53 protein-coding genes (1 of these 53 running past the window's edge) are annotated in these 49672 nt (G+C 46.1%); 27 read left to right on the top strand and 26 right to left on the bottom strand.

From position 1 onward, the window contains the following. The first annotated feature begins 1443 nt into the window (after positions 1–1443). Entirely contained in the window at positions 1444–3420 is a 1977-nt protein-coding gene (locus QMG91_RS28145) for a replication initiator protein RctB domain-containing protein (protein ID WP_004403969.1), read from the top strand. A gap of 460 nt (positions 3421–3880) precedes the next feature. On the opposite strand, the gene QMG91_RS28140 is transcribed toward QMG91_RS28145, so the two are convergent. Genes QMG91_RS28140 through QMG91_RS28130 form a run of 3 tightly spaced genes read right to left on the bottom strand, consistent with a single transcriptional unit; the run spans position 3881 to position 6080 of the window. Continuing rightward, entirely contained in the window at positions 3881–4303 is a 423-nt protein-coding gene (locus QMG91_RS28140; protein WP_281831356.1) for a transcriptional regulator, read from the bottom strand. Then, a complete protein-coding gene (locus tag QMG91_RS28135; protein WP_004403975.1) occupies positions 4300–5232 on the bottom strand; it encodes an ATP-binding cassette domain-containing protein in 933 nt (310 codons plus the stop codon). Before QMG91_RS28135 ends, QMG91_RS28140 begins: the two co-directional genes overlap by 4 nt. Next, complete coding sequence (locus QMG91_RS28130) at positions 5229–6080, bottom strand: ABC transporter ATP-binding protein (protein ID WP_022562216.1); 852 nt, start codon at positions 6078–6080, stop codon at positions 5229–5231. The genes QMG91_RS28135 and QMG91_RS28130 overlap by 4 nt, the downstream gene beginning before the upstream one ends. A gap of 435 nt (positions 6081–6515) precedes the next feature. Here QMG91_RS28130 and QMG91_RS28125 point away from each other — a divergent pair, with 435 nt between their 5' ends. After that, on the top strand, positions 6516–6713 hold the full coding sequence (locus tag QMG91_RS28125; RefSeq protein WP_004403984.1) for a PA3496 family putative envelope integrity protein: 198 nt from the start codon (positions 6516–6518) through the stop codon (positions 6711–6713). Positions 6714–6894: 181 nt separating this feature from the next. On the opposite strand, the gene QMG91_RS28120 is transcribed toward QMG91_RS28125, so the two are convergent. Continuing rightward, positions 6895–7149, bottom strand: coding sequence for a hypothetical protein (locus QMG91_RS28120; RefSeq protein ID WP_281831354.1), 255 nt, complete (start codon positions 7147–7149; stop codon positions 6895–6897). Positions 7150–7273: 124 nt separating this feature from the next. Between QMG91_RS28120 and QMG91_RS28115 the strand changes: the two genes are divergently transcribed. Further along, positions 7274–8971, top strand: a complete 1698-nt coding sequence (locus QMG91_RS28115) for an ABC transporter substrate-binding protein (RefSeq protein WP_281831353.1) — start codon at positions 7274–7276, stop codon at positions 8969–8971. 21 nt (positions 8972–8992) lie between these two features. Here the strand turns inward: QMG91_RS28115 and QMG91_RS28110 are convergent, their stop codons facing one another. Next, positions 8993–9541: a hypothetical protein gene (locus QMG91_RS28110; RefSeq protein ID WP_022596292.1), complete on the bottom strand. Its 549-nt coding sequence runs from the start codon at positions 9539–9541 to the stop codon at positions 8993–8995. A 157-nt stretch (positions 9542–9698) separates the two neighbouring features. Here QMG91_RS28110 and QMG91_RS28105 point away from each other — a divergent pair, with 157 nt between their 5' ends. The 7 genes from QMG91_RS28105 to QMG91_RS28075 all read left to right on the top strand — a co-directional run bounded on the left by QMG91_RS28105 (position 9699) and on the right by QMG91_RS28075 (position 16503). Continuing rightward, on the top strand, positions 9699–10478 hold the full coding sequence (locus QMG91_RS28105; RefSeq protein WP_281831351.1) for a GNAT family N-acetyltransferase: 780 nt from the start codon (positions 9699–9701) through the stop codon (positions 10476–10478). A 238-nt stretch (positions 10479–10716) separates the two neighbouring features. Next, positions 10717–13275: a nitrite reductase large subunit NirB gene (gene nirB / locus QMG91_RS28100; protein ID WP_281831349.1), complete on the top strand. Its 2559-nt coding sequence runs from the start codon at positions 10717–10719 to the stop codon at positions 13273–13275. A gap of 3 nt (positions 13276–13278) precedes the next feature. Beyond that, the gene (gene nirD, locus QMG91_RS28095; protein ID WP_004403996.1) at positions 13279–13611 is read left to right on the top strand and encodes a nitrite reductase small subunit NirD; all 333 of its coding nucleotides are present in this window, start codon (positions 13279–13281) and stop codon (positions 13609–13611) included. A gap of 111 nt (positions 13612–13722) precedes the next feature. After that, positions 13723–14532, top strand: coding sequence for a formate/nitrite transporter family protein (locus tag QMG91_RS28090; protein ID WP_281831347.1), 810 nt, complete (start codon positions 13723–13725; stop codon positions 14530–14532). Between the two features lie 52 nt (positions 14533–14584). Next, positions 14585–15340 (top strand): uroporphyrinogen-III C-methyltransferase, encoded by a 756-nt coding sequence (gene cobA, locus QMG91_RS28085; RefSeq protein ID WP_281831345.1) that lies wholly within the window; start codon positions 14585–14587, stop codon positions 15338–15340. A 153-nt stretch (positions 15341–15493) separates the two neighbouring features. Then, a complete protein-coding gene (locus QMG91_RS28080) occupies positions 15494–16138 on the top strand; it encodes a DUF998 domain-containing protein (protein ID WP_345739842.1) in 645 nt (214 codons plus the stop codon). 80 nt (positions 16139–16218) lie between these two features. Beyond that, positions 16219–16503: a type II toxin-antitoxin system Phd/YefM family antitoxin gene (locus tag QMG91_RS28075; RefSeq protein ID WP_022599002.1), complete on the top strand. Its 285-nt coding sequence runs from the start codon at positions 16219–16221 to the stop codon at positions 16501–16503. A gap of 49 nt (positions 16504–16552) precedes the next feature. Here the strand turns inward: QMG91_RS28075 and QMG91_RS28070 are convergent, their stop codons facing one another. The 7 genes from QMG91_RS28070 to QMG91_RS28040 all read right to left on the bottom strand — a co-directional run bounded on the left by QMG91_RS28070 (position 16553) and on the right by QMG91_RS28040 (position 22123). Further along, positions 16553–16831 (bottom strand): type II toxin-antitoxin system RelE/ParE family toxin, encoded by a 279-nt coding sequence (locus QMG91_RS28070; RefSeq protein ID WP_004404011.1) that lies wholly within the window; start codon positions 16829–16831, stop codon positions 16553–16555. Further along, positions 16828–17112, bottom strand: a complete 285-nt coding sequence (locus tag QMG91_RS28065) for a type II toxin-antitoxin system RelB/DinJ family antitoxin (protein WP_004404015.1) — start codon at positions 17110–17112, stop codon at positions 16828–16830. Before QMG91_RS28065 ends, QMG91_RS28070 begins: the two co-directional genes overlap by 4 nt. A 222-nt stretch (positions 17113–17334) precedes the next feature. Further along, positions 17335–18168: an inositol monophosphatase family protein gene (locus QMG91_RS28060; protein WP_281831341.1), complete on the bottom strand. Its 834-nt coding sequence runs from the start codon at positions 18166–18168 to the stop codon at positions 17335–17337. Positions 18169–18418: 250 nt separating this feature from the next. Beyond that, positions 18419–19216, bottom strand: coding sequence for an ATP-binding cassette domain-containing protein (locus tag QMG91_RS28055; RefSeq protein ID WP_080927995.1), 798 nt, complete (start codon positions 19214–19216; stop codon positions 18419–18421). A 4-nt stretch (positions 19217–19220) separates the two neighbouring features. After that, positions 19221–20198, bottom strand: a complete 978-nt coding sequence (locus QMG91_RS28050; RefSeq protein WP_004404023.1) for an iron chelate uptake ABC transporter family permease subunit — start codon at positions 20196–20198, stop codon at positions 19221–19223. Beyond that, on the bottom strand, positions 20195–21229 hold the full coding sequence (locus tag QMG91_RS28045; protein ID WP_281831339.1) for a FecCD family ABC transporter permease: 1035 nt from the start codon (positions 21227–21229) through the stop codon (positions 20195–20197). Before QMG91_RS28045 ends, QMG91_RS28050 begins: the two co-directional genes overlap by 4 nt. A gap of 15 nt (positions 21230–21244) precedes the next feature. Continuing rightward, positions 21245–22123, bottom strand: coding sequence for a Fe(3+) dicitrate ABC transporter substrate-binding protein (locus tag QMG91_RS28040; RefSeq protein ID WP_281831338.1), 879 nt, complete (start codon positions 22121–22123; stop codon positions 21245–21247). Between the two features lie 141 nt (positions 22124–22264). Between QMG91_RS28040 and QMG91_RS28035 the strand changes: the two genes are divergently transcribed. The 7 genes from QMG91_RS28035 to QMG91_RS28005 all read left to right on the top strand — a co-directional run bounded on the left by QMG91_RS28035 (position 22265) and on the right by QMG91_RS28005 (position 25445). Further along, positions 22265–22516: a GNAT family N-acetyltransferase gene (locus tag QMG91_RS28035; protein ID WP_281831336.1), complete on the top strand. Its 252-nt coding sequence runs from the start codon at positions 22265–22267 to the stop codon at positions 22514–22516. Beyond that, the gene (locus tag QMG91_RS28030) at positions 22491–22955 is read left to right on the top strand and encodes a GNAT family N-acetyltransferase (RefSeq protein WP_281831334.1); all 465 of its coding nucleotides are present in this window, start codon (positions 22491–22493) and stop codon (positions 22953–22955) included. The genes QMG91_RS28035 and QMG91_RS28030 overlap by 26 nt, the downstream gene beginning before the upstream one ends. 3 nt (positions 22956–22958) lie before the next feature. Further along, complete coding sequence (locus QMG91_RS28025; protein WP_022598994.1) at positions 22959–23357, top strand: NUDIX hydrolase; 399 nt, start codon at positions 22959–22961, stop codon at positions 23355–23357. A gap of 17 nt (positions 23358–23374) precedes the next feature. Beyond that, complete coding sequence (locus tag QMG91_RS28020; RefSeq protein WP_281831333.1) at positions 23375–23728, top strand: MerR family transcriptional regulator; 354 nt, start codon at positions 23375–23377, stop codon at positions 23726–23728. A 57-nt stretch (positions 23729–23785) separates the two neighbouring features. Then, positions 23786–24358: an NAD(P)H-dependent oxidoreductase gene (locus QMG91_RS28015; RefSeq protein ID WP_281831331.1), complete on the top strand. Its 573-nt coding sequence runs from the start codon at positions 23786–23788 to the stop codon at positions 24356–24358. A gap of 70 nt (positions 24359–24428) precedes the next feature. Next, a complete protein-coding gene (locus tag QMG91_RS28010; RefSeq protein ID WP_281831329.1) occupies positions 24429–24968 on the top strand; it encodes a GrpB family protein in 540 nt (179 codons plus the stop codon). A gap of 9 nt (positions 24969–24977) precedes the next feature. After that, positions 24978–25445 (top strand): ASCH domain-containing protein, encoded by a 468-nt coding sequence (locus QMG91_RS28005; protein ID WP_281831327.1) that lies wholly within the window; start codon positions 24978–24980, stop codon positions 25443–25445. 4 nt (positions 25446–25449) lie between these two features. Here QMG91_RS28005 and QMG91_RS28000 read toward each other — a convergent pair whose 3' ends face one another. Genes QMG91_RS28000 through QMG91_RS27990 form a run of 3 tightly spaced genes read right to left on the bottom strand, consistent with a single transcriptional unit; the run spans position 25450 to position 27495 of the window. Beyond that, complete coding sequence (locus tag QMG91_RS28000) at positions 25450–26016, bottom strand: hypothetical protein (protein WP_281831326.1); 567 nt, start codon at positions 26014–26016, stop codon at positions 25450–25452. Then, a complete protein-coding gene (locus tag QMG91_RS27995) occupies positions 26013–26537 on the bottom strand; it encodes an RNA polymerase sigma factor (RefSeq protein ID WP_281831325.1) in 525 nt (174 codons plus the stop codon). Before QMG91_RS27995 ends, QMG91_RS28000 begins: the two co-directional genes overlap by 4 nt. 49 nt (positions 26538–26586) lie before the next feature. Continuing rightward, positions 26587–27495, bottom strand: coding sequence for a DoxX family membrane protein (locus QMG91_RS27990; RefSeq protein WP_281831323.1), 909 nt, complete (start codon positions 27493–27495; stop codon positions 26587–26589). A gap of 153 nt (positions 27496–27648) precedes the next feature. Between QMG91_RS27990 and QMG91_RS27985 the strand changes: the two genes are divergently transcribed. The 3 genes from QMG91_RS27985 (at position 27649) to QMG91_RS27975 (ending at position 29896) form a co-directional block, all read left to right on the top strand. Continuing rightward, the gene (locus QMG91_RS27985; RefSeq protein ID WP_281831322.1) at positions 27649–28368 is read left to right on the top strand and encodes a class I SAM-dependent methyltransferase; all 720 of its coding nucleotides are present in this window, start codon (positions 27649–27651) and stop codon (positions 28366–28368) included. 12 nt (positions 28369–28380) lie between these two features. Then, positions 28381–28887, top strand: a complete 507-nt coding sequence (locus tag QMG91_RS27980; protein ID WP_022562196.1) for a GNAT family N-acetyltransferase — start codon at positions 28381–28383, stop codon at positions 28885–28887. Between the two features lie 229 nt (positions 28888–29116). Then, a complete protein-coding gene (locus tag QMG91_RS27975) occupies positions 29117–29896 on the top strand; it encodes an SDR family NAD(P)-dependent oxidoreductase (protein ID WP_004404064.1) in 780 nt (259 codons plus the stop codon). Between the two features lie 84 nt (positions 29897–29980). On the opposite strand, the gene QMG91_RS27970 is transcribed toward QMG91_RS27975, so the two are convergent. Both QMG91_RS27970 and QMG91_RS27965 read right to left on the bottom strand, forming a co-directional pair. Continuing rightward, complete coding sequence (locus QMG91_RS27970; protein ID WP_281831321.1) at positions 29981–31354, bottom strand: nicotinate phosphoribosyltransferase; 1374 nt, start codon at positions 31352–31354, stop codon at positions 29981–29983. Between the two features lie 212 nt (positions 31355–31566). Continuing rightward, entirely contained in the window at positions 31567–32571 is a 1005-nt protein-coding gene (locus QMG91_RS27965; RefSeq protein WP_022592347.1) for a LacI family DNA-binding transcriptional regulator, read from the bottom strand. A gap of 395 nt (positions 32572–32966) precedes the next feature. Between QMG91_RS27965 and QMG91_RS27960 the strand changes: the two genes are divergently transcribed. The 5 genes from QMG91_RS27960 (at position 32967) to QMG91_RS27940 (ending at position 38567) form a co-directional block, all read left to right on the top strand. After that, positions 32967–33956 carry a substrate-binding domain-containing protein gene (locus QMG91_RS27960; protein ID WP_004404085.1) on the top strand — a complete coding sequence of 330 codons (990 nt, stop codon included), beginning with the start codon at positions 32967–32969 and terminating at the stop codon, positions 33954–33956. A 106-nt stretch (positions 33957–34062) separates the two neighbouring features. Further along, positions 34063–35616, top strand: a complete 1554-nt coding sequence (locus tag QMG91_RS27955) for a sugar ABC transporter ATP-binding protein (protein WP_281831319.1) — start codon at positions 34063–34065, stop codon at positions 35614–35616. Continuing rightward, positions 35609–36658 (top strand): ABC transporter permease, encoded by a 1050-nt coding sequence (locus tag QMG91_RS27950; RefSeq protein ID WP_022598981.1) that lies wholly within the window; start codon positions 35609–35611, stop codon positions 36656–36658. Before QMG91_RS27955 ends, QMG91_RS27950 begins: the two co-directional genes overlap by 8 nt. Then, complete coding sequence (locus QMG91_RS27945; RefSeq protein ID WP_281831317.1) at positions 36651–37703, top strand: ABC transporter permease; 1053 nt, start codon at positions 36651–36653, stop codon at positions 37701–37703. The genes QMG91_RS27950 and QMG91_RS27945 overlap by 8 nt, the downstream gene beginning before the upstream one ends. Positions 37704–37715: 12 nt before the next feature. Continuing rightward, a complete protein-coding gene (locus QMG91_RS27940; RefSeq protein ID WP_281831316.1) occupies positions 37716–38567 on the top strand; it encodes a sugar phosphate isomerase/epimerase family protein in 852 nt (283 codons plus the stop codon). 129 nt (positions 38568–38696) lie between these two features. On the opposite strand, the gene QMG91_RS27935 is transcribed toward QMG91_RS27940, so the two are convergent. From QMG91_RS27935 to QMG91_RS27915, 5 genes are all read right to left on the bottom strand, one after another. Continuing rightward, positions 38697–40061, bottom strand: a complete 1365-nt coding sequence (locus tag QMG91_RS27935; RefSeq protein WP_223098665.1) for a family 4 glycosyl hydrolase — start codon at positions 40059–40061, stop codon at positions 38697–38699. A gap of 10 nt (positions 40062–40071) precedes the next feature. Next, a complete protein-coding gene (locus tag QMG91_RS27930; RefSeq protein ID WP_281831315.1) occupies positions 40072–41190 on the bottom strand; it encodes an ABC transporter ATP-binding protein in 1119 nt (372 codons plus the stop codon). 12 nt (positions 41191–41202) lie between these two features. Further along, the gene (locus QMG91_RS27925) at positions 41203–42036 is read right to left on the bottom strand and encodes a carbohydrate ABC transporter permease (RefSeq protein ID WP_223098659.1); all 834 of its coding nucleotides are present in this window, start codon (positions 42034–42036) and stop codon (positions 41203–41205) included. Next, positions 42033–42998 carry a carbohydrate ABC transporter permease gene (locus QMG91_RS27920; protein ID WP_223098657.1) on the bottom strand — a complete coding sequence of 322 codons (966 nt, stop codon included), beginning with the start codon at positions 42996–42998 and terminating at the stop codon, positions 42033–42035. The genes QMG91_RS27925 and QMG91_RS27920 overlap by 4 nt, the downstream gene beginning before the upstream one ends. Before the next feature lie 80 nt (positions 42999–43078). Continuing rightward, a complete protein-coding gene (locus QMG91_RS27915) occupies positions 43079–44344 on the bottom strand; it encodes an ABC transporter substrate-binding protein (protein ID WP_281831313.1) in 1266 nt (421 codons plus the stop codon). Between the two features lie 141 nt (positions 44345–44485). On the opposite strand from QMG91_RS27915, the gene QMG91_RS27910 reads away from it, so the two are divergent. Further along, on the top strand, positions 44486–45400 hold the full coding sequence (locus tag QMG91_RS27910; protein WP_223098653.1) for a LysR family transcriptional regulator: 915 nt from the start codon (positions 44486–44488) through the stop codon (positions 45398–45400). 419 nt (positions 45401–45819) lie between these two features. Here QMG91_RS27910 and QMG91_RS27905 read toward each other — a convergent pair whose 3' ends face one another. From QMG91_RS27905 to QMG91_RS27895, 3 genes are all read right to left on the bottom strand, one after another. Next, positions 45820–46599: an EAL domain-containing protein gene (locus QMG91_RS27905; protein ID WP_281831312.1), complete on the bottom strand. Its 780-nt coding sequence runs from the start codon at positions 46597–46599 to the stop codon at positions 45820–45822. A gap of 182 nt (positions 46600–46781) precedes the next feature. Next, positions 46782–47111, bottom strand: a complete 330-nt coding sequence (locus QMG91_RS27900; protein WP_223098651.1) for a hypothetical protein — start codon at positions 47109–47111, stop codon at positions 46782–46784. 21 nt (positions 47112–47132) lie between these two features. Beyond that, positions 47133–47480 (bottom strand): hypothetical protein, encoded by a 348-nt coding sequence (locus QMG91_RS27895; RefSeq protein ID WP_281831311.1) that lies wholly within the window; start codon positions 47478–47480, stop codon positions 47133–47135. A 254-nt stretch (positions 47481–47734) separates the two neighbouring features. Between QMG91_RS27895 and QMG91_RS27890 the strand changes: the two genes are divergently transcribed. Continuing rightward, positions 47735–48277 (top strand): DUF4274 domain-containing protein, encoded by a 543-nt coding sequence (locus QMG91_RS27890; RefSeq protein WP_004404100.1) that lies wholly within the window; start codon positions 47735–47737, stop codon positions 48275–48277. Positions 48278–48328: 51 nt separating this feature from the next. Here QMG91_RS27890 and QMG91_RS27885 read toward each other — a convergent pair whose 3' ends face one another. Next, on the bottom strand, positions 48329–49672 hold the 3' portion of the coding sequence (locus QMG91_RS27885) for a cellulose-binding domain-containing protein (protein ID WP_281831309.1). Its footprint extends 528 nt past the window's final position; 1344 of the gene's 1872 nt are visible here — the last part of the coding sequence; its start codon lies beyond the right edge, outside the window — the gene reads right to left on this strand; its stop codon occupies positions 48329–48331.

The following is a 49672-nucleotide window of genomic DNA, read 5'->3' as shown; positions in this document are numbered from 1 at the left end:
TATTAGGCATCCAAACGAATTAACTATTTTGCATTGTACAGCAATATCTAACTTTAACAATAAAAAGGTGAACAGATACTTCTGAGCAACCTAACATTAAATTAAGTTAAATTGACTAATTACCTGTAATTTTGACAAAGTAGTGACTTAAATCTTTCCTGTAAAGTTTCACGATGTCACACAGATTTAAAATGTTACAGCATCACTTATTTACAGTGTAAACGATATATTTATCTGTAACCTTCATCGAAGTGAAAAATCGATAATCTCTTCACCCAAACTCAATCCTATTCCATGAACCTAAAAAAGCGAAAAGCTATCTATCAAAGAATGAGCCTTGGTCTCAATTTAGATTAAACAAAAATCTTCAGATGTTTATGCAAGCAGACCTTAAGCCGCTATCAAATTCGTGAAATCTCACTTGGCAGGGGGGTAGTCAATCAAAAGGTAGGGGCTCTGTAGGATATCATTGCGGAAAAAATACCTCCCTTAAACATGGGATGTACCTTCCTCACGCTCCTATTTACAACGGAACGATTATTCAACACTTCTAAATTACGGTCACTGTCATTCGAATTTACAGCGCTCAGAATTTCAAATTCAGACCGAACTCTTTCAGAGCAATGCTTGATTTACGGAAAGATGATCAAGGTAGAGGCTCTTGATCATCTTTCCAGTCGAATTTGGTCAATTCGGAAGAATGATCATGGGGTTTATGAGTGTAAATTCGATCGCTTTGCCAACCAGTTCACACAGATCCAATTCGGATCAATGATCAAGTTGTATTCTTCTGTCGGAAGCATGAGAATTATCGTCCAGTTTACGGGAAGTGTAGATTGAATAAGGCATCACTGATTGGTCAACAGTCAGAACTGGTCAATTAACTGTAATCCAACTGACATTTATTGCCATCGACATCGCCTTGATCATGCTTCAATAAGCTCTGGCTGTGGAAAACTAAGCATAGACGGGCGGTATGGCTGTCTATCCGATTGTAAATTGGCGTGATGGACGCATGAAAGTATCCGTTCTCTTGATCATTTTTCCGGGTAGTAAATCAATTGATGCAGAAGTAAACAAAGGGAAGTGTGGATAACTTGTGAGGTGTCTTTGATCATGGTTTCGGAGTTGTCTTGATCATGGATTCGATCTGATGATGATCATTGTTTCGAGTATTTTTGATCATGCTTTCAAGAACTTATTGATCATCGTTTCGGGATTTACATGATCATGCTTCTGAAGGCTAAAAAAATAACTTTCTTTTATTCAATGAGTTACAAGCGCCTTTACAGCCAGATCATAAGATCACTTAATCACTTTAGATCAAATAAATCATAAAGATCAGTTTTTTAAGAGCCATAATTTTTCCTTTATTTATGATTTTTTTTTCTTTAACCTTTCGGAAAAATAGCAAAATTACGGTCAAGCGACCATGGATAACAAATGACGTCTGACGAAAAGATCTTAATCAAACATCCAAGAACCCATAAAGATGGACATCTGTTTTTAGTTAACGAACAAATTGTTGACTGGATCGAACAATATCAGCACTTCAAAGGCGTCACTAAGAGTATTGTTGAACTACTGAATCTTATCTCGCTGCGCGGTTTTAGTAGCAAGGATGGATATGTCTCTACCACCGAACTGGTTGAAGCCACTGACGGAAAATTAACCCGTGCAGCAATACAGCAGCGGCTGAGGGCGGCGGTGAACATCGGTCTGTTTAAGCAAACTCCGGTTCGTTTTGAAGAAGGACTGGCTGGAAAAACCATGCTGCATTCCTTTGTCAATCCTAGCCAGCTGATTTCCGTGCTCGGTGCCACCAGCCTGATGACAGAATCCAGCAAGCAAAATGAAAAGCAGAAGCGTTCCAAAGCGCTGGCACAAACTCAGGTTAACCGTCGGTTGCTGAATGAACACGGGTTGAATACTCCGCCGGCAATGAAAGACGAATCGGAACAGTTTGTAGTGTCGCCGACCAACTGGGCAGGCATTATTGATCAGGCGCTTGCGCCGCCCAGAACCCGCAAAAATTACCAGAAATCCATGGTCTCGATCTCGGGTAGCCGGGCGGTGATCGAAACACGATCATCAAAAAATATCATGACAGTGGACGATCTCATGACGCTGTTTGCCCTGTTCACGCTGACCGTTCAGTATCACGAGCATCATCAGGAAGATTACCAGATCAACGCGAAGCAGGTTCCGAACAAAACGCCGCTCTACATCACGGACATTCTTGCGCTTCGGGGCAAGAAAGACAGCGGTCCTGCCCGCGACTCGATCCGCGAAAGTATCGACAGGATCGAATTTACCGATTTCCAGTTGCATGAGCTGACTGGTCGATGGATGAGCGAGAACATGCCAGAAGGCTTCAAGAGCGATCGTTTCCGTTTTCTGGCCAGAACCATTACTGCGTCGGAAGAAGCACCTTCAGAGGACGCTGCGGGCGAAATACGCATAAAACCAAACCTGTACATCCTGGTTTGGGAACCATCCTTCTACGAAGAGCTGCTCACGCGCGATTATTTCTTCCTGTTTCCACCGGAAATTCTTCGTCAGCATACGCTGGTTTTCCAGCTGTATTCTTTCTTCCGAAGCCGTATGTCTCGTCGATTTACGGATACCATGCTGCTCAGCGAGCTGAATCTGAAGCTGGCGCGCAACATCGAATGGCGTCGTTTCTCGATGGACCTGATGCGCGAGCTGAAACGCCTGTCGGAAGGGAAGGGGACCGAAGATATGTTTGTGGTGAACCTGTGGGGCTACCACATCACAGTCACCAATATCGAAGAAAAGTCCAAAGTGGTGGACTACCAGCTCGATATCAAATGCGATGTGGAAGAAGTGCTTCGTTACTCTCGTGCCCGTACCACCAATGCAGGCAAACGCAATATGGCACCGACGCTGCCTAACCCGCTGCGCCACGAAATGGTGTCCAAACAGAAACTGGAAGAGCTGGCAGAGATCATCGACGGAGAGTTTGAACCGATCCAGCGAAAACCTGCCTCTCCGAAAGGTCGATTAGGGCGTCGGGTGAAGCTGAGAAAGCACCTTGTTGAGATCAATGCGGACGAATTGACGATCACTCTATCCAAATATACCTCTCCAGAGGCTCTGGAACGCAGTATAACGGCTCTTTCCGCAATGACCGGACATTCTCCGGGATCTATCCGAGAAGAGTGTCAGGAGCTCGTAGAGAAGCTCGACTGGCTCAGAGTCGGAGAAGACGTGGTGCCATACGAAGTACTCAGCAAGACAATCGAGCTGTTTAACGGGCAACGGGAAGTGAATCACCTCTCTATCGAAAAACTGATCAGAGGGCTCGCGGTGCGCAAAAAAGTGTGTAAGCAAGTTTTCGAAGGGCATATCGACGAACTGGTGATGCGAACGCTCGATGAAGTCGCCACCGGGCAATAGCCTGAGTAGTAAAGGTTTTCAGGAAGTTAGAGCCGCCAATTTTGAAAATTTACTTTTTGATAACTTTGACAGTTCTCTGACATGAACGAACAACATGCCATTTATTCTGCGCCCTGAGATAGCAACAATGTTGTTTATTTCTAATGAATTAATAAATGGCTCAATTGTTCATTCAAACAATGAATTACTTTAGCAGGTTGAAAAACCTGCTATTTTTTTGTCTGTTGTATGAGGTTCTGACCAACTTATCCAAATGCTTCTTCAGCATGTTTGTGGTTTTGCACTAGGTCACTGAAGAGTCGAACAATCGGAAACATGATCAAGGTTGTCGTGATGATCATGCGTCTGAATTCGGAAAGATGATCAAGGTGCGGAAGCATGATCGTAGATTGAGTCGAGAAGAATTTAGAAGGGCAGCCGGCTTGTGCTTAGATTACAAGCCGTTAGGGAGGTTCATGCCTTACTGCTGTTGAGACATGAACTCTACATGACACTGAATCTGTTTTTGTGACTCTTCCGTCCAGCCAAGCTGGTTACACTGTTCAAGCATCACCACAATCAGGTGGTCGAGTCGTTTCAGACACCAGTGTTTCAAATCAATTTCTGCTTCTGGATTGCATGAGACTGCCTGGAGTCTGGCATAGGCAAAGTTCAGATATTCATAGCCTTTCTGGGGAAGTTCCTGCCTTTTGTAGTATTGAAAGACCCTCAAACATCCGTCTAGCCAGCAAGCTATCGCCTTACTTTGCTCATCGGTGATTAAAGGACCCCAAACGGCTTCTGGCGGCTGATGAAGAAGTGGAATCAGCGATTCCACTTGATCATGCTTCCCGGACTGGTACCAATCTGACACTTTTTCCTGCCAGGCTTCCAGCGTTATCATGCAGCGTTAGTCCACTGCCTAACAAAGTGGTTATCGCCCACCTGATCGTACATTGGCTGCAAAATACCGCTGGTTGCGCGGATCTTATCGGCATCCTGAGAGTAATTTGGTTCGGAGTGAACAAGGTTGCCAAACGGAAGATCCGGATCTGGCACTGCTGAAATCAGCAGTTTGGTGTACGGATGCTGAGGATTCGTCAGGATCGAATGCGTGTCACCCCATTCTACGATCTGACCTTTGTACATCACTGCGGTTTCTTCAGCGATGTAGTGTGCCGTCGCCAGATCGTGAGTAATGTATAGGAAGCCAATGCCAAGCTCTTCTTTCATACGCTGCATCAGGTTCAGTACGCCAAGGCGAATCGAAACGTCCAGCATCGATGTAGGTTCATCTGCCAGAATCATTTCAGCACCTACCGCCAGTGCACGTGCAAGGTTAACACGCTGTCTCTGACCGCCACTTAATTCGTGCGGGAATTTTTTCAGGGTTTCTGCCGGTAGCTCAACCAGATCCAACAGCTCCTGCAATCTCGCTGGAATCTTAGATTTATCTGCAATTTGCTTGTGAATCTTAATTGGGCGCGTCAGGTGGTGCTCAATGGTGTGTGTTGGGTTAAGTGAACCAAACGGGTCTTGGAAAACCATCTGCACTTTACTGCGGTAATCAAGCACATCTTTGCGGCTCTGGATGTCGTTGATGTTTCTGCCACGGTAGAGAATTTCTCCCTCAGTTGCAGGGTAAACCTTAGTGATCAGACGCGCACAGGTACTTTTACCACAACCAGATTCGCCAACGAGTGCCAGAGTTTTCCCTTTATGCAGGTTGAAGCTCACACCCTGAAGTGCCTTGAACGTCTCAACTTTCGCAAAGCCGCCGCCAATGTTGAACTCCTTAGTAACGTTGTTCAACGTAATGATTGGTTCGCTCATACTGGCTCTCCTTGCTCTTTCTTATGACGTGCTTCGTGAATGTTCGGGAATGAAGCCCAAAGCTTCTGAGTATATGGATGTTGTGGGTTATTGCGGATTTCAGTCGAGGTGTTGACTTCAACCAGTTCACCGTGGCGCATAACCGCAATACGGTCACAAAGCTGACTCATCAGAGCAAGGTCGTGGGTGATGAACAGAACCGAGAAACCAAACTCTTCACGAAGCTGATAAATCTGCTGCAGAATTTCGCGTTGAACCACAACGTCAAGCGCAGTGGTCGGCTCGTCCATGATGATCATGTCCGGGTTTAGTGATAGGGCAATCGCAATAACCAGACGCTGACGCATACCACCACTGAACTGATGAGGATACTCGCTCAGGCGGTGACGAGGAATGTTCACCAGATCAAGCAGCTTTTCAGCGCGCTCTTTGGCCTCTGCATCTGTGCAGCCTTTATGGTGGCGCAACACATCAGAAAACTGTTCTTCGATGGTCAAAACAGGGTTCAGAGAGTTCATCGCACTTTGGAATACCATGGCGATTTCGCTCCAGCGAAGTACTCTCAAATCTTCATCAGACAAGCGCAGAATGTCGCGTTCTTTAAACCAGATTTGACCTCCGGAAATGAACGCTGGCGCTTTATGCAGACGGTTGATTGCGAATGCAATGGTGCTTTTACCACAACCTGATTCGCCTGCCAGACCGAATATCTCACCTTTACCAATATCGAAACTGACGGATTTCACCGCGTTAAAGTCACCGTTATCGGTAATGTAGTCGACACAAAGGTCGCGTATCTGAAGAATTGGCTCAGGGTGAAACGCCTGAGGATGTTTTGACTCACTCATAACAGCTTTTCCAGAATAGAAATGATATGAATTATCATTACCCATAATTTTTCATTAAAAAATAAGTTGGTCGGAAAAGGGTGATGAATGTCATGAATATACGGGGGTGAATTTGAGGAAAATGCGACTCAGTTCAAGTTGTGGATTGAGTCAGTTATCAAAAGGCTTTATCGATAAATTCGTCAGAAGAATGCTTACGATATACGGAATAATTTGAGTAGAAATGTAGGAAAAATCTAATCACTTTTCCTAGAGAGTAATCTTCTAAATCTAATCACCTACAACCAATTTATCAAAGTAATAATTGTAAACGCAGTGATATATTTTAGGAAATTCTGAGCTGGTCACATTCCGTATCGAATTATCTTAACAAGCTCAAATGGCTTTGCTACAGATTAGGTGTCCCCGGATTTATGAGGTTTTTTGGAGGCAATTATGTCCATTAATTCTATCGATCATTCTGAGATGTCAAAGATGGCGGAGAAATGGGACTTTAAGGATGAAGTCACAGAAGCGAAATCGGCTAACAAGCGTAAATCAGCGGAAGCACGTCGTCGGATTGAAATGCTTCGCGAAATCAAAGAGAGTGGGCTGACACTGGAAGAAGCTGAAGAGCTGGGTTTACTTCACTAGTATCAGTACGCACCCGCAAGTTAGGGCAGGGGAATTCCTCTGCCTTTGTTTATTTGGGTCTGATCTTGGGTTTTATGGGGTCTTGTTCTGTATGTTTTGGCAAGTTAATTCTTCACAGCAATAAATAAGTAGATCTCCCTACCTAACCGATTGAAAATTTACACTGTAAACTCAATCACGCTTACTTCTGCGTTTCCCTTGTTTCAGCCAGTTTTCTCAGAATTTGGATGCGTCGCTCAGCGATCACTTTTGGCGGTTCATCGAGTCCAACAGTTCGTCCATCAGATTCAAAACCTATATCTTTCAGCATATGAGGGTTTTGCCAAGGGATACTGAAGTACTCTTTTCTTACTTGTCTCTTCCAGGTTTTTTCTTCTCTTTTTAGCTCTGCTTTCACTAGCCAAAACGCCAAGCGAATGTAAATAGACTGACTCATACACACCTTCCTTCTTACCTATACTGGCTTGCTTTTTTTGTACTTTTTCTCTCTAACTGATTCATTTATTATCGAGATTAAAAGATGAAGAAAAATGGAAATAAATTAAAAGGATTTCACCTTTATGCGTTATTGGAGAGCATTAGCGTACTTTCGCGATACGTTAGTCCGAGAAGAGTGGACAAGCCTGTCTTTAGATGACATCACTCAAGCGTTGGTCTGTACCCGACGCAATGCGCAGTTAGTGATCAAGCGGTTGGTCGAAGAGGAGGCCATCGGTTGGCAGCCGGGAGTAGGGCGGGGTCACTTACCTAAAGCCATATTGCTGAAATCGGTCACTGCGAGAGTAGAACGCTACGCCAAAAGATTGATGAAGGAAGGTAAGACTGAAGAAGCCATCAGCCTGATACCGGCGAAAGAGCGCGATCAATTTATCGCGGCATTTGTTTCGCAATACCAAACCGGGACTGGTGATGATCATATTCTTCAAGTGCCGTTTTATCGCGGGACTCATGACCTGGATTCGATTGGCGTGTCGCGACGCTCAGAAGTCCATATAGCCAATCATCTTTATGCCTATCTGGTGACTTGGGATGGTGATACTCAGCAGTTCAGGGGGGACTTGGCTCACTTCTGGGAGTACACCGAACAGGGCGTACTGTTCTACCTCAGAAAAGGGTTACGGTTTCACGATGGCAGCCCGCTGCTGGCAGAAGACATAAAGCAGCACTATATACGCCTGATGAATTCGCCCCACCAGACCAAAGCGCTCTACCAGTTTATCGACCGCATCGTGGTGCACGATGATCTGCGTATTGAATTCATCAGCGAATCTCTGCCCAATTTGATACCCAAACTGGTCTCTTCCAGTGCGATGGGCATCGCCAAATCGGTTAATGACCAAATTGTCGGGTCTGGTCCGTTTATGTTGGTGGAGCAAACAGAGTGGCGCACACTTTTGAAAACCTCTCCTCATTATCACGGCTTTCGTCCCTGGATTGATGGCGTTGAGATATGGAATGTGGGCGACAAAGCGAAGGATTTTGAACTCAACAGCGACATGGTTCATGGCGTTCACCTTCAACATCGCTCTAAAGCCGGATTTGAAGAGAAAACGCAGTGGGAACCGGGATGTATTTACGCTCAGCTCAATCCTAATCGCCACGCTTGGATGAAAAAGCGAGCCAATCGGAAATGGCTTCAGCAGGTAATCCAGACTCTGCCACTGCCAGAAGTGACCTGGGGCGAAGAAGTGGCGTATGCCGAGGGAATGACCACTACACCTATCTTTGAAAAAGCCGCACCGAAAGGTGAAATCCCTTCACCCGCTAACCTACCCAAAGCCCCCATACGTGTAGTGTCCTATCAACTTAATGTTCACATTGCCGCGGCGGAACAAGTCCATCAGCGATTAACTGATCTGGGCATCGACTGCGAAATTACCATCTATGAGTATCCGGAATTTGACTCGGCAGCCACGTTGTCGGAAGCAGATATCATCGTAAGTGGGGAAGTGTTTGATGAAGATACCGAGCTTTCGTGGATGTTCTGGCTGCTTTGTACCTGCTCCAGCAAGGTGTGTTTTGCCACTGCTAATTCTGAGTGGCTGAAACAGAAAGTGGTTACGGCCTTGCAATTGCCCACCAGTGCGCAGCGTTTAAGGCAGCTTGAGAATATAGAAACAACACTGATTAACAAAGGGCTGTATCAGCCGATTTTGCATATCAGGCAGGACACCAATGTATCCGAGAAGCTTACCACCACATCACTTCTTCCTAATGGCTGGATCGATTTTACTCAAGTAGTGATCAAATCGAGCTGAATTTACAATGTAAACTCAGCTTTAAAGCTGAGGGTACCAATCCGGTGCTTGATTTAACGGTTCCTGAGAAACTTTGCTTGCCACTCCACGGGTAATGGTTACGACGTTCTGGTGTTCGCACTTGCTGGTGACGCAGTTTGGTGTTTCATACATCACAAAGCTCAGTTTGCCATTATCCAGCAACTTGAAATCAAACACTTTGGTCTCGTTGGTGGTGACAGCTTTTAGCCGAGGCTCGTTGTGCCACTGTGTCGCCAAGAGCGTATTTGAACCGAAAAAAGTCAGCCCGTGCTCGGGGGTATGTGTCGCCTTGGGATCCTGACTGGTGATTTTCCACCAGCTAAATATGGTGAAGAAGTAAGGGCTTTCACTTGTGGGATGAATGGTAAAGCGGCTTTTTCCATTCAGAATCTTCGCTTGGGTCGGTACTCGAGCCCCTTTTTCGGTCAGGACCTGCGTTTCCATCTCCCAGGTTCCGACAAGAGTGCTCAAAGATGGCTGAGTTGCAGCACTGGCAGAGAAACAGAACCCGATCAGTACAGACAGTAATAAAGTATTTAGAGCTTTCACGTTATGCTCCTTTTCAACGGTGAAATGTGCGGCGGCTATACTCCATGTTTGATGCTAATTGACTCAATGGTCAACATTCGGATGTTAAAGTTTCGCCAATACTTCCATTTTTATAATGAGCTCCAGACTAATAGGTCAACAGACCCTAGGAAACAGCATGAATAAGCAAGCAGTAAGAGCGCAGTACAATCAGTTTGAGCGAATTGATATCAACTTAACGGGCTACCAAAAATTCGATACAGGGAAGGTTGTTCGACTGGTCTCAGAACAATCTGGCGGCAGCCTGATTGCCTACTTCGATTTAGACGAAAGGAGTGCCGATCCAGCGATTGAAGAGGAAATGGAATATTTCCGAAAGCTGAACCGAAGCTTCGAATGGAAAGTTTATGATTATGACTCCCCAAGTGACATTACCAAACGACTGGTGGAGAAAGGGTTTGTTGCCGACGATCCTGAGTCCTTTATGGTGTTAGATCTAACGACCATCGAAGCACATCTTCCAGTTCCTGAACAAGTGATAGAAGTGACTGATGAGAAGGGTATTCGAGACGCCATTTGGGTTCAGGAACAGGTATGGAAAGAAGACCTTAGCGAGCATTTTGACTATCTGAACAACTTTAAGCAGACGCAGCCCGATCAGATTTCAATCTATGTAGTATACAGCGGTGAGCAGCCCGTCAGTTCCGGTTGGATTACCTACAATGGAGACAGTCCGTTTGCAGGAATTTGGGGTGGCAGCACACTCGAAACCCACCGTGGGAAAGGATGTTACACCGCGCTGTTGCACCAGAGAATTAATGAAGCCAGATCGAAAGGTATTCGCTATCTGACCATCGATGCGTCTGACATGAGTAGACCCATCGCGCAGAAACACGGATTTGAGCTGGTGGCGATAACGACGCCTTATACTTACACGCCTAATAATGAAAATGAGTGAATGGTAGGTAATTGGGTATAAGTGAAATTGTGTTCTTTTATTACCGATTTTTATTACACATATACTCATTCCATACTATTTACGTCAGAAACATGCATTTAACCTTTATAAAGCTTGTTAAGCACCACCATCTACCCCTTTAGGGTAGTTTTATTTTGTAATTGATTTACATCATGTGTTCACATCCATTAACAATCAACAATGCGCTCAGTTAACAAAATAATTATCAGGAAGTCTTATGAGCAAGTTGAAGCTGGTTGTGATCGGCAACGGGATGGTGGGTCATCGCTACATCGAAGACCTGGTAGAGAAAACCGATGTCGCGGAAATGGACATCACGGTTTTCTGTGAAGAGCCGAGGGTCGCTTACGATCGTGTTCACCTCTCTTCGTATTTCTCTCATCACACGGCGGACGAACTTTCTCTGGTCAAAGAAGGCTTCTATGAAAAGCCCGGCATTAACATCTTGCTGGGCGAACGTGCCATCAACGTCAATCGAGAAAATCGCATTGTGTATTCAAGCTCTGGTCGCGAGATCGCTTACGACAAGCTGATCATCGCCACCGGATCTTACCCATTTGTTCCTCCCATCAAAGGTCACGAAAGCAGAGACTGCTTTGTATACCGAACCATTGAAGATCTGAAAGCTATTGAGGCGTGTGCCAAAAACAGCAAAAGCGGTGTTGTTATCGGTGGCGGATTGCTTGGTCTGGAGGCAGCTGGCGCACTTAAGGCTTTGGGCGTAGAAACTCACGTGGTGGAGTTTGCGCCCGTTCTGATGGCAGAACAGCTTGATCAGCAAGGTGGCTTACAGCTGAAAAACAAAATTGAGCGCATGGGCGTTCAAGTCCACACCAGCAAAAACACCTTAGAAATCGCGCCAGAGGGCAGCAGTGCGCGCAATGTGATGCGTTTTGCTGATGGCACAGAGTTGGAAACCGACTTCATTGTGTTCTCGGCAGGCATTCGTCCGCAAGACAAGCTGGCTAAGCAGATGGGGTTGGAAATCGCGCCTCGCGGCGGTATCGCCATAAACGACCATTGCCAGACGTCGGATGAAAGTATTTACGCCATTGGCGAGTGCGCTTCGTGGAATCAAACCTTCTATGGTCTGGTCGCTCCGGGTTACAAAATGGCGACGGTGGCAGTGGATCACCTGGTTGGCAATGAGAGCCTATTTGAAGGCGCTGACATGAGTGCCAAGCTGAAACTGCTGGGCGTGAAAGTTGGTTCCATTGGCGATGCGAATGGGCGCACACCGGGCTGCAAAAGCTACGTTTACCAGAATGAAGAAGAGGAAGTCTACAAGCGCATCATCGTATCGGAAGACGGCAAAACGCTGCTGGGTGCGGTGCTGGTGGGGGATACCTCAGATTACGATGACCTTCTTCAGCTCAAGCTCAATGAAATTGACTTACCTGAACACCCAGACACTTTAATTCTTCCGGCGCATGCAGGCGCTGAAAAACCGTCTCTGGGAGCTGATGCTCTGCCTGAAAGCGCAGTGATCTGTTCGTGTTTTGATGTGACCAAAGGCAAGATCGCCACAGCAGTTGCAGAAGGGCACCACACGCTGGCAGACATTAAAGCGGTAACAGGCGCGGGCACTGGGTGTGGCGGCTGTATTCCGCTTGTCACTTCTGTTCTGAATGCAGAGCTGGCGAAGTCCGGCATCGAAGTGAAAAACTATCTGTGTGAGCACTTTGCTTATTCTCGTCAGGAACTGTTCCATCTGATTCGCATTGAAGAGATTACATCCTTTGATGAATTGCTTGCCAAACACGGCAAAGGCTACGGTTGTGAAGTGTGTAAGCCTGCTATCGGCTCTATTCTGGCGTCTTGCTGGGGGGAACACATCCTCAAACCGCAACTGGTCAAACTGCACGACACCAATGACAACTTCCTGGGCAACATTCAGAAAGACGGCACCTATTCGGTGATCCCACGAATGGCGGGAGGAGAAGTCACTCCTCAGGCGCTGGCGGCACTGGCAAGAGTGGGGGAAGAATACAACCTCTACACCAAAGTGACTGGCGCCCAGCGTATCGGTTTGTTTGGTGCTCAGAAAGACGATTTACCAGAGATCTGGCGCAAGCTGATTGAGGCTGGCTTTGAAACAGGTCAAGCCTACGCTAAAGCCCTTCGCATGGCGAAAACCTGTGTTGGTTCAACATGGTGTCGCTACGGGGTTCAGGATTCCGTTGGCTTAGGCTCTCGCATCGAGAATCGCTACAAAGGCATTCGCACCCCACACAAAATGAAATTTGGTGTGTCTGGCTGTACCCGTGAGTGTGCTGAAGCGCAAGGTAAAGATCTGGGCATTATCGCCACAGACGCAGGCTGGAACATGTACGTATGCGGTAACGGTGGTATGAAGCCTCGCCATGCCGACCTTCTGGCGATGGATTTAGACGAAGAAACCCTGATTCGCTACATCGACCGTTTCATGATGTTCTACATTCGCACTTCCGCTCCACTTCAACGCACTTCTGTGTGGCTGGAAAACATGGAAGGTGGTGTGGATTACTTAAGAGAAGTGATTGTCGACGACAAACTGGGTATCAACGAACAGCTTGAAAAAGACATTACCAAGCTGGTGGCGGAATACCGCTGTGAGTGGACAGACACCATCAACGATGATCAGCAGCTTAAACGCTTCTCACACTTCATTAACTCGGATTTGCGTGACGATAACGTAGTGTTTGTGCCTGAAAGGGATCAGCACCGCCCTGCTACGTTCACAGAAAAACATCCGGAAGCCAAAGGCGACATTCTTCACGTGGAATTGGAGGGCTAATCCATGACAACAGCATTCGAAACTATCTGCGATATCAATGACATTGTTCCGGGTACAGGCGTATGTGCTTTGGTACAGGGGCAGCAAGTGGCGATATTCCGCCCTAGCGAAGAAGAGAGTGTACTGGCGATCAGCAATACCGATCCTTTTGCTCATTCCAACGTGCTTTCCCGAGGGCTTATAGCCGAACATCAGGGGGAATTATGGGTGGCAAGCCCGTTGAAAAAGCAGCGCTTCAACCTGAAAACCGGTGCCTGCATGGAAGATGAACGCTTTAGCGTGAAAGCGTATCCGGCGCGTGTGAACAGCGGGATTGTTGAAGTGGCAACCAGTTAAATCACGCCCTTCAAGATTGCATAGCAAGAAGGCTTCTTAGGCGAGCCAAAAAACAAGCTCTGGGAGCCTTCGTCTATTCAATTTTTAATTTCTTAAGGAATAAGGACGAGTATGTCTTACGTGAAACCTGCTGACTTTGTTCAAACCATGATCGACGCTGGCGAAAGCAAAGTGTTTATGTCGACTCGGGACACCCTGATTCGCGGCATTATGGCTGGTGCCATCTTGGCGATAGCGGTTGCGGTCGCCATTACCACAGCCGTGCAAACGGGTATGCCTATTGTGGGCGCGTTAGTGTTCCCGGTTGGCTTCTGTATTCTGAACCTGATGGGGTTTGATTTGCTGACGGGCGTGTTTGCGTTGGCACCACTTTCCCTGTTTGAAAAGCGCCCAGGAGTCACCAAAGCGGGCATTCTGCGTAACTGGCTGCTGGTGGGGCTAGGTAACTTAATTGGCGCGCTTTCGGTGGCGTTTCTGGTGGCACTGACTTTCACCATGAACTTCAGCATGGATCCGGGTACAGTTGGTCAAGCTTTCATTAAAGCGTCTACTGCGCGCTCTGTCGGGTTTGCTGAGCATGGCTTAGACGGCTGGATTACCGTATTTGTTAAAGGCATTTTGTGTAACTGGATGGTATCACTTGGTGTCGTGGGTGCCATGGTGTCGAAATCGGTCAGCGGCAAAGTGCTGGCGATGTGGTTCCCTATCTTTATCTTCTTCGGCTTAGTGTTCGAGCACGCCGTGGTCAACATGTACCTGTTCCCACTGGGTATGATGCTAGGCGCAGACTTCACCATTGCAGACTGGCTTATCTGGAACCAGATTCCAGTCACGTTGGGTAACCTGGTGGGTGGATTGCTGATTACAGGTATGAGCCTGTATATCACTCACGCCAAAACCCAGCCAGCGCGCAACGCTTAATCTTCTTTTTCGCCCCGACCATCGGGGCGATCGTCTATGTGTGGAGTCTTCTATGTCGTGTCTCTCTAATTCTTCATCAAATACCGGCTTTGTTTCGCTAGTCGGAGCGGGCCCCGGTGATCCTGATTTGCTTACCGTTAAAGGCTATCGCGTGATTCAGCAAGCCGAAGTGGTGGTGTATGACCGATTGGTGTCGGCAGATATTCTGGCGCTGGCAAGTGACAATGCTGAGAAGATTTACGTGGGTAAAAAGCTCGATTACCACTGCGTGCCTCAGGAGCAAATTAACCAGATTCTGGTAGAGAAAGCGCTGGAGGGAAAACGCGTAGTAAGACTTAAAGGGGGAGACTCTTTTATCTTTGGTCGAGGCGGCGAGGAGCTTGAAACGCTGGCAGAAAACCAGATTAGGTTCGAAGTGGTGCCCGGAATTACCGCCGCAGCGGGTGCGACCTCTTATGCAGGTATTCCTCTTACGCATCGAGATTACGCCCAAAGCGTGCAGTTCATCACCGGGCATTTGCAAAAGAATGGGCAACCTATCAACTGGGCGTCTTTGACCCAACCAAATAACACGCTGGTGTTCTACATGGGGCTGAAACAAAGCGGCAATATCATGGACAACCTGATCACCCACGGCTTATCGGCAGACACTTCTTGCGCCATTATTCAGAAAGGCACCACAGCAGATCAGAAAGTATGGCAGTGCGACCTAAAAGACCTGTCCAACACTGCAAAGTTAGCCCAAAGCCCCGCCTTAATTGTGGTCGGGGAAGTCACACGTTTGCATCAGAAGCTGAAATGGCGATGATGACTAGGCTGTAAAATACGAACGCCGCTTTCGAAAGAAGCGGCGTTTTTTAATGGTAAGATTCGATGATATTTAGTCAGATTTTAACCATTAAATTTAATAAGGGCATGTAATATATATTTACTGTTAAACAAATGAACAAGGAAGGGCACTTTGAACAGTAGATATTTGCTTTTGGCTTTACCTGTATTTAGTTTCATTTGGTTTACCAGTACGGTTTTTATCGCTGGTTACTTTTATCCTGATTACAGCCATATTTCTCAGTTTATAAGTGAGTTAGGTGCAACAGGAGCGCCTCATGGGGCTTATGTAAACTATTTGGGTTTTATCCCAACTGAATTGTTCATACTTGGTTTTGTATTTGTTAGCTACTCCGTAATACCCCGTACAAAGTTAAACACTATCGGACTTATATTCATTGCAATCTACGGTATTACCCTTGGCATAGCCGCGTTTTTTCCATGCGACTTTGAGTGTCGACCCGATACACCATCAATATCTCATAACATTCATATGGCTTCTGCGTTTCCCGGTTATCTATGCGGGGTTATGGCAATATTTTGTCTATCTTCAGGTTCTACGTCGTGGTCAAATTCGAAGGTATTTAAGTTTACGGGTTATACCGCAGCGATAGTGGCTCTGATAGCATTTTTAAGCTTAGATCCGAGCTCAAAAACAGTGGGACTAAACCAACGTATCTTAGAGCTTACAATATATTCATGGCTTATTTTTCTTGGATACAGTTTAAGTAATTACTTGCATAACACATGTGAGCCTTCCTCGCGTCACAATAGATAACAGCTCTTGATTGGCATCGAGCTAACTATACTCAAAGTGACAGAATAGTATCACTTTAGTATTCGTCTGGAGCAGCTCTTATGAAAGTAGAATTAGTCACATCACTAAAACGTCAAGCAACTAAGATCCTTGCCGAGCTCCACGACACTAAACAACCCGTCTTAATTATCGAACACGGTAAACCATTGGCATATTTGGTTGATGTTGAAGATTACGAGTTTATGCAAAACCGTTTGGCAATTATTGAGGGGATTGCACGAGGCGAGCGAGAGTTAGTTGATGACAAAGTGGTTAGTCATGAAGAAGCTAAGGACAAAATATCAAAATGGGTGCAAAAATCAGCTCGAAAGGTCAACAGACCCTAGTAAGTTTGGGGGGAATTCATGTCATTTACTAGCGCCTCAGAGGGAGCAATCAATCTGTAGGGAATTTTTGTTTTTGGTGGAGCACACGCAGAATGCGGATAACTTCGCCTTCAACCCAGTACGGTACGATTATTGATACCTCAGGAATAATGAGTAAACGTCCACGGATTCCGTTTCTTTGCACGCCCATAAGAGGTTGCTCAAGCAAGTTTTCTACTTTTGCTTCAATGAGGCTGTCGGTTTTCTCTGCTGCATCAGGATTGAAGTCATAGAGAAACTCAAAGATCTTTTCACGATCATTAAGTGACTCTTCTTCCCATAAAATCATTGCTTACCTCGGTTGCGGATTCTGGCTTTGCGCTCTTCCATTCGAGATTTAGCCGATTCATGTTCAACGAAAACCGACTTTCCTGAGTCAAGCTTCTCAAATGCTAGGTTTACTTGTTCAGTTAGCCATGCATCGTGAGACAGTGTTTTTCTTTGTTGTTCAGCGAGTTGTTCAGTAAGTTCTCGGCAAGCATCACTCAATGTACGACCCTGACTTTCAGCCATTTGCTGAGCTAAGCGTTTTGTTTCCTCATCAACACGAAACTGAATTCTAGTGTCCATGATGTATTCCTTTGTTAGTGTGTGTACAAATGTTAGCACTAGCCTTTGACGTGAACAACCAACAAGTCATTTAAACGGATGTAGCTACATGGATTTCTCCGGCTGTCAAATATCTACAGAACTTCAAGTTATGGGCTGTTGTGACAGTTAGCTGCCTCAGCAGCCAACCTATATCAAACTACAAAGTCACCTACTTAATATCGTAGTTTCCCCCAGCCAACCCTACCCAAGAAAGTGCTGCTGCAGTTTCTGCCAATTTTCCTTGTTTGGTGCGAGAAGCAGGATTCCTTTGTTATCAGATCCGGGTTTGTAGGCTTTACCAGTTTCTAGGATTGCAGCGTAGCCACCCGATTCTCTGAAGACGAGCTCTCCTGCGGCGTTGTCCCAAGGCTTTGGTGAGCCGGATATTCCAAAGTGAACTCCACCTTCGGAGAGTGTTCTGTATTCGTGGCAGGAGCAACGCAGGGTGTTGATTCGCTCAAACTGAGACAAATCTTTAAACATGAAGTCGTATTCACTGGGCAGGAATGAAAATGCGGGTACAAACCCTTCCATTTCGGTAAAACTGTCCGTTGGTTTTGCGGAATAAACGGATGAGACTTCTCCGTCTGATGCGATGTGATACGCCCCTTTCCCTTTTACGGCGTAAGTGCAGTTGTCCATCACTGGGTCATAGAGAATACCACAGACGGTTTCTCCACCTTCTACTACGGCAATAATAATCCCAAATACCGGAACCCCTTTTACGAAGTTCCACGTGCCGTCGATAGGATCAATGATTACACACTGACTGGCAGTGTTTATCTTGTTTAGCAAGCTGGGATCATTCTCTACCGCTTCTTCTCCTATGATTTCTGCTTCTGGCAAGATCTCTGCGATCTTCATGGATAGGAGTTTTTCGGAATTCTTATCTGCGGTGGTGACCAGATCTGAGGCGGAACTTTTACTCTCTACAGACAGCTGGCTTGTTTTGCGAAAATAGGGCATGACTTCCTTTTTCGCGGCTTCTCGGGCGGCTCCGACTAATGCCTTTGCCGTATCGAGGGTAATATTCATAAATGTCCTTATTTATTTTTCCAATCAACTATTGGTTTTAACCTGATCGTGTTCGTTTGGGCTTGAAGGTTTGGGTGAGGTGGATGACTTATTGTATCTCGGAAAGGCTACGCGGAATGTCTCAATTCGATGACAACGGTACCTTTGAGCGTTAAACGCAGAGTGAAAATTGAGCATCGCGTTTGATAATAAAAACGCCGCAATCTTACTATGTCGAAATGCGGCGTTTTCCATTGAAGAGTGGGTTTAATTAGCTTAAAGACGGGATCTTGGGGATTGCCATGGGGGTGTGGGATTCTGGGTCGTCAATAATCCGGGCATCCAGATCAAAAACTTCAGCCAACATGGTTTCCGTGAACACCTCTTTTGGGCTTCCCTGAGCGTAGAGCTCGCCCGATTTTACTACCATCAGTTCATCGGCATAGCGACAAGCCTGACTTAAATCGTGGAGCACAACTACGACGGTTTTCCCTTGTTTAACGAGCTTTACCAGTAAGTGGAGCAGTTCATATTGGTGCGACAAATCCAGATACGTGGTCGGTTCGTCCAGCAGAATGATGTCGGTGTTCTGTGCCAATACCATGGCTATCCAAACGCGCTGCCGCTGACCACCTGAAAGCTCATCGACACGCCTGTCTGCGAGCGTTTCTGTGCCTGTTTCTACCATGGCGTCTTCCACTCGCTGTTTGTCTTCCTTGGTAAGCCTGCCCAATGTATTGAGGTAGGGAGCTCGACCATAGCCGACCAGCTCTCTTACCGTTACACCTTCCGGCACAATAGGCGTTTGGGGAAGAAGCGATACGTACTTGGCGTACTCTTTGTCTTTGTACTGATGAATGGGCTTCTCATCATAGAGCTGAATCTGCCCGTTCGACGGTTTCAGCAGGCGTACTAACGATTTCAAGAATGTTGATTTACCGCAGCCATTCGGACCAATCAGAGCAGTCAGTTTTCCTTTTTTAATCGATGCAGTCATCGATTGTATGATGGTGGTGTCTTGGTAACCCAAGGTCACATTCATTGCATGAAATGCAGCTATCTCTTTCATGTGTTTACCAATTCTTGTAGCGGCTGAGTAAATAAATAAAGTAAGGCGCACCAATAAAGGCAGTGAGCACCCCAGCAGGTAACTCGATGGGGGGCATAAGTATTCGGGCGAAGAGGTCGGCGCTCAGTAGCAAAATCGCCCCAATCAACAAAGTCGAAGGGATGATTGCCAAATGGCGTCCTCTTACCATCATCCTTGCAGCATGAGGGGCTACAAGACCAATGAATCCAATGTTGCCGCAAATCGATACCGCAACGCATGCCAGCGCAATCGAAATGATCAGTGTGAGCAACCGAACAAATGGGACTTTCACCCCCAGCCCGTGGGCGGCTTCATCCCCCAGCCCTAATATGTCGAGTTTGTAGGCAAGGTAGATGGCGAAAGGCATCAACACGAAAAGCCATAAGATAAGAGGCGGAATGTGGGACCAGTTTCTCCCCCAGACAGAACCCGTGAGCCAAACCATAGACGTGTTGATTTCTAAAGGAAAACTCACCAATAAGAAGTCGATACCCGCAGAGAATACCGCCGCAAGGGCGATACCAATAAGCGCAAAAGCCGCAGGGCGATTGAGCATGTCTTTGGCAAGCGCTAACAGCAGAAGCGTGGAAATGGCTCCACCAGTCAGCGCCACAAAGGGGAGCCAATGAACGGGTAGATCGTTAAAGAAAATATTGGTGAGCACCACCGCAAAGCTCGCGCCCGAGGTGACGCCCAGAATGTCAGGTGAGGCTAATGGGTTTCTGACAACGCCCTGAACCAGTAAGCCAGAAAGCGCCAATGCGGCTCCAACCAATGAGGCGACGATCATTCGTGGAATCCGATACCCGAATAGCGTAAATTCGTGCTCGTTTGACGCGCCTGTCAGTGTCGACCAAATGTCGTTCATTGAAATAGAAACTGCGCCCGCACTGATGTGCCAGACTGCAAAAAGCAACCAGACTGAAGCCAGAATAACCGCCCAGTAATACCAGCGAATCATGACTGCCTCCCCAGCTTAAAACGCACAAATGCTAGGAAAAAGAGCGCACCAAACAAAGTGGTGATGATGCCGACAGGGCTTTCTTGTCCAGGAGAAATATAGCGGCTGGCAATATCAGAAAAGAGTACCAGATTTGCCCCAAGTAAGGCGGCGACAGGCAATTGATAACGCACGTCTGATCCCACCAAAAAGAAGGCAATGTGTGGTGCAATCAAACCGATGAAAGCAATGGGACCCGCTACGCTTACGCAGCCAGCGATGAGCAGTACAATTACGAAGCAGGCGAGCCCTCGCACTTTAAACACACTGCCACCAACGGAGCGCATCATCTCTTCACCCATTTTCAACAAGTTCAGCTGAAAAGAGAGATAAACAGAGACGAACAGCCCAATTAGAACGCAAGGCATCACAAGGTTTGTGTCTTCCCAGTCGGTGTTTGCCACTGAACCGGTCAGCCAGTGTAAAACCCCATAGGCGTTTTCGTCGGCATATATTACCGCAGCACGAGTCAGTGAAATAAACAGAAAATTTAGCGCAATGCCTGCTAGTACGATGCGCAGAGGATGTGGTCTTGCGGTGTGCAACCCAGCGAGAAAGAACACCAACGTGCCGGATAAAGCAGCACCGACAAAAGTGACCACCAGAATCGGAACTCCAGCTAACCAGGGTAAAAGCCCGGTGGAAGCAAAGGCAAAAGCGAATGCTGATCCGGCACTGACGCCAAGGATAGAAGGGGAGGCGAGCGGGTTACGGGTAATCGACTGCATCAGTAGCCCTGCCACTGCCAGACCTGCACCCACCAAAAATGCGGTCAATGTGCGTGGAAGCCGAATCGAGGAGATAATCTGCTGATGAATGGCGTTTCCGTCTTGTTGCAGTACAAAGTCGGATACATCACTCCAGTTCATGGGAAAGCTTGGCGCGTTGATCAAAGACCAGCTTGCGCCAAACAGCAAAAGGGAAAAAAGCGCGAAACATACCACAAAGGTACGAATCGCGCTCTTTTCAGAAAAAGAGAACGAACCTGTCATTGTGTTTAAGCAAGCTTATTTAAGCAGGTGCTCGATTTCAGAAGCCATGATTTCAGCCGCGATCATACCGCGATTCAGCGACCACAAGCGGGCATCGGTTTCGACGTATTGCTCGTTTTTCACGGAGGTCATCATTGGCCAAAGTGGGTTTTCTTTGTACTTGTCTACCGTTGTTTCAGTGCCGTATTCGCCTACCAGGAAGTAATCAGGGTTTAGCCTGACAAGGTTTTCCAGAGTAGTACTGATGTAGGCTTTTCCGTTATCTTCAGTGATTGGGGAGCTAAGACCCAAGCGAGAAACAACGCCGCCAGCGTATGCCTTTGGACCGTGCATCCAAACGCCCTTAGCCGTGGACACAGCAAACATCACAGTCGCTTTTTTATTGATTCGCGCCGCAACTTCATCCATGCGTTGGTTGTGTGCGTTCACTTTTTTCTGCATCTCTGCTTCTCTGTCAAAAGCGGCTGCGACTTTGATGCCTGCGGCTAGGTTATCTTCATAAGTTTCGCCACGGCTTTTCAGGATAAGAGTAGGGGCAATGCGTTTTAAGTCTTCGTAGATGGCTTCATGACGCTCTACATCAGCAATGATCAGGTCAGGCTTTAGAGAGGCAATGACTTCCAAGCTTGGTTGGGAACGAGAACCAACGGATGTCCAGTCACTGATCTTGTCGCGAATCGGCTCAATGACTCGATTCACATCGCCATCATCCGCCACACCAACCGGGGAGATGTTGAGGTTGGCCAGAGCGTCGACAAAGCTAAACTCCAGTGCCACCACGCGTTGAGGTGCTTTTTCTAACGTGAGAGTGGAAAGCTCGTCCTTGACTTCAATGGTTGCTAAAACTGGGAAACTAAGCACAAGCAAAATGGAAAACAGCCATTTCTTAAACATGATGTGTCCTTTATTTTTTTAAGAATATAACTCAATACCTATATCATGATTGATAATTATTATCATTAACGATAAGTGGCAAAGAAGTAGGTTTTGTTCAGAATAGTGACCCCACAGAGCGAAAAAGGAGACTAACTTTTTATGCGGAGTAGAAAAGGTATTGCCGGAAAGATGATCAAGGAAGTGATTAAAAATCATGCTTCCGCATCAAGGCTCTTCCTATGGTGTGTGGCGCAGACGGGAAATGTATCTATCTTTGAAAGAATGGGCTTTGAAGTTACGCAACGTATTGAATCTGATATCTTAATTCTAGCCAGTGGTAGCCCTGCTACTGAAGTGCAAATGACAATGGATGTAAAAGGTTTCGATGGACACAGTGATCACCACGCTTAATGATTCCGACAAAGACAAGGTATTTGATCTCTTAACCGACCCCGAGGTGATGCGCTTTTTAGGTCCTCGCAGAGTACTCACACTGGCAGAAGCGAAAGATTGGTTTGAATCTGCCCAATCCGAGCAGGATCGATTTGCATTTCGATGCGCAAAATCGGGAGAGCTGGTGGGCTTTTGTGGCATGAAAATCATCGAAGGGAAACGTGATTTTGGTTATTTCATCCGCAAAAAATTTTGGGGTAAAGGGTTAGCGAAACAGATGTGCCAACTGGCACTTAGCCAGTTATCCCAGCGTTATGACCTGTCGACTTTTCACATCTTTATTGCAGAGAACAACATCGCCAGTCTGAAAGTAGCTCAGTCGCTGGGGTGGGTGAAGCAAAAGCCTTATCAAAATGATCATGAAAGCGGGCATCTTTATCAAATAGTGCAGGAGTGAAACATGAGTAACGAAAGACACTTGGCAATGGCAGTAGTCGTCAGGGATGGAAAGGTTTTGGTTCAGCAACGTTTCAGACGCAGCAAAGGCATGGTTTTTGAGTTTCCTGGCGGCTCTGTTGACGAGGGAGAATCCGGTGAACAAGCGGCTATCCGAGAACTCAGAGAAGAGACTGGGCTGGAGTCGGTTTCGAAACTGGCAGTCGAAATTGGGAAAAACGAGTTTGGTGGCGACATTTTCTATGTGGTTCTGTCCGAAGATGCTCACAATGAGCCAACCGCGACTGATCCTGAAAGACAACAAACGTTTTTTTGGATGGAACCGAAAAACTTGCCTTTGAACGACTTCTTTCCATCAGACATTCAGTTTATTCAGCGAGCACTGACAAAGTACCTGGATTGAACAAATAAGGCGTATCAATGCTAATAGGACAAGTATCCAAACACACGGGTTTATCGGCAAAAGCCATTCGGCTTTATGAAGAAAAGGGACTGATTCAGCCTCCTGCGCGTCGAGGGCGCTACCGTATTTATTCAGAGACGGATCTTGAAGTGCTTCAGCTCATTGTAGAAGCCAAATCACTAGGCGTAACCTTGGCTCAATTGAAAGGGGTGATCACTTACCAAGATGGTGAAGTTGATTGGCAAAAAGTGCATGTTTTCTTGTTAGAGATAAAAAATAATCTGCAACAGGAACTTGCTAGAGTTATGAAAAATATAGAAAAAATTGATGGTTGTATCTCAACCATAGATTCTTGCCCAAAAAGTCGTTGACTCTGACCTTAAGGGCAGAGATGTAATAGTTACCTCTTTACTGAACGAGGTCAGACAATGAAAAACATCTTAGTAATCAACGCCAACCCAAAATCGTCTAGCTTTTCTCATGCACTGGCAGACAGCTATGAATTGCAAGCCCGAGAACAAGATCAGGTTAAACGTATCAATCTGGCCGAATTGGACTTTAACATCAGCCTGGACAGCGGATACGATGATGTTCAGCCGTTAGAACCTAGTTTGGAATCTTTTCAGGAATCGGTTTTATGGGCAGATCATATTGTGATTGTTTCCCCTATCTGGTGGGGCGGTTTGCCCGCTAAGTTCAAAGGGTTACTTGATCGAACTTTCTTGCCCGGATTTGCGTTTAAATTCGAGGAAGGCAGTGTAGAGCCCAAGCAACTGCTGACAGGGAAAACGTCTCGTTTAATATTAACCATGGATGCCCCGCACGACTACGCCGAGATGCAAGCTCAGCCCGTGATTGAACAACTGGATCGTTTTACGCTGCAATTCAGTGGTATGGAAGCCGCAAAACTCACGCTAATTGGTTCTGTGATCGGTGCGGATAAAACGCAAAGAGATGAGTGGTTAAAACTCGTTGGCGAACTTGGTGCTACGGGGTTATAAAGTCACTGCAAAAGGGGGAGTCTCAATAGAGTTCCCCTACATGAAATAGATTTATCAGGAAGGAGAAAAGGTGACTCTAGGTTTAGCTCACAGTGAAGTCGTGCTCGCTGATTACGATTCTGATTGGAAGAAAGAGTTTGAGCGAGTCAAACAGGAGTTGGTTGCTCAGACAAAGGTTCATACATCTCGAATTCAACATATTGGCAGTACCGCGATTGAAGGGTTATGTGCAAAACCTATTATTGATATCGCTTTGGGGATCAGTGGATTTAGTGATTTGAATTCAGAGTTGGAATTACAATTAAAAGCGATCGGATTTCTGAGGCTAAAAGTTGAGATGTCTGATCGAGTCGTTTTTGCCAAATTTACCGATGACAGTTACCAGATTAAGACTCACTATTTACATGTCATGCCTTTTGAATCTGAATTATGGCACGACTTAATGTATTTTCGAGATCAGTTAATAAACAGCGCTGAACTAAGAAGCGCTTATTCCAAGTTAAAATCTCAAGCAGCAAGTACTAATCGTCACATGGATGATTACACGGACGCGAAAACCGAGTTTGTTGCAAGCGTTTGCCAGCAACGAAAACAACAATGCATCAGATGAAGGAAAACCATGACACCAGAACAACAAGCCTTTCTAAACCAATACCTTGAAACGCTCCCGCAAAATGAAAGAGAGACCATCCCTCAAGTTACTGCCGAGTATTTTTGTGCTGATGAATACAATGCGAACGAGTGCGCTCGGCTGATTAATGAGAGTATCAAAACCGCATCGTGCAGCCTGAAGCAAGGCTATGACATCGAAAATGAGCCGCTGCCGGTGGTTGGAAGGCTAACCATTGTATTGAACTGGAAAGAAGAGCCAGTATGCATTGTGAAGTTGACCGATGTGTCTTTCTCTCCGTTTAACCAAGTGACGAAAGAATTTGCTTATGCTGAAGGGGAAGGCGATCGTTCCTATGCCCACTGGCACAAAGCGCATGTCGAGTTTTTTACCCAATATGCCAGTGAAGTCGGTGCTGAATTTAATGAGGATTCAGAATTGGTGCTGGAACGCTTTGAAAAAGTGTTTCCGGTTTAGCTTTTCAGTTCGCCAGCCCCATCAGCAAACCGTTTTCTTCCCATAGCGTGACGTTTACACCATCAATATCGGTGGTGTATCGCTTCACTCCAGAACCTAACGAATCAGGCAAACGTGCCTGATACAGGGTATAGATCTCGTTGGTTTCCAAGTGTTTTACTTTAATTTGTGCCGCGAGCTTACCTTCAATACTGCAATAACGCCCCCCAATCACTTGCCACTGGCTGGTGGGAAGATGCTGAGAAGAGGTCAGCGAAAAATCTAGTCGGTTCAGATACGTGCGAATACCCGATAAGGAGCTTGTCATCACTTCCATTTGCATTTGACTGTTATGGTTGTAGGCAATTTCTGAGGAAATATCTAAATAGTGATTTCTGGTCGGAAATAGGAAGAATAACGAGACTGCGATCAGCAACATGGCTGCAATGGCGACTCGCTGCCACGGTAAAGTGCTTTTGGGCGTTGATGTTTTATGCAGCATCGCCTCCAGCTGATCTTCAGAAAGATGCTGGCTCTTATAAAACTGCTTAACGCCCTGTTTGAGCTTTTTGTCTGATGGTTTCTGATTCATTGCTGTGCCTCCTGATCTTGGAGGTGGTTAAATTCTGTCGTGATTCTTTTCCTGAGCCGGTTCAGTCTTGAGAGTAGAGTACCTTTTGGCGTGTCGGTCATCTCTGCGATTTCCTGAACGCTCATGCCCTCTACTGCCCACAGGTAAAGCAGTTCTCGCTCATGCGGTGTGACTCGGGATAAAATCCAGTCAACTTGCTGTCCATCAATGGCGATGTCTTCCATTGATTTCAGCACATCGCTTTCTTTTTCAATCGTCTCTAAAATTTCACTGTCGTCTTTAACCAGTTCGAATTGTTTTCGTCGATATTGGTCGATAAATGCGTGCCGGATGACCTTCATCATATAAGGCTTGATTTGCGTTGGTTCGACTATGGTTGTGAGTACTTTTTCACAACTGTACTGCACCAAGTCATGAGCCTGTGATTCGTCGTGGCAAAGCGAAAGCGCATAGCGATAGAGCTGGTTAAGAAGTGCTTTGTCTAAAGACGGATGTGCCGAGCGTTTAAATAAACCAAACATATTTAACGTGTTCGCCTACTGGCGTGTACCCGCAGGCGATGGCAGCTCCTTACACAATCGGTGAATCAGGCAGACTATTGGGCTTCAGTGTGCGCTTAGCTCGATGGAATACATCGCGGTAGGTAAAACGGCTACCCCCACCAAGCCTTACTAAAACAAGACCCGCCGCGGCGAGTGCAAATTCCCGTTTAAAGCCATTTAAGTTGGCGATAATGCCTTTGTCGACACTGATTTTGGTTACCATAAACCACAGCATGACCGCGATTACCGCTATTCCGGCAGCCTTGATTTGCTGATCTCTGCCAAATATCAACACCACCCCGATGACAGCCAGAATGATCTGCGGTGTCGCAAAGGTAGGGATTTTGGCGTAAGTGCCAAAAAAGCCGCCCACAATAAACGTCAAACCCAGGGAGAATCGCAATAGCAACCCGAGGGATTCCCAGTCTGGTGTTGTGTGATTACCCAAGTTTCGTCGGTAATCAAAGCTCCTCGCTCCTGCTCCGAGGTTAAACAGCACGAACATCATGCCGGAAAGGCTGATATCACGGATTTGAACGAATATTGCGGGGGACGTATAGGTTTTCACGCCCACCGATGCTCCGGGCACCGTGTCCACCGGGAGAGAAAAGACAAACGTCCACAAAAGTAAGCCGTAAAAAAGAGCAAGCGGGCGAACCATGAAGCCAATAATCAGGGCAATGCCCGAAGCCAGCTCAAACGCTGAAAGTGAAGTAAGAAAGAACCAAGGTGTTAACACTCCGTTGCTGAATAAATAATCCTGGAACAGTTCATTAATGTATCCGGTTGTCCCCATATAATTGGCAACCATACCCGCCTGCTTTGATGAGGAAAGCAGAAGGCTGAGCTTAGACAGCCCGCCAATCACAAAGACGGTCCCCAACCCAAAACGAAGAAACAGCGCAGCTTGCGCAAAAACTGAGTGTTTTTGTTCCATATTGATTCTCTTCTTTAATGAGTGAAAATTTTGCACTTCATTAGTAAGACGAATCAGCGAAAGTTTTGATTGCACTGAATTTGAAAAAAGCGATAGTCTTGTTGAAATCTTTACTCGTCACCGGCTTTAAGTGCTTATCCCATAGGAAGTTTTATGAAATTCGATATGTACACCAAACATGCAAAAGAGTATGCAAAGGCAGTGGAAGACAACATCTACAATGCCAATTTCGAGCGTCCATCTACGCTGGCGTTGGTCGGTGATGTGACGGGTAAAGTCGTATTGGATTTAGGATGTGGTTCCGGCGAATACGCCGACCATTTCTTAAAGGCTGGGGCGGCTAACGTTACTTGCGTGGATTTGTCTTCCGAGATGATCCAGCTTGTTCAGTCGCGGTTTGGTGAAAAGGTTCGTGCTTACGCTCAGGATCTGTCTCTCGGTTTGCCTCAGGAAAAAGCGGCAAGTGCCGATGTGATTGTATGCCCGCTTATGGTTCATTATCTCAAAGACTTATCGGCGTTTTTTAAAGAGTGCGCCCGAGTACTCAAACCAACGGGTGTGCTGGTGTTTTCTACCCATCACCCTATGGTGGATTTTTCTGAGTCACCAAGTGGCGATTACTTCCAATGCGAACTGATCGAAGAGGAATGGCATACCCTTAGCCAGCCTGTTGAAGTTTCTTTCTATCGCCGTTCTTTAACCGAGAGCTTCGCCGCCATCACTCAAAGCGGTCTTGTGGTTTCCCAATTTACCGAAGGGCAGGTAACAGAAAAGGTGAAAGAGATGTCACCAGACCGATACCACCGATTAAAAACTAAACCCCAGTTTATGTTTATTCAGTGCCAACACAGGCAATCTTTAGTTCAATCATAAAAAGGAAATTCTATGATTCAAACGTCTCGTCTTTCTATGTCACCTATTACCGAATCAGATTGGGAGCTGTTTAGAGAGCTTCTCACTAACCCTTCGGTGATCGCACTGTGTTTTGATGCGCCAGAGGAAGACGATATCCGACGACAGTTTGAATCCCGATTGCCTGAGTGGACGCCTGAATCAGAAGCTTGGCTTTGTTTGGTACTTCGTGAAAAAGCGTCCGGAAAGTCTATTGGCGTGACCGGTTTCTTTATGGATAAAGGCATTGCAGAAGTCGGGTACTTGCTACTGCCGGACTTTCACGGAAAACAATATGGCACCGAGTCTCTCAAAGCATTGCTGAAATGGGCAGAAAGTGAGCACCAACTTACTCAGTTCAGAGCCATTGTGTCTGAAGGAAACGTCGCCTCAGAACGCGTGCTTGAAAAGAGTGGTTTTGAACTGAAGGAAACCGTTCCCGACGCCTATGAAATCGGCGGGAAAATGTATGCGGATCGAATATTTACGCTCTCACTCTAATTAGCTGATTATGAAGGTCATAAGTTCTATGACCTTCTTCCTACTTTCCATTTCTCATCTTTGATTCCACTAATGCCACACCTGTTGCATCCAACTTCTCCCTGCAACACCACATAGATTTCACCTTTCTTCTAACTCTTTATTTATTAATGGGTTGTTAGACCATTTTATCCGGAACACTTTTTGATTATTGAGTTTTGAATAAACCAATAAACAGAAAGGAAATCTTATGTCTCTGAAAGGAAAAACAGTGCTTGTGACAGGTGCGGGGAGAGGAATTGGCAAAGGTATCGCAACGGAATTTGCCAAACTCGGTTGCAACTTAGTGATCGCCGATATCAATGTCGACAACGCCCAAACGACGGCAAAAGAGTTGACTGGCTATGACGTTGAGACACTGGCTCTGCAAAGTGATATTTCAAAATGGGAAGATGTGCAAAGCATGGTATCGAAAGCCGTCGAACGCTTTGGAACACTGGATATAGCAGTAAACAATGCAGGGGTACTCAGTATCAAGTCTGTTGAAGAATTAACTGAAGAAGACTGGGACTTTGTGAACAACGTGAATGCTAAAGGGGTGTTCTTGTGTTGCAAAGCTGAAATTGCTGCCATGAAAAAAGCGGGAAGCGGGCGAATTATTAATGTTGCTTCTATCGCGGGAAAAGAAGGCTTCCCCGATTTAGCGCACTATTGCGCATCGAAATTTGCAGTGGTCGGGTTTACCAATTCGCTGGCAAAAGAGATGCAACGTACAGGTATTACAGTGAATGCGATTTGTCCGGGTATTGTGCCTACCGCCATGTGGTACGGACCGGACGGGTTAGCTGAGCGTTGGAAACTGGAAGGTGAAACCATGGAAGAATCTTGGGCGCGCCACCAAGACATTCTGATCCCTCAAGGCGTAGGTCAAACCCCGGAAGATATGGGCAAGCTTGCGGTGTATTTTGCTCAGGCAGAGCACGTAACGGGTCAGGCGGTGAATGTGGATGGTGGATTTACCTTCCATTGACCCCCTGTTTCTAAGAACAGTTACGCTAGGGTAAAGAAGTGTTGCCACATTTAGTTGTGGCAACACCGAATCATGTTATTACAATCAGACGTAGGTTTGGATACGCTCGCGAATGTCCTGAAGCGTGTGGCGTTTGAGTACTTTACCATCTTTGAACACAACCTGAAGTGCGTTTTCACGGTCGTTCAACTCATCTTCACGAACTGTTTCCCAGTTTGATGCCTCGATTACCGCCAGGCGACCTTTTCGGGATGCTTTGTTAGGGTCGGTCGCTGGGTCTTTGTAGACGTCGTGCCATTTACCATCAATACAAATGGCAGAGGCTTTCATGGCAAACTTCATGGTATCTCGGTTTACCTTCTGCAGCAGTTCTGCACCCATACCAAATGCCAAGTTGTCTGCACTGATCTCTTTGGATTTCAGTTCCGACAGAATGCTTTCGATGGTGGTTTTTGAAATGCCGTCGCCCTGAATCACGCGCACGCAATCTGGTAGCATACGGAAGCCTTTCGAATTTCGGCTCTCGCCAAATTTCGCCATCAATCGCTCGATGGTTTGCGCGACGATCTCCACAGGGTTTCCTGAATCTGGTCGAACAACCAAGGTTCCGCCACTTTGTTCTACCTTCTCTTTTAGTTCGTCGCCCCAGATGTGGTCTATCGCGTGGAACAGGTCATAACTGTCGCTGACCACTGCCACCAGGCTTCCGGGTTTAGCAAACTGCTCAAGCATGTTTTGGTAGGCCAGCTTTTCGTTTTGTTGCCCCCATGCCGTTATGGTGCTGTGCTCCGCCGCCGGGATAGAATAGCCCGCAATGTCTTCGTTGTAGTAACGTCTTGCGTAAACCAAAGCAGAGACGGTATCTGTCCCCATAAAGTTAAGAAGGTGTGCCAACCCACCAATGGAAGCCGCCTCATTGCTTGCAGCACCACGAGCGCCAAAGTCATGCAGTTTGAATGGCAAACCGTCAAGGCTGTCGGCAGTCTCTTCTAGATAACGCCGGATGATGGATTTGATAGCAAAAGATTTACTGGCGACGGTGGTCGGGTACCAGACTGCCCTTAATAACGCCGTCTCAAGATAGCTGGTTAACCAGGCGCATTTTGGGTCCGTGTTCTGCACTTGCACCAACGGTGTACGGGCAGGCACGACACTGCCTTCAGGAAGCGCTTGAATTTCAACGGGCAGGTATCCTTTGTGCGTATCCAGAATGTATTGCCAGCCTTCTTCATTGAAGGGTTCACCGTGTGCGGTCAATACGGCTTTTGCTTCATCAATGTCTTCCTGAGAAAGAGGTTTCGACAAATATTGGTCAAGAAACATCTGCAAACCGAAATAAACACCTTGTGGGTATTCACCACCGCGGGATTCTATATAACTGGATACGAATTCTGTTTTTGGCGGATATTGAAGGTAATGGGAGGCTTTGTACGAATCGGTATTCAAAATGATGTTCATGAAACTATACCTGTCCAGTCTAGGTCAACAGACCCTAACGGCTTAGAAACAAAAGTTAAACAAATAGGTTGAGCTCGATTATGTGTATCTCGGTTATGAATCGCAAGTCATGTTGAGAAGACTCTGAACTGTGCCCGTTTTATTACATTTACACAATACCCCTTGGCAGTTGATGCGCTTATTTGTAACCCAATACCCTATAGGTAAAGGGGTTATGTCCCGTTGATAACCAGCTCGGGTTTGACTTTTACAACATGGTTGCCAGTGTCGCCGCGTTCCCAACACTCAAATGCCAGGTGGATCATCTCTTCCACATTTTGGCGCACCATAAAAGCGTTGTATGGGACGTAAGCGAGAAACGGGTGATAGTCAAAACAGCCAATTACCGAGCGCCTGAGCGGGTGTCTGTGGTTTTCCTGCATAAACTGAATGATGCCTTCAAATGCGGTAATGGAGTTAACAAAGACACCGGCAGGGGCGGGTTTTGAAGGCTGAAAGATTCGGCTGGCGGTTTCCTGAACTTGTTTTGGTAAATAACCTTCAGCATAGATGGCGCATTGGCTGTCAGGCAAATCCGAAGTGGCATGGTTAAAGCCCCGAATGCGTTCACTGGTGGCGTAATCTTCCGAATTACCGCCAATAAACACCATAGTATGCGGGCATGCATTCCCAATTCTTCCCCTTAAAGCAGAGACCAGATCTGTTGCCCCTGAGAAGTTATCTGTCACGATGGATGGGGCTTTTGAACCCGGTAAGTCGAGGTTGATATGAGGCACCGCAGCCTGCCGGCATAGCTCGCTGATGGCATCTGGATTTGATGCACCTGCTATAAACAGTGCGTCAACCGAAAAGGAGATCAAAGTTTCAGCGGTTTTGAGCTCGTCGGACGATTCCCGTTCGGTTGCGATAACAATAGGGCACAACCCGCGGCTTTTAGCGCTGTGGTCAAATTCCTGAGCCAGAGAAGCGAAGAATCGGCTGTCGTGTTGCGGAATCAGTAATCCAACCATCCCTGACTTTGCTGCTCTTAGCCCACGTGCCTGCATATTAATGTAATACCCTTTTTCTCGGGCGACTTGCTGGATGTGCAAGGCTTTCTTTTCCGATATTCGCCTGGCTTTCCATGTGCCATTTAATGCAGAGCTCACTGTGGAGGGGGAAATCTCCAGCTCTTTGGCAATGTCATAAATGGTGGTTTTTTTCTCTGAACGGCTCATAGCGCTTCCTTTTATGCCTTTCAAATTATTTGTCTGATTTGCATAAAAAATAATCATTTATTTTTTAGTAAGTTAGCAAATCAATAACTTAAATTTTATATCCGTATCAATAGTGAGGCATTCGTTTGTCTCAAGTATACATTACTATTTGCACTATCGATTGTGCTAAATCTGAGTCACTGAGCAAAAAAACGTGCGACAAGCTCATAGTTTTGTTTAGTGCCTAAGTAAAGTTGTTTTGCACAATCGATGGTGCTTTCAAGGTTGAGAGCACTGGATTCGGGCGAACACAAAGTTCGACCGTCCTGACTGGCAGGTGGTCTGCCAGATTCGATTTGCTACAAGTCGCTCAGCTGCACTCCAAATGGGGTGTTTCGAAGAAGGATTTTAAAGCTATGAATATTTTGCTTAGACAGATTTCAATTTTTGCTCTCGCTATTGTGACGGCAATGTCTGCCGTCGCCGCCGACAAACCCACCATGGGTGTGGTGGTGAAAATCGGTGGTATCCCTTGGTTTAATGCGATGGAAGAAGGCATTAAGCAACAGGGTAAAGCCTTGGGAATGGATGCTTTTATGATTGGTCCTACAAGCGCTGACCCTGCTCTGCAGGTTCGTGCAATTGAGGATTTAATTGCACAGGGTGTCGATGCGATTGGGGTTGTACCCAACGATGCCGAAGTGCTGGAGCCCGTGCTGGCGAAAGCGCGTCAGCAGGGCATTAAGGTTATCACTCATGAGTCACCCGCTCAGAAAAACGTGGACTGGAACTTTGAACTGGCTTCGGTGAAAGGTTTTGGTGATGCCTACGGTAAGTTGCTGGCAGAAAAAATGGGCGGTAAAGGCGAATACGCCGTATTTGTGGGCTCTCTGACGGTACCCCTGCACAACGCATGGGCAGACGCGGCGATCGAGTACATCAAAGCCAATCACCCAGATATGAAGCTTATCGGCGATCGCTATGGCGTGGCAGAAAGTGTGGATGACAGCCGTACGACTGCGCTGGATCTGATGTCGGCAAATCCGGGTCTGAAAGGCTTTTTAGCATTCGGTAGTCAGGGACCAATTGGTGCGGCTCGTGCGGTACAGGAACGTCGTAAAACGGGTGACGTTCTGGTACTTGGTCCGTTTTCACCGGGTCAGGGTCGTAAGCTGGTTCACTCTGGTGTGCTAACGGGTGGCTTCATGTGGAACCCAATGGAAGCGGGCAAAGTGTTTGTGACCATGGCAGACAAGCTGATCAAAGGCGAAACCATTCAGGCTGGTACAGAAATCCCAGGTCTGGGTGTGGTGAACCCTGAAGCAGGTTCCACTAACCTGATCGTTGACCAACTGGTCGAACTCAACAAAGACACCGTCGATGACTTAGCGGCGATGGGGCTATAAGCAACTCGCTCGCAGTTTACATCGTGTGAGCAGGGTGAATCTTCACCCTGCTCAAAATTCTAGGTCAACAGACCCTAGAAGTAAGCAAGGATACAAGGATTGTTGAGTGGAAAGATCAAGCGAAAAACAGGGTGAACCAAACGGCTCTGCAGCTCGGCACAGTGCTCCGGAAACAAAGCCCATACTGCGATTTAAAGGCATATCGATTCGCTTTGGCGGAGTTCAGGCTCTGGATGAGGTGGACTTTGAAGTAGGGGCAGGAGAAGTACATTGTCTGGCGGGTGAAAATGGGTGCGGTAAAAGCACCATCATCAAAGTCATTACTGGAGTCTATCAGTCAGACAGCAATACTGTAATGGAGCTTGCTGGTAAAAGGTTCACTAAAATCACACCTCAGATTGCTAGGGCGCAAGGCATCGCCGTTATCTGGCAGGATCTGGCGTTGTTTTCAGAGCTGACGGTGGCAGAAAACATTGCCATCGAGAGCAGCCTTGGCATGTCGCCGCGTTGGGTTAATCACTCTAAGCTGGCAGACGTTGCCACCCAAGCGTTGCAGAAACTGGGTGTCGAACTGGATTTAAACCTGCCTGTAAAAGCCTTACCTATAGCGCAAAGGCAGATAGTCGCAATTGCCAGAGCGTTAATATCCGATGCCAAAGTGGTGTTTATGGATGAGCCGACGGCGTCTCTCACTCAGGCAGAAACCGATTACCTGCTCGAAGTGGTTCGCAAGTTATCTGCCAGCGGTGTTTCGGTAGTATTTGTGAGTCACCGGTTGGTTGAGGTACTGGACATTTCCGATCGAGTTACCGTATTGCGCGATGGCAAATTAGTCGGTGTGTATGATACCGACAACATGACCCAGTCTCGCTTAACCGAGCTGATGACCGGAAAATCATTCACATCCTCCGTCTCTGCGGTGGATACTCACTCTTTACCCGTTGTTCTTCAAACCGAAAACCTGACTCGAAACAGAGAATTTCACCGCGTCTCCCTAACGGTGAGAGAAGGAGAAGTCGTAGGCTTAATCGGGTTGATCGGTGCTGGTCGCACTGAGCTTGGAAAAACGTTATTTGGCATGTCGAAACCGGATTCAGGCGCTATTCGGATGCACGACAAGCCTGTCATATTTCACTCAAATCGAGATGCGATTGATGCTGGTATCGCGTACCTGTCTGAAGATCGCCTTTCGCTTGGGCTGATTCAGGAACAACCTATTGCCGACAACATCGCACTGCCAGTGCTCAGCAAGTTGCTGGCGTCCACCGGGCTGATTTCAGCCAATAAAAAATCAGAATTAGTCACCCACTGGATCAAAGAACTGGCAGTCAAAATCGGCCAGCCGGAAGACGCGATAGCCACGCTTTCAGGGGGCAATCAGCAACGCATAGCGATCGCCAAATGGCTGGTGACCGAACCCAAATTACTCATTCTGGATTCCCCCACTGTCGGCGTTGATGTCGGAGCGCGAGCAGGCATTTTTGAAATTGTAAGAAAGCTGGCGAAACAAGGACTGGGCATATTGCTCATTTCAGATGAAATTCAGGAAGTGTATTTCAACGCTGACCGAGTTTTGCACATGGCAGACGGGCATATTGTCGGCGAATACGATCCTCGCCAACTGGAGCTAAAAGCCTTAGAGGAGGTGGTGTATGTCTGATGTTTCTGCTCATTCCACCTTGCCTTGGTGGAAAGAAATTTATCGCCATCAGGCAACGGAAGTCTGGCTTGGGTTTGTGTTGCTGCTGGCATGCGTGGGGCTATCGTTTTCCACCGAGCAATTCTTCACGTTAACCAACCTGTTTGATTTGTTGAATGCCAGCTCCATCAACCTGATTTTTGCTGTCGGATTATTGGTGGTGTTGATTGCCGGAGGCATCGATATTTCCTTTGCCGTCGGAGCATCCGTTGTTCAGTACCTGGTGGCCACCACCATTATCGATTTAGGCGGCGGGAGCTGGGCGATGGGGGTGACTTTGTCGGCTCTGGTCGGCATCGCACTTGGCGCCATCAACGCTGCGCTGATTCATCATTTCCGCATCATTTCTATTGTGGTCACCATCGCGACATTTAACGCCTTCTTTGGTCTGTTGATGTTCTTTACCCGTGGCGTTTCCATTTACAACCTGCCGGACTGGTGGACGGACAGGGTCATCATTTTTGAACACGAAATGCCGAACGGCTCATGGGCGGAACTGACGCTTCCGGTTGTGGTGATGGCGATATGCGTGTTCGCTACCTGGATTCTGGTTCGGCATACCAACATCGGCAGGCAGCTTTATGCGTTTGGTAACAACCCGGAAGGGGCTCGGCGCATCGGCATCAATATCGGTGCAATGCAATACATCGCGTTTGGGTGGATGGGCATGATGGCAGGTATCGCAGGGCTTATGCAGGTGAATTACGCTCAAGAAGTGGTGCCTAACGCCATGTACGGACGAGAGCTGGATGTACTCGCCGCAGTAGTGCTGGGCGGTGCAAGGTTAGGCGGCGGTCGTGGCACCGTGCTTGGCTGTATTCTTGGGGTGATGCTGGTGGCGGTAACCCAAAACGGGCTAAACCTGCTTGGGGTGTCTCCATACGCTTTCAAGATGGTCGTCGGGATAGTGATTTTAGTAGCGATCTCGGTGTCGAATATCGACTGGTCTTCCATTTCATTTGGAAACCGCAAAGATCTGGCGAAGGGAGGAGCGCATGAGTAATCCACGTGTTGGCTCTATTCAAAACAAGTCCACCAAAGATAAAACCGAAAATCAAACGGCTGACGGTGTGTGGTCGCATCTGATCAAAACCGTGGGTATTGAAAACCTTGGGTTAAGCCTGCTGCTAGCTGCTGTATTTGTCGGGTTCAGTCTGGCTTCCCCTCGTTTTTTATCAGCGGCGAATTTTGAGTCTATGGCGTTTCAATTGCCGGAGCTCGGGATTTTGACCCTAGCTATGTTGCTGCCCATTCTGACAGGTGGACTCAATCTGGCAATCACCTTTAGCGCAAACTTCTGTGGGCTAACGCTAGCCTGGATACTGACGCAATTTGGCGGAACCGATGCCTCTGTCGCGGCATTTATTGGTGGTTGTCTGGTGGCGTTGCTGGTTGGGGCTATATCGGGCTACATCATGGGAGCCGTCATTGCTTACACTAATGCTCACCCGATACTGGTTTCTCTTGCCATGATGATTTTCCTCCGAGGTTTGGGGGAGTTTTTGACGCGCGGTAAAGACATTTCCGGCTTTCCCGAATTCATTCAGCCATTAGGGCACGGCAGCGTGCTGGGAATCCCCGTTCCCCTCTTGATCATGCTTTCTGTATTTCTGTTGTGTTATGTGTTTCTGGCGAAAAGCCGATTGGGGCTGATCACCTATCTGATGGGGTCCAATATCGAAGCGGTGCGTTATTCCGGCATTCACACCAAACGGGCGCTGACTTGGGTGTATACCTTGTCGGGCGTGCTTTGCGCCGTCGCAGGTATAGTCATGATGCTGCGTTTCAACTCAGTACGTGTCGGGCACGGGGAGTCGTATCTGCTGATAACGGTACTGGCTTGTTTTCTTGGTGGTGTCGACCCATTCGGCGGTTTTGGTCGTGTGGTCTCGGTGCTTCTTGCTCTGGTTATTCTTCAAGCGCTCTCTTCAGGGCTGAATTTAATCGGAATCAATCAACATTTTGCCACCGCAGCATGGGGGCTGTTCTTAATCGCTGTGATGGTGGTTCGCTGGGGCTGGGTAAGGTTTCAACGAAAAAAAACTTAAAGGAGAAATGAGATGAAGGGATTTGGAGTACATACCAGTATGTGGGCGTTGGAGTGGACAAGAGAGGGCGCTGAACGTGCTATCGCCGAAGCGACCAAATACAAAGGGATCGATTTTTTGGAAATCACCATGTTAGATCCTCCGGGGGTGGATGCGCCCCACACAAGAAATTTGCTGGAAAAAGCGGAGCTAAATGCAGTGTGTTCACTGGGCGTGCCACTGGATCGTTTGCCTTCGCAGGTGCCTGATAAAGCGTTCGATTTCCTTAAGCTGGCGATTGATAAAACAGCGGTGCTGGGCGGTCAGTGTTTAACGGGGGTCACCTATGGCGGTATCGGCGAGCGCACTGGCCAACCTCCTACGCAGAAAGAGTTGGATAACGTAGCTATCACAATGAGAAAAACCGCTGACTATGCCAAAAAACAAGGCATTGAATTGGGGATTGAGGTGATCAACCGATATGAAAATCACCTGCTCAATACGGGAGAGCAAGCGGTTGAACTTCTGAACAAGATTGGTTCTGACAACATCTTCATTCATCTGGATACTTACCATATGAATATTGAAGAAAAAGGCGCAGCCAACGGTATTTTAGCGTGTCGGGAACACCTAAAATACATTCACCTTTCTGAAAGTGATCGCGGTGTGCCGGGGGCAGGAACGTGTGATTGGGATGAGGTTTTTGCAGCTCTATCTGCCATTCATTACAAAGGTGGCATGGCGATGGAAAGCTTTATTAATCTGCCTCCTCAGATCGCTTCTGCCCTTTCTGTATGGCGACCCGTTGCCAACAGCCCGGAAGAAGTAATGACCGACGGCTTGAGCTTCCTAAGAAACAAAGCGAAGCAATATCATTTGCTCTGATTTTCGCGGTAAATCTGCCAGATAGTCGTTTAGCTATCTGGCAGATTTACAATGTAAATTATGATTAAATACCAGAAAACCCACCTTCATAACGAAGGCGGGCTTAGATCGATAGAAACTGACTCGCCTCTATTTTAAGTAATCCAGCCATGGTGACTGGCGTTCAATAAAAGCATCAACCATCTCAGGAATACGACTACATTGATCCACTACAGGATCAACTAGCAAGGCTTGAATCACCAGCTCACGTGATTGTTCTAGCACCGCTTGCGCAGTCAGATCGTGGACGGCGATTTGGTTTGTAAGCAGCCCACCAATTCCCGGGGGCATATCTACTGCTATACCTTGCAGCCCTTCACTATTGACTAGTGCAGGTACTTCGACGCACATCCATTCTGGCAAATTGCGAATAAGTTGACCTGTATTTGGAACATTGACCGCAGCTTCCTCATAACCGCTATTAGTCAAGATTCCTTCAATAATAGAGACTACACGCTCTTTTTCGATCAATTCTATCTCACAAGGACCTTTTCCAAGGGCTGCTCGATAAAAGTCGTAAAAATCTTTTATTCCGCGATGATCTGAAACCTGATGTGCCCATTGAATATACTCGCCAAAATGGCTGTCTGTCGTAATAGGAAAATAGTCGAATTTATCCAATACTTCCTTAAACAGGGTGTGGTCGCTCCAGGGACGAGATGCCACCATGTCATCGGGATAATCATAGGGGCTAGAACTCTCCGTTTGCACTACTTCACCCGTATTTTTGAAGTTTTGGTATAGATCACTGTACCCTGGACAGCTTCTAAAATATTTTTCTGAATTGGCTCTTACATCTGGGTAGGCGTCTTTCCCTGTCTCTTTGTAAACAGCTTCTAGCATTACACTGAAATGGTTTAGTCCTGCTGCTCTAACTTTTAGTTTATCGTAGTCGACTCCAAGTATTTCAGGGAGGTGGCGTTTCAGTGAGGCAATTTCATGGCAAAGACCGATAAACTTAATTGCCGGAAATTTTCTATAAACTGTTGTACAGATTCTGCTCATTGGATTGCTGAAGTTAAATACCCATGCATCCGGACAGATGTCCATAACATCACTGCAAATATCAAGAATTGGTGGAATGATACGGAGTGAGTGGAATAATCCGCCGGGACCTCCATTTTCACCATAGACTTGGCGTATCCCATACTGTTGTGGTATTGACCAGTCCATATCCCACAAAGCAAATCTATCGCCGACCTCTATTGATGAAATGACGAAATCGGCTTGTGTTAATGCCTCTCTTCGGTTCAGCGTAGAGCTTACTGTAAAATTAAGGTCGTGTTTTTGTATAAACTGCTCTGCTTTTGCATGCGTACTTGCTAGTGCTTTTTCATTAATATCATGCAGTACAATATGGCTGCCATGCAAAATGGTACTTTGAAAAATATCACCTAACGCTTCGCAACCAAATTGGATACTACCTGCTCCTATTAATACGATATTTCGTGACATGCTTTGATCCTCAAATATTGAATGAATAATTACTGCTGGGTTTTAAAATTGGTGGAAGTGTGTTCCCTTGTTTGTCGAAAAGATAACAATGCTCTGGAGGTAAATTGAGTGTGATATAGTCGCCAGCGACCAAATTACTTCGCTTGCTGCGACGTATGATCCATGGTTCCTTTTCGCCAACTTGCACATACAGGTAGCTTTCATTTCCCATTTGCTCAACAAATAACACTAGTGCTCCATCTTCACTATTTGCTGCTGTAGCGATTAAATGTTCTGGACGAATTCCTAATTGAACAAAGTCATTTATTTCTTTGTTGACCTTTATCGGGAGTGTTAACTTTTCATTACCCAGCGTGCGAATCGTGCATCCTTCTGATGAAGTCGATATAACGTTAGCATCGCAAATATTCATTTTGGGTGAGCCGATAAACTGAGCAACAAACTTGTTTTTAGGTAAATCATACAGCTCAAGAGGTGTGCCTACTTGTTCAATGGTGCCCTTGTTTAGGACCACGATGCGTTCGGCAAGGGTCATTGCTTCAACCTGATCGTGGGTTACGTAAATAACAGTGGAATTCAGTCGTTGGTGGAGGCTGGCGATCTCCATTCTCATTTGAACACGAAGCCCTGCATCCAAATTGGATAATGGTTCATCGAATAGAAATAGAGTTGGCTCTTTAGCGATGGCTCGCCCGATCGCAACTCTCTGGCGTTGTCCTCCGGATAGATCTCTAGGCTTTCGCTCGAGCAACTCTTCCAGTTGTAAAATCTTGGCAGATTTATCGACTCGGAGCTCTATTTCAGGCTTGCTGAGTTTGGCTAACTCGAGCGAAAATGAAATGTTTTGCCTTACGGTCATATGTGGATACAAAGCGTAAGATTGGAAAACCATACCAATCCCACGCTCTGAAGGCGTATCATCGTTAACAAACTTATTATTTATGTACATGCTGCCTTTGGTTATCTCTTCTAATCCGGCAATCATCCGGAGAAGAGTTGATTTACCACATCCTGATGGACCAACGACGACGACGAACTCACCACTGGAGACATCCAAATCAATTTTTGGTATGACTTCACTGTGGTTTCCATAAGTTTTGTTGATGCCTTCTAAACGTAATTCAGACATAAGTACCTCTTGTTAGCCTTTAACGGCACCGTTGGTTAATCCACTGACTACGCGTTTTTGAAATGCAAGTACCAGTGCGATAATGGGAAGTGTAACGATAACGGATCCCGCCATGATTTTTCCCCAGGGCAAATCGTACCTTGATGACCCTTCCATGAGCCCAATTGCAACAGGTACAGTGCGGTTTTCTGGTGATATTGTAAAAGTAAGAGCGAACATAAATTCGTTCCAAGCACCAATGAATGCAAGTAGCCCTGTTGTCACAAGAGCTGGGGCTAACAGGGGCGCGAAAACTCGTGTAATGATGATCCAAGTGTTTGCACCGTCGACAATGGCGGCTTCTTCTAGTTCAGCAGGCAAGGTACGGATAAATGTCGTTAGCACCCATATTGTGAAAGGCAGAGAAAAGGTTATGTATGAGATGACGAGTGCCCCTAAGGAGTCGTATAAACCAAAAAAGCGAACCAATTCAAACATACCAGTCAAAACCGAAACCTGAGGAAACATTGACACACATAAAATGGTTAATAGAATGCCTTGTTTGCCTCGAAATCGAATGCGTGCGAGTGCAAAAGAGGCTAGGGTTGCCACTAGTAGGCTCATCCCAACCGACAGGGTGGCTACAATCGTTGAATTAAGTAAACTTCTGGCTACTCCGTCTATCAATAGAGCATCCAAGTAGTTTCTCCAGTGGAATGTTGTGGGTAAAAAATTTACCTGAAACAAGTCATTGCCAGTTCGGAATGACGTTAATATAGTGTTGTAAAAAGGGAAAACACAGAAAAGTGTCACCAGCAATACGGCGCTGTAGAGCAGTATTTGATGATAGTGATTTGTAAGCTTCATTTGTCATCTCCAAGTTTATATATTCGGCTGACATATAGGAACGAAATAGCAATACTTGCGATGAGCACAAATACTAAAACCGATGCGGCTGATCCCATCCCCATCTCCTGATATTCAATCAATTGGTCGCGAGCGTATCCAGAGATGGAAACTGTGGAGTCACTGTTAGAAGTCAATACATAAATCAAATCAAAGATTCTTAGTGCATCCATCATTCGAAATATTGTTGCGACTAAAATGGCTGGCATGATCAAAGGTAATGTTATGCGCCAAAATCGCTTCCACGCATTAGCACCGTCAATTTTTGCGGCTTCGTAGAGGTCAGCTGGAACAGTCTGTAGCGCAGCTAGGATCATTAGCGCCATAAATGGGACGGTTTTCCAGACATCAGCCATTACTACCGCCCACATTGATAAACTGGGTTCCGCTATCCATGCGAGTTTTTCCTCTGTGATCCCGAGACCATTGAGAATGGAATTCACAACGCCATATTGATCGTGGAACATCCATCCCCACATTTTGGCACTGACAATAGTCGGTATGGCCCAGGGCACTAATATTGCTGCTCTTAGGAACCCTCTCCCACGAAATTTTTGGTTCATCAGGAGAGCAAATAGCAACCCGAAAACCAGCTCTAATGAAACTGACCATCCTGTAAACCAAAGTGTATTACCAACGGCTTGCCACCAGAGCGGATCTGTTAAAACCCCATAAGAATTTCCCTCAAATACAAGGTAATAATTGTCAAAACCCACCCAGTCGTAATGTTCGGGGGTACTTAGAATGGCGTCAGTGAAACTATATAAAATAGTTCTTATCAAAGGCCAGCCCGCAACGGCAAACAGTAGGGTTAGTGCTGGTGCTACTAGCCACAAAGCGACCCGAGCGCGGCGTTGCTGCAAGCTTTTTTTTCTTTGGCGGGAGTTAGTGGACGATACCCCAGCGATTGTGAAAGTTCTCATTCAATAATTCTCTCTTGTCAGCGTTCAGGAATAGAAAGTGGGCAACGAGCAAAACGTTGCCTCTCACTGTGACGCGAAGATCACTTCCACTTGTGACCTTTAATTCGCTTCAAACGTTTTTCTAAGTCCACTATCGCTGTTGCTCCATCAACCTCACCGCTAAGTGTGCGAAATGCAGCATTGAAGAAGGCTCTTGAAACTTTTGCGTATTGCAATTTGGTTTGAGAAGAGGGGCGCGCCACGGCATCAGCAAAAATTGCTCCAAACTCTTTCATGTGAGGAGCTGCATTCAAAATTTCAGGGTCGTCGTATAGTGCTGTGAGGCTTGGGCTTAATCCTTCGAACATGAATTGCATTTTTTGTGCTTCTGGGCTGATCAGAATCTCCAGAAGCTGAAGAGACGCCTCTTTATTTTTAGAGTAATTGTTCACTGCCCATTGCCAGCCACCCAGAGCCGCCGCACCATGACCACTGTCGCCATTTGGTAAGGGCATTATTCCAATTTTACCTTTAACAGGGCTTTTATCCGCTTGTCCCAATACGTAAGCATATGGCCAGTTTCTCATAAACAGAGCATCACCATTTTGGAATACTGCTCGAGACTCCTCTTCCTGATAAGCCAAAACACCTTTTGGAGATATATCGCCAATCCAGCTTGCCGCCATGTCGAGCGCTTGCGCCGCTTTTGGGTTGTTGATGGTGATATTGCCTTTTTTATCGACAATGGCACCTCCCCCGTTTGAAGATACCCACTCAATGGCGTCACAGGTCAATCCCTCATAGGCTTTACCCTGGAAGACCAGTCCCCAAAAGTCGGTTGCCCCAGCTTTTCGCTCTTCGGTTTGGATGTATTTTGCAATACTCGCCATCTCTTGCCAGGTTTTTGGGAGGGGTTGATTGTATCTGGCAAGCAAATCCTTACGATAAAACAACAAACCAGCATCTAGAGAAGATGGCAGAGCTTTCAATTTGCCATTTACGATGTTGTTGTCCCATGCACCAGTAAAGAAACTACTTCTTTTATCGGAAAAATGTTCAGTTATATCCATTAGATGGGGGTCTAATATTCCAGACCAAATCACATCAATTCGAAGGACATCGACAAAGTCAGAGCTTTTAGCAGCGAAGGATTGCTGGAGAATTCCTAATTTTTCAGTAGAGGAACTGGGGAGTTCCATAAATTTAAGTGTATGGTTGGTTTCGGACTCGAATCGTTCTTTTATGTAGTTACAGTAGGGTTTACTCGTCCCTGAAGATTTACACTCAAACTTAACGGTTTGTGCTGAGATATGAAATGACGCTAATGCGATTGTGGCGATTAGCCAGGCTGGTTTACTTTTGATCATATGGACTCCCTGTCACTTTTCTGTTTATCAAAAACTTACCAATATGATGTAAATATGTTATCTGTGTGTTGTGTTATTTTGAAATTCATTTTTAACAGAGGAAATATAGATAAAATCTATATCTAGTAATGTGGAGAAGTTATGCATAAGTTTATGACTCAATTTCTTGAAGTCGCGACGCAAGGTTCTGTGACGGTTGCAGCAAAAAAATTGTGTATTAGTCAACCGACTTTGACGCATAACATGAAAAAACTGGAGCTCGAACTGGGATGTAAGATTTTCAATCGGACATCGAGAGGAGTTACTTTAACTGAGTATGGTGAAGTGGTTTACGAGAAAGCCCAATCAATGAAGAGAATCCACGAAAGGATGATTGCGACGTTAGACAATATGAATCAGCATCACCGGAACGAAATAAGGCTGGGAACAGGTGATGCATGGTGGATTTTGTTTGTCAACGATCTGGTTGAATCCTATTCCATCCGTTATCCCACAGCCAATATTCATGTTGAAATTGGCAGCCAACTTCTGCTGATGGACAAGTTGCTCAGTGAGGAAGTCGATATATTCCTTGGACACGAGATTGAAGGGTTAACTCGTTCTGGTCAGGTTCATTTTTTACCTCTATTTGTTCAGTCAGATTCTGTGTTTGCGCGAAAGTATCACCCACTTTCCAAAGGCACTGTGAGCCGCAATGATTTGGAAGACTACCCTAAAGTTAATATAGGGCTCAGCGATAGGCCGTATAGCTACTTAAAAGGTCTAGAGGTTTTTGATATTGAAATAGATCCTTTTTTTCAAAGTTCTACCACTTACGGGACAAATTCGCTTATGGTTGCGATTGATTGGTTGACTAGAACCGACGCATTGTTCGCTTACCCCAGCTCTATGTCAAATTATCTTGCAATGTACAATATTAAACCTTTGGATATTGAAGAAAAACATCCACTTTCGACGATCGGCATATACCTGCTTAAAGAAAGAATTGAGGATAATAATTTACAGACCATTATATTGGAAATTAAGAGCCGTATTCAGACCCTGCACGGTCAATAGGAGCGATACTATTGATGGTGGGGCTATTTGAAGAATAAATAAGGCACTTTGATGATATATCGTTAAGAATAATTGCCACTCAGTTTCGTTGTAAGTGCTAAGAACGCTCTCTTTTGATTTGGTATTGCGGCAATGCCACTTGATGCGGTCATCCTACGCGAAAAAAAGATAATTCACTTGGAGTGAGCGGTGTAATAAACACCACAGAATCAATAGTTCAAAAAGGATGGCTTGAATACTTAGATAAAGGAACTTCATGGGGTTAAATCTATTATTTCACGGGCTAAGTTATCTTTATCTGCGAACGCTTAAGTTTCTTTAAAAACAAAACGAAGCAATATCATTTGCTTTAGTTGTTGCAGGTTATCTGCCAAATGGTCGTTTAGCTATCTAGCAGATTTACAATGTAAATTATGATGTTATTCAAATTCTGATAAAGATGAAAAATTCACATCCGGTAAGCTCTCAAACCCCGGTTTCGCAAATAAGTATCCCTGCATTAGATCGACGCCCTGGGCCCGAAGCCACTGGTATTCCCCAAGGGTTTCAATACCTTCTACAACGGGGGTAACTCCCAAATCCTCAAACATTTGCAAGCAGCGTTTAATGATTACTTGACGGACTTTGTCTTGATGGATGTTTCTAATTAAATCCATATCTATTTTTACGATGTTCGTTTGGAAGTTTGCCAGCCTGTTTAAGCCTGAAAACCCTGAGCCAAAGTCGTCCACAGCAGTTTTAAATCCGAGCTTATTGTAGTGACTGATGATGTTTTTCGTGTGCTCAAAATCGTCCATTTTTTCCACTTCAGTAAATTCAAACATGATGTTCTGAATAGGAAAATCAAATGCTTTAGCGGCTTGTAAAGTCGTGTTAATACAGCGCTCTGGGCTATATATGGCATTTGGAAGAAAGTTGATGCTTAATACCGATGTCATGCCTAGCTTCGCAGCCATTGAAATGGCTTTTACTCTACATTGTTGATCGAAGGCGTATTTCTTCTCTTCAGTGACCTGAGACATGACGGAAATTGCGGACTCGTTTTTGGTTCCCCTCACCAATGCTTCGTATCCAAATAAGGTTTGGGATTGGGTACTGACAATCGGTTGAAAAGCCATCGTGAGTTCAAAACCAAGGTCACTTGCATTCGCACATCGCTGGCATCCATAAGCTTTAAAGCTATTTTCAGGTTCGTCCATAAACTCCAACTTATTAAGTTTGTTGTATATGTTAAACCTAGTTGCCAAGTGAATGAGAGACAAGAAATGCGTGGTATATGGTGACAAATATTCAATACATCATTTTTAAAAACACAAAGAAACCGAACGTCTCGCCATTGACCGTTCGGTTTTCAAAAAATCTAGTTAGGGATCTGCTTTGCTTAATCAACCAGATCTAATGCCACGATATTGACCGAGTGGTCTGGGTTTCCATCGCATCCGTCAACTCTAAGTGCGACCTTGCTTTTGGCATGATATGCAGAAAGTGACATTGATACGAGCTCTGAGAAGAGTGGGTGATGTTTCTTGATCACAAATTTCGATTGGTTACAGCCTGGGTATTTATAGCCTTCATGCGTAAAAAGATACATGCCTTCGCCACTCCAACCTGAAGCTACTCTAATCAATGTTTGAGGGTCGAGTGTTGTTTGCTGCGATGCATGTGTGGCAAATGAACACACGGCTATAGTCAAAGCGATAAAAAACTTCATTGGTTTAATCTCTTGTTTTCATTAATTGGAAATGTTTATCGCACCTGAAGGCGTCATGGTGTTGTAGGTGGTACTGGATGCAGAGTACCATCCGACAGGATTACAAGCATGTATATACACTTGTACTCTTTTCCCTGAAGTGAATGCCGCTAAAACCATGGAATAGACTTCTTTATATTGAGGGTGCGTTTTTTGAACGTAAAAACGGTTTTGTATCGTGCAGTTGCCTGGATTTCCAAAGTTACCGTAAACCATAAAGCCATTTCCACGTTCAATATCGACTCGGGTTGGTGTTGCGAATGACGTCCAACCTCCTGCATATACTGAAGTAGAAAGCAGTGCTGCTGAGAGTGCGATGAATCTTTTCATTATTGTTCTCATTAAATTAACTGATTTGCCAAATTACGAGGGGAAAAGTCTATAACGACAAGAGTGCAAGTAAAGTTGAAGGCAGTAGAAATGCGCGTGATGTTGCGGGATATTAGTTTTTGGTTGAAAGATACTGTTTTGTTCTTCTCTCATTATTATGTATCTAATTAATAAGAATAATTTTTGATTTCCCACCAATTCTCTCCACCAAGTGCATAATCGAAATATACCTATTTGATTGAGAGTGAGTTCGAATGGCAAAGCGTCTTTCTAAAGAAGAGAAATATCGAGCGTCTGTTTGTTTTGAATGTGGCTGTATACCGACGAAAAAGAAACTTGAAGAGATTCTGATTGAAAAAGGTGAAGAACTAGAAATTTTAAAGTATGTGACCGACCAATTTGGAATTGAGGTGGGTGAGGCTATAACGGTAGAGGGTTTGGCTTCAAAAGAAGAGATTCATTACGCAGCCGCAAACTACAATTGGGACGATGGTAATTTTGATGTTTTAAACGCATTTTTGGATCATCCCAAATGTGATGCTGGCACTGCAAATATGCTTTACTGGAAAGGTTCAGGGTTCCATGCCGCTAAGTTTTCTTCTAGTAAGCAAGAGAAGCATTTTTATGAAAAGCTTCTTTCCAAGTTTAAAGAACGAGGTTTTGCAACGTACCAAATAGCGTTCGATCCCTACGATGAACTTTTTGTTCCATCTCTCGATGAGTGTCTTGAACAGGGGTATGAGATTCCAGGTTATCTTTTCTGCCAATACAGCACGATGAAAGTTGATACAGATTAAAAGGGCATCAACGGATGCCCTTTATTTGTTCAGAATATTTACACTGTAAACTTACTGACCGCAGACGAGTTCCCAACTGCCATCGCTGCCAGGGATAGAGTCTGTCCAGTATTTGGCTTGATAAATCTTGCCCTGATAGACCATTTTGTCGCCAGTGCCAGCATGACTAGGGTTTCCTGCCCAGTCCTTCTGAGGCCAGTTCGGGTATTCGTTGACACCAGCGGTATTACAACTGCCACCACCTCCACCTGAGCCACCTGTTGTGAAGCTCGCAGTCAGTGTTACTCCAGAGAACGAACTGTATCCCGTGAGATTAATGTAGTAAGTGCCCGCTTTCGGGGAAGCAAATGGGCATGACTCACTATTTCCACTCTTGTACGGGCGGCAGTCGTGGCTTGTTGAGGTAGGTTTCGAGCCGAATTTCACGTACAGGTCGACATCGCCTGAACCGCCGCTGGTCGCGATATTCAGATTGGTTGCGCCCGCAGGTACGTCCAGAGTGTAGGTAATGGTCTGGTCTTTAGAGCCAGAAATACCAGTGACCGGAACACCATTTTTTAGCTTGCTGCCCGTAGGTGGGTTTGGATCAGGATCAGGTGTTGTGGTGCCTTTATCGATCACAGATAGCTTGTTAGATGCCTGAGTCAGCTTAAGCACATCACCTATTTGAGACGCCGACCACCAGTTAACCCCGCTTGGTAGTGCCAATGGGTTTGCGTTACGCTGATCGCGGCTCAGTGTCTCTGCGCCAGAACCAAATTGGGCTGTACGTACTTCAAGTTTATCTGGGCTAACGCTTAGTACCTTGAATTGCTGAATGCTGGCGAGATCGATGGTCCAGCTCTTCGGGTCGTTAGCACTTCTGGCTGGCGCACCCCAGCTTCCTTCACCCACATAAACAGTACCGCCAGACGTAGTAGCGGTGAAGTTCGAACCAGAAGGTTTCAGCGCTTCGGTTACTTTGTTGATATGCGTATCCGATTCCACCACCAGATTCATTTTGTGTTGGTAGAACAAGTTCGCCCACCAGGTAACCAGAATGGTATTGTCACGCTTGCCTGAATAGTGCGGATACATTGGTTTGTGGTATTGCGCGACTCGCCATTTTGCTGAAGACGCACTTGCCGAAAGATCCTGGCTTAACCAGTTATTCATCGCAGTGGCGTAGCTCGACCAGCCGCTGTCTTTAAACTGACTGTTCAGGGTATAAACACGCATCAGAGGCGAAACGTTAAACGCTCCGTAGGTGTCTTTAGGGTTACAGGTTTTGTTGCCATCGAAGTCGACCCCAAACACCTGACAGACGGTACTGTAGTTGTCGTCTTCATGGTTGCCGTGGGTCGGCACAAATGGATAAATACGCTTGTAGCTAACGCCGTCAATCAGGTCATTGGA

This window comes from Vibrio nigripulchritudo, assembly GCF_027924785.1.
Classification (GTDB): domain Bacteria; phylum Pseudomonadota; class Gammaproteobacteria; order Enterobacterales; family Vibrionaceae; genus Vibrio; species Vibrio nigripulchritudo.
This window is presented reverse-complemented; position numbering and strand designations above follow the sequence as displayed.

Excerpts from the sequence above, each read along its gene's own strand:
- QMG91_RS27995 (WP_281831325.1), bottom strand. The coding sequence starts at position 26,537 with ATGTTTGGTTTATTTAAACGCTCGGCACATCCGTCTTTAGACAAAGCA.
- QMG91_RS27920 (WP_223098657.1), bottom strand. The coding sequence starts at position 42,998 with ATGAGAACTTTCACAATCGCTGGGGTATCGTCCACTAACTCCCGCCAA.
- nirB (WP_281831349.1), top strand. The coding sequence starts at position 10,717 with ATGAGCAAGTTGAAGCTGGTTGTGATCGGCAACGGGATGGTGGGTCAT.
- QMG91_RS28040 (WP_281831338.1), bottom strand. The coding sequence starts at position 22,123 with ATGTTTAAGAAATGGCTGTTTTCCATTTTGCTTGTGCTTAGTTTCCCA.
- QMG91_RS27935 (WP_223098665.1), bottom strand. The coding sequence starts at position 40,061 with ATGTCACGAAATATCGTATTAATAGGAGCAGGTAGTATCCAATTTGGT.
- QMG91_RS28025 (WP_022598994.1), top strand. The coding sequence starts at position 22,959 with ATGAGTAACGAAAGACACTTGGCAATGGCAGTAGTCGTCAGGGATGGA.
- QMG91_RS27910 (WP_223098653.1), top strand. The coding sequence starts at position 44,486 with ATGCATAAGTTTATGACTCAATTTCTTGAAGTCGCGACGCAAGGTTCT.
- QMG91_RS28045 (WP_281831339.1), bottom strand. The coding sequence starts at position 21,229 with ATGACAGGTTCGTTCTCTTTTTCTGAAAAGAGCGCGATTCGTACCTTT.
- QMG91_RS28115 (WP_281831353.1), top strand. The coding sequence starts at position 7,274 with ATGCGTTATTGGAGAGCATTAGCGTACTTTCGCGATACGTTAGTCCGA.
- QMG91_RS28070 (WP_004404011.1), bottom strand. The coding sequence starts at position 16,831 with ATGATTTTATGGGAAGAAGAGTCACTTAATGATCGTGAAAAGATCTTT.
- QMG91_RS28105 (WP_281831351.1), top strand. The coding sequence starts at position 9,699 with ATGAATAAGCAAGCAGTAAGAGCGCAGTACAATCAGTTTGAGCGAATT.
- QMG91_RS28125 (WP_004403984.1), top strand. The coding sequence starts at position 6,516 with ATGTCCATTAATTCTATCGATCATTCTGAGATGTCAAAGATGGCGGAG.
- QMG91_RS28020 (WP_281831333.1), top strand. The coding sequence starts at position 23,375 with ATGCTAATAGGACAAGTATCCAAACACACGGGTTTATCGGCAAAAGCC.
- QMG91_RS28065 (WP_004404015.1), bottom strand. The coding sequence starts at position 17,112 with ATGGACACTAGAATTCAGTTTCGTGTTGATGAGGAAACAAAACGCTTA.
- cobA (WP_281831345.1), top strand. The coding sequence starts at position 14,585 with ATGTCGTGTCTCTCTAATTCTTCATCAAATACCGGCTTTGTTTCGCTA.
- QMG91_RS28035 (WP_281831336.1), top strand. The coding sequence starts at position 22,265 with ATGCGGAGTAGAAAAGGTATTGCCGGAAAGATGATCAAGGAAGTGATT.
- nirD (WP_004403996.1), top strand. The coding sequence starts at position 13,279 with ATGACAACAGCATTCGAAACTATCTGCGATATCAATGACATTGTTCCG.
- QMG91_RS27965 (WP_022592347.1), bottom strand. The coding sequence starts at position 32,571 with ATGAGCCGTTCAGAGAAAAAAACCACCATTTATGACATTGCCAAAGAG.
- QMG91_RS28015 (WP_281831331.1), top strand. The coding sequence starts at position 23,786 with ATGAAAAACATCTTAGTAATCAACGCCAACCCAAAATCGTCTAGCTTT.
- QMG91_RS28060 (WP_281831341.1), bottom strand. The coding sequence starts at position 18,168 with ATGAATATTACCCTCGATACGGCAAAGGCATTAGTCGGAGCCGCCCGA.
- QMG91_RS28145 (WP_004403969.1), top strand. The coding sequence starts at position 1,444 with ATGACGTCTGACGAAAAGATCTTAATCAAACATCCAAGAACCCATAAA.
- QMG91_RS27970 (WP_281831321.1), bottom strand. The coding sequence starts at position 31,354 with ATGAACATCATTTTGAATACCGATTCGTACAAAGCCTCCCATTACCTT.
- QMG91_RS27915 (WP_281831313.1), bottom strand. The coding sequence starts at position 44,344 with ATGATCAAAAGTAAACCAGCCTGGCTAATCGCCACAATCGCATTAGCG.
- QMG91_RS28075 (WP_022599002.1), top strand. The coding sequence starts at position 16,219 with ATGAAAGTAGAATTAGTCACATCACTAAAACGTCAAGCAACTAAGATC.
- QMG91_RS27950 (WP_022598981.1), top strand. The coding sequence starts at position 35,609 with ATGTCTGATGTTTCTGCTCATTCCACCTTGCCTTGGTGGAAAGAAATT.
- QMG91_RS27890 (WP_004404100.1), top strand. The coding sequence starts at position 47,735 with ATGGCAAAGCGTCTTTCTAAAGAAGAGAAATATCGAGCGTCTGTTTGT.
- QMG91_RS28130 (WP_022562216.1), bottom strand. The coding sequence starts at position 6,080 with ATGAGTGAGTCAAAACATCCTCAGGCGTTTCACCCTGAGCCAATTCTT.
- QMG91_RS27905 (WP_281831312.1), bottom strand. The coding sequence starts at position 46,599 with ATGGACGAACCTGAAAATAGCTTTAAAGCTTATGGATGCCAGCGATGT.
- QMG91_RS28050 (WP_004404023.1), bottom strand. The coding sequence starts at position 20,198 with ATGATTCGCTGGTATTACTGGGCGGTTATTCTGGCTTCAGTCTGGTTG.
- QMG91_RS28005 (WP_281831327.1), top strand. The coding sequence starts at position 24,978 with ATGACACCAGAACAACAAGCCTTTCTAAACCAATACCTTGAAACGCTC.
- QMG91_RS27895 (WP_281831311.1), bottom strand. The coding sequence starts at position 47,480 with ATGAAAAGATTCATCGCACTCTCAGCAGCACTGCTTTCTACTTCAGTA.
- QMG91_RS27985 (WP_281831322.1), top strand. The coding sequence starts at position 27,649 with ATGAAATTCGATATGTACACCAAACATGCAAAAGAGTATGCAAAGGCA.
- QMG91_RS27990 (WP_281831323.1), bottom strand. The coding sequence starts at position 27,495 with ATGGAACAAAAACACTCAGTTTTTGCGCAAGCTGCGCTGTTTCTTCGT.
- QMG91_RS28000 (WP_281831326.1), bottom strand. The coding sequence starts at position 26,016 with ATGAATCAGAAACCATCAGACAAAAAGCTCAAACAGGGCGTTAAGCAG.
- QMG91_RS27945 (WP_281831317.1), top strand. The coding sequence starts at position 36,651 with ATGAGTAATCCACGTGTTGGCTCTATTCAAAACAAGTCCACCAAAGAT.
- QMG91_RS28090 (WP_281831347.1), top strand. The coding sequence starts at position 13,723 with ATGTCTTACGTGAAACCTGCTGACTTTGTTCAAACCATGATCGACGCT.
- QMG91_RS28140 (WP_281831356.1), bottom strand. The coding sequence starts at position 4,303 with ATGATAACGCTGGAAGCCTGGCAGGAAAAAGTGTCAGATTGGTACCAG.
- QMG91_RS28030 (WP_281831334.1), top strand. The coding sequence starts at position 22,491 with ATGGACACAGTGATCACCACGCTTAATGATTCCGACAAAGACAAGGTA.
- QMG91_RS27925 (WP_223098659.1), bottom strand. The coding sequence starts at position 42,036 with ATGAAGCTTACAAATCACTATCATCAAATACTGCTCTACAGCGCCGTA.
- QMG91_RS27930 (WP_281831315.1), bottom strand. The coding sequence starts at position 41,190 with ATGTCTGAATTACGTTTAGAAGGCATCAACAAAACTTATGGAAACCAC.
- QMG91_RS28120 (WP_281831354.1), bottom strand. The coding sequence starts at position 7,149 with ATGAGTCAGTCTATTTACATTCGCTTGGCGTTTTGGCTAGTGAAAGCA.
- QMG91_RS28055 (WP_080927995.1), bottom strand. The coding sequence starts at position 19,216 with ATGAAAGAGATAGCTGCATTTCATGCAATGAATGTGACCTTGGGTTAC.
- QMG91_RS28135 (WP_004403975.1), bottom strand. The coding sequence starts at position 5,232 with ATGAGCGAACCAATCATTACGTTGAACAACGTTACTAAGGAGTTCAAC.
- QMG91_RS27940 (WP_281831316.1), top strand. The coding sequence starts at position 37,716 with ATGAAGGGATTTGGAGTACATACCAGTATGTGGGCGTTGGAGTGGACA.
- QMG91_RS27900 (WP_223098651.1), bottom strand. The coding sequence starts at position 47,111 with ATGAAGTTTTTTATCGCTTTGACTATAGCCGTGTGTTCATTTGCCACA.
- QMG91_RS27960 (WP_004404085.1), top strand. The coding sequence starts at position 32,967 with ATGAATATTTTGCTTAGACAGATTTCAATTTTTGCTCTCGCTATTGTG.
- QMG91_RS27975 (WP_004404064.1), top strand. The coding sequence starts at position 29,117 with ATGTCTCTGAAAGGAAAAACAGTGCTTGTGACAGGTGCGGGGAGAGGA.
- QMG91_RS27980 (WP_022562196.1), top strand. The coding sequence starts at position 28,381 with ATGATTCAAACGTCTCGTCTTTCTATGTCACCTATTACCGAATCAGAT.